This window comes from Streptomyces sp. YPW6, from assembly GCF_018866325.1.
Lineage (GTDB): Bacteria > Actinomycetota > Actinomycetes > Streptomycetales > Streptomycetaceae > Streptomyces.
This window is the reverse complement of record NZ_CP076457.1, coordinates 1,488,944-1,546,614: the sequence shown is the minus strand read 5'-3', so window position 1 is coordinate 1,546,614 and position 57,671 is coordinate 1,488,944. Positions and strand designations below refer to the sequence as shown.

Genomic DNA, 57,671 nt, shown 5'->3' with positions numbered 1-57,671 from the left:
CCGGGCGAGGCGACCAGCAGAGGACCGGACGCGAACAGGTCGCCCGCGGCCCTGCCGATGGCCGTGTCCATCCCCCCGGTACCGACCTGGCCGTTGTTGTACTTCCCGCTTCCGCCCTTGCCGCCCGCACCGCCGCTGCCGACCGTGACAAGGAGGCTGCCCCCGGCTTCAACGGGAATCGTGCACGCCACGGTCGCACCGCTGCCGCCACCACCGCCCCCCGCCCCGCTGAGCGCACCGCTGTTGTTGCCGCCTCCGCCCCCACCGCCGCCACCAGCGCCCACCGCCGTCACCTTGATGCTGCTCACGCCCTCCGGGACCGTGAACGTGTGCTCACCAGGGGCGTTGAATGTCTGAGTGACCGGTTCCGGAGCCGCCGACGCGGGACTGGTGGGCACCAGCAAGGTCGCCGCCGCCATGACGGCGACCTGCGCGGCGCGCATCGGTGACGAGGCGGACTTGAGCCTCATGGGAAAGGACCTCCATGCCGTAGCGAAATTCAGCTGTGCAAGCCAGCCTCGCCCAACAGATCTCAGTCCACGGCCATGTGCTCACCACCCGACGCCAAGATCACCCCTTCGAGACAGCCTTCGCTCATCCTTCCCATGCGGGGACGGCGACTCGTCCGACAGGACCCCATCGCGATCTGCCGGCCTGGCCGGCACGGGCACCAGCCGTCACTCAAACGTGAACGAGATCGCTCAACCTTCGATGAGACAGGACAGCCGTACCGCCGTACCCGCGTGGTGCGCTTGACACGGAAATCGAACATCCATTCTGATGGGATTCCGGCCGGGTTCTCCCGGGCCCGGCCGTGCCCGGGTTTTCCCGGGCCCGGCCGTGGAGTTGTCCACAGGTCGGGAGGACGTCGAGGCCCATTGTCAGTGGCAGGGGTTAGCGTCTGTGACGTGAAGCGATCGACTCAAGCAAATCGGGTGGAACCCATGGCAGGAACCGACCGCGAGAAGGCGCTGGACGCCGCGCTCGCACAGATTGAACGACAGTTCGGCAAGGGTGCGGTGATGCGCCTCGGTGAGCGGCCGAACGAGCCCATCGAGGTCATCCCCACGGGGTCGACCGCCCTCGACGTCGCCCTCGGCGTCGGCGGTCTGCCGCGCGGCCGCGTGGTGGAGGTGTACGGACCGGAGTCCTCCGGCAAGACGACGCTGACGCTGCACGCCGTGGCGAACGCGCAGCGCCAGGGTGGCTCGGTGGCCTTCATCGACGCCGAGCACGCCCTCGACCCCGAGTACGCGAAGAAGCTCGGCGTCGACATCGACAGCCTCATCCTGTCCCAGCCGGACAACGGCGAGCAGGCGCTGGAGATCACCGACATGCTGGTGCGCTCGGGTGCCCTGGATCTGATCGTCATCGACTCCGTGGCGGCCCTGGTGCCCCGTGCGGAGATCGAGGGCGAGATGGGCGACTCGCACGTGGGTCTCCAGGCCCGGCTGATGAGCCAGGCGCTCCGCAAGATCACCAGCGCGCTCAACCAGTCCAAGACCACCGCGATCTTCATCAACCAGCTCCGCGAGAAGATCGGCGTGATGTTCGGCTCCCCGGAGACCACGACCGGTGGCCGGGCGCTGAAGTTCTACGCCTCGGTGCGCCTCGACATCCGCCGGATCGAGACGCTGAAGGACGGCACCGACGCGGTCGGCAACCGCACCCGCGTCAAGGTCGTCAAGAACAAGGTCGCCCCGCCGTTCAAGCAGGCCGAGTTCGACATCCTCTACGGCCAGGGCATCAGCCGCGAGGGCGGGCTGATCGACATGGGCGTGGAGCACGGCTTCGTCCGGAAGGCCGGCGCCTGGTACACGTACGAGGGCGACCAGCTCGGCCAGGGCAAGGAGAACGCCCGCAACTTCCTCAAGGACAACCCCGACCTCGCCAACGAGATCGAGAAGAAGATCCTGGAGAAGCTGGGCGTCGGCGTCCGCCCGGACGCCGAAGCGGGCGAGCCCGGAGCGGATGCGGCGCCGGCGGCCGACGCGGCGGCGAAGCCGGCGGCCACCACGGCCACCAAGGCCAAGCCGGCCAAGACCGCGGCGGCCAAGAGCTAGGCCGTGACGCGTCGTACGGAATGGCCGGACAGCCCTGCCGAGCCCGGCGGTGACGCCGGATCCGGTCGCGGGGCCACCGACGCGTTCGCCGCCGAGCGGGGGGCGGCAGCGGACGACGTCGGGGCCCGGTCCGGGCGCGGCTCGCGCGGTGGAGCGGGCGCCGGGGGCGGATTCGGCGAGGGAGCGGGCCGCCGTTCCCGCTCCGGTGCCAGAAGCAGCGGCTCCTCCTCCTCGTCGAGGGCCGGGAAGGAGGAGCCGCGTGACCCGGTCGAGCAGGCGCGCAATATCTGTCTGCGGCTGCTCACCGGGACACCGCGGACGCGTAAACAGCTCGCGGACGCCCTGCGCAAGCGGGAGATCCCGGACGAGGCGGCCGAGGAAGTGCTCGCCCGCTTCGAGGACGTCGGGCTGATCGACGACGCGGCGTTCGCCGGGGCATGGGTGGAGTCCCGGCACCACGGCCGGGGGCTCGCGCGTCGCGCTCTCGTCCGTGAGCTGCGGACGAAGGGCGTGGACTCGGCCGTGATCGACGAGGCGGTCGGGCAGCTCGACTCGGACCAGGAGGAGGAGACGGCGCGCGAGCTCGTTGCCCGCAAGCTCCGCTCCACCCGGGGCCTGGACCGGGACAAGCGGCTCCGCCGCCTGGCGGGGATGCTCGCTCGCAAGGGATACGGGGAAGGCATGGCCCTACGGGTGGTGCGTCAGGCGCTGGAGGAGGAGGGGGAGGACACGGAAGGCCTGGACGAGCCTTTCTGAAGCCGCCCCTTCGACGTCAGTCCTCTTGCCTCGAACCTCTGACGTCAGCTCTCTGACGCCGCCCCTCTGGCATCTGCCCTGACGTCGGCCCCCGAGGTCGGCCCTGGCACGTGCCGATGACGTCGGTTCTTGCCCGGCGCTACTGGCCGGCCAGGGAAGCGCGGCGGATGGTGGCGTCGAGGAGCGCCAGCGCATCGGCGGCGGTGCGGCCGGGATGGCGGTTCCAGGGGCCGATCAGCCCGGGCCATCCTTGCGCGCGCAGCTCCGTGATCAGCCAGGCGCCGGCCCGGTCCACGGTCGCGAGGGAGCCGTAGCCGAGGCGGTGGGCGGAGATCATCGCGCCGCAGACACAGCGCGCGCCACGGGCGTTCCGCAGCCGGTACGGGGTGTTCTGCCATCCCCACTCGGCCAGGATCTGCCGTGCGTGACCGAGATGGGCCGAGGGGCGCAGGTCGCTCTGGCCGACCCGCCGCCAGAGATGGACACGGTCGGGCAGCATCGCCCCCAGCCGTCCGGGCAGCGGACGCTGTGACGGAGGTGGCGCGGGCAGGGCCCGCAGGGTGTCGTCGATCAGCCGGTCCACGGGTACGGAGAGCAGGCCCCGCCAGTCGGAAGGCCCTGCGGGTGCGGGGGAGGGCTCGGCTGCGGGGTGCTCCCAGCCCGTGACGATCTGCTGCCACGCCTGGGTGTCGTACAGCCGGGCGGCTTGGCCGTCGAGCCGGTCGGGGGTGAGGACAGCGGTCGCCATAAGCGGTCATCTCCGTACATTTCGGTCCTCTGTGTGAGGTGAATGTCGGTCACGCGCGGCGATTGCTCCAGTGGAACGTGGCGTTCGGGTGTGTGGCAGCAGCGATCCGGCGCCTCACTTCAGGTGTGAGGCGCCGGACACGCGGGGTGGGCGTCGGGCACTCGGGGCGGGGTGCGGGGGAGGGCGTCCGGCCTCAGACGGAGGTGACCGGCAGTCCTGCCGCGCGCCACGCCTGGAAGCCGCCGGCCAGGTCGGTGGCCCGGTGCAGCCCCAGCTGCCGCAGCGAGGCGACGGCGAGGCTGGAGGCGTATCCCTCGTTGCAGATCACGACGATCTGGAGGTCGTGGCCGACCGCCTCGGGCGCGCGGTGGCTGCCCTGGGGGTCGAGCCGCCATTCCAGTTCGTTGCGTTCGACGACCAGGGCGCCGGGGATCAGACCGTCCCGGTCGCGGAGTGCCGCGTACCGGATGTCCACGAGCAGGGCTCCGGCCTCCGCCGCCGCGGCGGCCTCGCGCGGGCCGATCCGGTCGTAGCCGCGCCTGACCCGCTCCAGCAGCTCCTCGATGCCCACCGGAGCAGGGGCGCTCGTGCCCGCTGCTTCCCCAGCGGGGTGTCCGGCCGTGTTTCCGTCGGTGCTCCGCTTCGCGCTCACTGCCACTCCTCGGGGCTCTCGGTCTGCTCCAGCCGGAGCACCGCGCCGGTGCGGCTGAACCGGCGGATCCCGGGGAGCGGCGGGTAGTAGGCATGGACGGAGACGGCGTGCGCGTCCGGGGACTCGTTGAGGACCTCATGGACGTGGTGCTGCCCGAAGGCCCGGCCCTGTCCGGCTGCCAGCTCCCTCGACCGGTCCACCCCGTCCGTCAGCTCCAGCGTCTTCCAGCCGTCGGTGGGCAGCCGCACGGCCAGCGAGTGCTCCTTGAGGGCACCGGCCGCTGTCGTGAACGCGCCGATCGACTCGGCGTGATCGTGCCAGCCCGTACCGCTGCCGGGCGGCCAGCCGATCAGCCACGCCTCGCTGCCGCCGGGGCCGTCGAGCCTGATCCACGTGCGGCCCTCCGGATCGAGGGGCAACGAGGCGATGAGCGCCTCGTCCCGGGCGGTGCGGCGGACGAAGGCCAGCAACTCCGTGACCGTCGGCGCGGCGACAGCGGAGGAGACGGAGGTGGAGGAAGCGGCGGAAGAAGGTGATGGCGCCGGGTGGGCCGTGGACACGGCGGAGCGAGCGGAAGACACGAGGACCGTCCTGAGAGTTCGCGCGGAGTTCCGGCCGTGCGGAAGCGGCACGGACCGGGCGGAGGGAGGCGATTCAGCAGGACGGGCGACACACGCTGCCCGCGTAGCGGACGAGGTCCATGTGGACCCTCCGCCACAGGCGCACACCGGTGTCGGTCATGATCTGGAGTACACCACGCGTGCCGGTGACGGTCAACGTGCTTCCGCCGCCGACGCCCACGGGCGTCGGACGACGGAGCACGTGCGGTGGACGGCGGACGCACGTGCACGACGGACGCACAAGCGCGGTGGACACCGGAGGCACGTGCGCGTTGGGCGAGGCACGTGCAGGCGCGGTAAACACCGAAGGCACGTGCGTGTTGGGCGAGGCACGTGCAGGCGCGGTGGACACCGAAGGCACGTGCGCGTTTGGGCGAGGCGCGTGCAGGGGTGGTGGACGGCGGGCCAGCCTTCAGCGGTGCCCGGCGGTCCCCTCGGCGTGAACCCCCGCCCGGGGCCGCTTCTCGCCCCTGCTCTCGCGGTCGGCGCTCTCCCGGCCCGCGCTCTCCAGGCCCTCGCCCTCGCCCTCGCCCTCGCCCTCCCCGTCCTCCTCCGCCGTGTGCTCCCGCCCACCGCGAGGCGCGCCGCCCAGCGCGGCCCGCGCCGCGGTGAACAGCTCGGCCGGCCGTACGCCGCCGAAGGCCGCCACCAGATGCCCGTCCGGCCTCACCAGCAGGACGGTATGGGCCGACGCCCCCGGGTAGCTTTCGGTGACCAGCAGCTCCGTCGTACCGGGGAGCGCCGCCACGGCGTCCGAGAGGCGGGGCATGACGCCCGCGGTCTGCCAGTGCCGCCGGTCCCAGACGCCGGTTCCCGGTGCGACCAGGACCACCAGCGGATGGCCCTGCCCGAGCCGCTCCCGCAGCCGGGTCGTCGTACCGTCCGGCGCGGTCACCGTCACATCGGCGACCGGCGCACCGGGGGGCGTACCGACAACGGTGTGCGCCTCCGTGTGCGGCGGTGAAAGCGGGGAGTGCGAGTACGAAGGGGGCGCACCCAGTGCTCCGCGGCCCAGATGGCCGTCGGCGAGCAGGGTGTCGTGACCGCGTGCGGAGCCCGGGACCAGGGCCCGCAGGCCGCCTCCGCCGCGCAGTATCGGCAGCGACTGATCGGCGGCGCGCAACCGGGCGGCCACCGCGGCCCTCCGCTCCGCCTGGTAGCTGTCGAGCAGCTGCTCGGCCGGGCCGTGGTGCCAGACGTGGGCCAGCTTCCAGGCCAGGTTCTCGGCGTCCCGGATGCCCTCGTCGAGACCCTGCGTGCCCAGCGCGCCCAGCAGGTGCGCCGCGTCTCCGGCCAGGAACGCGCGCTGCTTGCGCCAACGCCGGGCGAGCCGGTGGTGGAGCGTGTGGACCCCGGTGTCCAGCAGGTCGTACGCCGGGGTCTCGCCGCACCAGCCGGCCAGCGTGTCCCGGATCTGGGTGATCACCGCTTCGGGGGTGACCAGTTCGCCGCGCGGCGGCAGCAGCCAGTCCAGCCGCCAGACGCCGTTCGGCAGAGGCCGGGCGGAGACCTCCGGTCCACCGGTCCGCCAGGGTGGCTGCCGGTGCGACACGGCCTGGCCGGGCCAGGGCAGTTCGGCCCGCAGAGCGGCCACGGCATGCCGTTCCACCGCCGTACGGCCCGGGAACCGGATGTCCAGCAGCTTGCGCACGGTCGACCGGGCGCCGTCGCAGCCGACCAGGTAGCTCCCGCGCCACCAGGTCGATCCCGGCTCCCGGGTGTGCACGGTGATGCCGTCGCGGTCCTGCTCCAGCGTGTCGATCCGGCTCATCGGCACGAGCCGGATGCGTGCTTCCTTGTCCACCGCCGCACGCAGCGCCGCGCTCAGCTCGTGCTGCGGCAGGTGCAGCGGCGAGGGGAGGAGCCCGGGGACCGGCTCGCCGCCCTCGTCCGGCCGGCCACCGCTCAGCGGCATCTCCCGGACCAACTGCTTCCGGCGCATCGAACGCCAGCCCGTCCAGCGCAGCCCGACCCGGTCCAGCTCCCGGCAGCCGAGGCGGCCGACCAGGTCGGCGGTGTCCTCGCGCAGCACGACCGTGCGGGCGGGCCGGGGTTCCTCCGTGCCGGAGCCCTCGTCGAGGAGCACCGAGGGGACGCCCTGGGCGGCGAGGGCCAGCGACAGCGTCAGGCCGACGGGCCCGGCGCCGACGACGATCACCGGGTCCACGGCGCGTACCCTCCGGCCCGTACGGTCATGCGGAAAGCGGCAGAGGTAGCCGGGTGCGTGATCACAGAACGTATGCAACCCACTGGTGGTGCTTGCGTCAAGTGACCGAGGCAGCGACGCGTGCGCCGCTGCCTCGAATGCTCCTGTCCGGGAGGGGCGGCAGGGCCCCGGGGCGGTCAGTCCTTCGTCACTCCGGCCTCAGCGGCACCATCGCCGGTCGGGCCCGCGCCCTGTGCGCCCCCTGCCTCGGGGCCGGGTACGGCCTCCGCCGCGGGGATGTCGGCGGTCTGGGCGCCCGGCGCCACCTTGATGCCGGTCTTGGCCCGGCGGCCGCGCTTCTCGATCCACGTCGCCAGCGCCGAGAGGAGCAGGCACATCGTGATGTAGATCGTGCCGATGACGGTGATCGTCGAGACGTACGGGTACTGGCCGTTCACCTGGGTGTTGGAGGCGATCAGACGCGCGGTCTGGAGCAGCTCCGGGTACAGGATGATGAAGCCCAGCGAGGTGTCCTTCAGCGTCACCACGAGCTGGCTGATGATCGTCGGCAGCATCGACCGGATCGCCTGCGGCATGAGGACGGTCGTCATGACCTGGGTCTTGCTCATGCCGAGGGCGTACGCGGCCTCGCTCTGGCCCTTGGGCACCGAGTTGATGCCGGCCCGCAGCACCTCGGCCTGGACACAGCCGTTGTAGACCGAGAGGCCCGCCGCCAGCGCCCACATCGAGTAGTCGGTGAGGAAGCCGACCCAGATCGCGTAGATGGTGATCAGCAGCGGCAGCGAGCGGAACAGCTCGATGAAGGTGGTCGCCGCCCAGCGGATCGGCTTGTGGTCGGAGAGCCGGCCCACCGCCAGGAGCACGCCGAGGACCAGCGAGCCGACCGCGGCGAGGCCGAACGCCTTGAGGGTCGCGAGGACCGCGTCGGCGATGTTCTGCCGGATGCCCGCGTAGTTGAAGATGTCCCACATCTCCGGGGCCAGATGACCCTTGTCGGCCAGCCGCACGATGCTGACGGCGATCAGCGCCACGATGGCGAGGCTGCCGACGACGGCGTAGATCCGGTTGCGGACGACGGCCTTGGGGCCCGGGGCGTCGTAGAGAACGCTGGCGCTCATCGGGCGACCTCCATGCGACGCTCCAGCAGCCGGAAGAGGCCGCTGATGGTAAAGGTGATGATCAGGTACCCGATGGCGACCCAGATGAAGACGGGGACGATGTCGTAGCCCTTGTCGCTCATGAGCTTCTGCCAGCCGAACAGCTCGGCGTTGCTGAAGGCGCCGGCGATCGCGGAGTTCTTCGTCAGCGCGATGAAGATGCTGCTCAGCGGCGGGATCACGGTCCGGGTTGCCTGGGGGAGCACCACGATCTGCAGGGTCTGGGCGAACGTCATGCCGATCGAGCGCGCGGCCTCCGCCTGGCCCAGCGGCACGGTGTTGATGCCGGAGCGCACCGCCTCGCAGACGAAGGACGAGGTGTAGAAACCGAGGGCCAGGGAGCCGAGGACGAACGGGCTCATCCCCGGGAAGAGGATCTCCGGTACGACGAAGAAGAAGATCAGGAAGAGCAGCGTCAGCGGGGTGTTGCGCATCAGCGTGACCCACGCGGTGCCGAAGTACCGCAGCGGCGGCACCGGCGAGACGCGGAATCCGGCGACGACGACACCGAGAACCAGGGCGATGAGCGAGCTGACGGCGGTGATCGACACAGTTCCTATGAAGCCGTCGCGGAACGCTGGGAAATTGTCGAGCAGTACGTTCATGAGGTCTCCGCGTCGGCGGTCATCGGCATCGGGGCAGGGGAAGGAGCGCCCCGTACGACCGCCGCCCCCGGGGAGAGGGGTGCGGCGGTGGCGTACGGGACGCCTGGGTCACTCGCGGGCGTCGTGACGGGTGTCGGAGCCCGGGCACCGGCAGGTGCCGGGGCGCCCGACGGTGCCGGGCGCCCGAGGGCGTCAGTAACGCTCGATGGCCGGCGGGTCGACGTAGTCCGAGCCGGACAGGCCGAGGGTGGCCTCGTAGATCTTCTTGTACGTGCCGTCCTTCACGCGGTCCTCCAGCGACGTGCTGATGGCCTCGCGGAGCACCTTGTCGTCCTTGTCCAGGCCGACGCCGTAGGGCTCGTCGGTGAACGGCTTGCCGACGACCGAGAGCTTGCCCTTGTTGGCGGCGGCGTAGCCCTTGAGGATCGAGTCGTCGGTCGTGACGGCGTCGACCTGCTTGGTCAGCAGCTGCTGCACGCAGTCGGAGTACTTGGCCAGCTCGACGACGCTCGCGCCGTACTCCGGCTTCTTGATCTCCTGCAGCGGCGTGGAGCCGACGATCGAGCAGACCTTCTTGCCCTTCACCGACTCCTTGCCGGTGATCGACGTGTCGTCCTTGCGCACCAGGAGGTCCGCGCCGGCCTTGTAGTACGGCCCGGCGAAGCCGACCTGCTTCTTGCGCTCGTCGTTGATCGTGTAGGTGCCGACGTAGTAGTCGACCTGGCCCTTGGAGATGGCCGTCTCACGGACGCCGGAGTCGACGGTCTTCCACTCGATCTGCTTCTCCGAGAAGCCCAGGTCGGCCGCGATCATCTTGGCGATCTCGATGTCGAAGCCCGAACGCTCCTTGGTCGACTGGTCCTCGAAGCCGAGGTACGGCTGGTCGGCCTTGGCGCCGATGATGAGCTTCCCGCGCTCCTTGGCCTTCTTGAAGACCGGGGAGTCGAGGGCGACGTTCTCGGCCGCGGTGTACGTGGGCAGCTCGGGGGCGCCGGAGGCGCCCGGCTGGGTACCGCCCGGCTTGTCACCGGCGGAACCCTCCTTGCCACCGCACGCGGTCGCGGTCAGGGCGAGGACGGCGATGGCCGCCACGGCGGCGGACTTGCGGAGCTTCATGTGAACAATCCTTAGGTCGTGAGGTCGTTGTCGTCAGTGGTGAAGGATCTTCGACAGGAAGTCCTTGGCCCGGTCGCTGCGCGGGTTGCTGAAGAACTGTTCGGGCGTCGCCTCTTCGACGATCTTCCCGTCCGCCATGAACACGACGCGGTTGGCGGCGGAACGGGCGAAGCCCATCTCATGGGTGACGACGATCATCGTCATCCCGTCCCTGGCCAGCTGCTGCATGACTTCGAGGACCTCGTTGATCATCTCCGGGTCGAGCGCCGACGTGGGCTCGTCGAAGAGCATGACCTTCGGGTCCATCGCCAACGCCCGTGCGATCGCGACGCGTTGCTGCTGACCGCCGGAGAGTTGCGCCGGGTACTTGTCGGCCTGTACGCCGACGCCCACCCGGTCGAGCAGGGTCCGGGCCTTCTCCTCCGCGGCCTTCTTGTCGGCCTTGCGGACCTTGACCTGGCCCAGCATGACGTTCTCCAGCACCGTCTTGTGTGCGAAGAGATTGAACGACTGGAAGACCATGCCCACGTCGGCACGCAGCCTGGCCAGCTCCTTGCCCTCCTGGGGCAGCGGCTTTCCGTCGATCGAGATCGCTCCCGAATCGACCGTCTCCAAGCGGTTGATCGTGCGGCACAGCGTGGACTTGCCGGACCCGGAAGGCCCGATGACGACCACGACCTCGCCACGGGCGATGGTCAGGTCGATGTCCTGGAGCACATGCAGCGCGCCGAAGTGCTTGTTGACGTTGCTCAGTACGACCAGGTCGTTCGCCGCGGGCGCGGCATCCTCGGCGGCCTTGGTCACTGAAACTCCGCTCATCGGCTTCTTGCTCCGTCCTCCTCGGTTGAACAAGGACCCTAATGACGCAGTGCGACCAACGTCATTACATCTGAGCGGAAATTGAGCATAACGATCCGGCGGCAACCGGACACTCCGCGTGAACAGGACGCCCCGCGCCGCCCCGGGGCGTACCGGGTGCATAACGGAAACCCCGCTGTAACCGGCAGGCTCTTGACTGGTGTGCCGTTCATCGGCGTGGATGCCTTGAGCGAGGTCGACGCGAAGCGTCGATGAACGGAAGATCACGGCACGGGTCTTCCGGGCGAACCGGGGCGAAACGCGTGATCACACCCGGTGACACCGTGCGACGGTTGCACGCATGAGCCCGAGGAGCCGGACGGCCCCGGGAGAGACGGAGGGAGGAGGGTCATGAGACTGCTGCTCGTCGAGGACGACGACCATGTCGCGGCGGCCCTGTCCGCCGTGCTCGCCCGGCACGGATTCCAGGTCGTGCACGCCCGCAACGGCGAGGAGGCCCTGCGCTCGCTGCTGCCCGCGGAGAAGGAGCCCTTCGGGGTGATCCTCCTCGACCTCGGCCTGCCCGACCAGGACGGCTACGAGGTCTGCGGCAAGATCCGCAAGCGCACCGCCACCCCCGTGATCATGGTGACCGCCCGCGCCGACGTGCGCTCGCGCATCCACGGCCTCAACCTCGGCGCCGACGACTACGTCACCAAGCCGTACGACACCGGCGAGCTGCTCGCCCGTATCCACGCGGTCGCCCGGCGCGCCTCCGGCGTCGAGGACACCGCGCCCACCCCCGTCGCCGCCCTGCGCCTCGGAGCGGTCGCCATCGAGCTGCCGACCCGACGGGTCAGCGTCGACGGCGATGAAGTCCAGCTCACCCGCAAGGAGTTCGACCTGCTGGCCCTCCTCGCCCAGCGCCCCGGCGTCGTCTTCCGCCGTGAGCAGATCATCAGCGAGGTCTGGCGCACCAGCTGGGAGGGGACCGGCCGCACCCTGGAAGTACACGTCGCCTCCCTGCGTTCCAAGCTGCGCCTGCCCACCCTGATCGAGACCGTGCGGGGGGTCGGCTACCGGCTCGTCGCGCCGTCCGCGTAACCGGCGGGTACGAATCCCCGGTGCGCTCCCGCCTCCTCCCGCTGCTCATCGTCCTGATGGCCGCGGTCCTGGTCACCCTCGGCTTCCCGCTCGCGATCAGCATGGCCGCCGCCGAGCAGCAGCGCCTCGTCATCGACCGGATCGACGACACCGCGCGGTTCGCCGCCCTGGCCCAGGCCATCACCGACGCCTCCCCGGACGGCGACGAGCGCCGCCGCACCCTCCAGACCGACCTGGAGGTCTACGCCTCGGTGTACGACATCCGGGTCGGCGTCTTCTTCCAGGACGACCGGGCCCTGGCCAAGGCGCCCCGGGACTGGACCCTGCCCGCCGAGGGGGAGGGACGCACGGCCTTCGACGAGGCGCTGCTCGGCCGCCGCTCGCACGACCCGCCCCAGGTCTGGCCCTGGCGCGACGGGCGGGTCGTCGTCGCCTCGCCCGTGGTGCGCGACGGCGACGTGGTCGCCGTGGTCGTCATCGACTCGCCCACCGGCGAGATGCGGTCCCGCATCCTGCGGACCTGGCTGCTCATCGGCCTCGGCGAGGCACTGGCCCTGCTGGTGGCGGTCGGCGCCGCGGTCCGGCTCACCGGCTGGGTCCTGCTGCCCGTACGGACCCTGGACGCGGCCACCCGCGACATCGCCGGAGGCCGGATGCGCTCCCGTGTCGCGGCCTCCGCCGGGCCGCCGGAACTCCGGCACCTGGCCCGCTCCTTCAACGAGATGGCGGACAACGTCGAGGACGTGCTGGAGCAGCAGCGCGCGTTCGTCGCCGACGCCTCGCACCAGCTGCGCAACCCGCTGGCCGCCCTGCTGCTGCGCATCGAGCTCCTCGCCCTGGAGCTGCCCGAGGGCAACGAGGAGGTCGCGGCCGTGCGCACCGAGGGCAAGCGGCTGGCCCGGGTCCTCGACGACCTCCTGGACCTCGCGCTGGCCGAGCACGCCGAAGCGGACCTCCAGCTGATCGACATCGTCCCGCTCACCGCCGAGCGGGTCGCCTCCTGGCGGCCGATGGCGGAGCGGGAGGACGTGCGGTTCACCCTGCTCGGCGCCCCGGCGGCCACCGCCTGGGCCGACCCCGTGGCGCTCTCCAGCGCCCTGGACGCGGTGATCGACAACGCCCTGAAGTTCACCCCGGCCGGGGAGGACGTCACCGTCACCGTCGTTGCCGACACCCGGACCGCGACCGTCGTGGTCGCCGACCGGGGCCCCGGCCTCAGCGAAGCGGAGCTGGAACGCGTCGGGGACCGCTTCTGGCGCAGCACCCGCCACCAGAACGTCAGCGGATCGGGCCTGGGCCTCTCCATCTCCCGGGTGCTGCTCGCGGCGGGCGGCGGCTCGATCGCGTACGCGCACCACCCGCCGCACGGCCTGCGGGTCACCGTCTCGCTGCCCCGCGAACGGCCGGGCGGCTGAGCCGGGACCTTCCGGGCCCATGCGCCCCGCGCCGTCCACGAGGCACGGTCACGGCTTCACCGAGCGGTAGTAGGCCTTGGCTCCTTCGTGCACGTCCAGCGGGTCCGTGTAGATCGCCGTCCGCAGGTCCACCAGCTGCGCCGCGTGGACCTCACGTCCGATCCGGTCCCGGCTGTTGATCACCGTCCGGGTGAAGGCCTCGGTCATGGCCGCGTCCGTGCGGTCGGTGGTGACGAGCAGATTGGGGACGGCGACCGTGGGCACCGACTGGCCCTGCTGGGCCTCCGGATAGGCGTCGGCGGGCATCATGGCCGACCGGTAGAAACGGGTCGGGCCGGTCGCCGCCTGCAACTTCGCGACCAGGCCGGCCTCCAGCGGCACCAGTCGGACGTCGAAGCGCTCCGACAGCTCCTGCACGGCCGCCGTCGGCAGGCCGCCCGACCAGAAGAACGCGTCCAGTTGGCCCTGCGTCAGCCGTACGGGCATGGTGTCGATGCCCACCGGCACCGGGGTGATGTCGTCGGCCGGATCGAGCCCGGCCGCCTTGAGCAGCCGGTCGGCGACCAGCCGCACTCCGGAGCCCTCCTGGCCCACACCCACCCGCTTGCCCCGCAGATCGGAGGCGCTGCGGATGCCGGAGTCCCGGGGCACGACCAGTTGGACGTAGTCGTCGTACAGGCGGACGCAGCCGCGCAGCCGCTGGGCCCCCGGTCTGCCGTCGCGCAGATAGGTGGCCACGGCGTCGGCCGTCGCGATGGTGAAGTCCGCCTCGCCCGTCGCCACCCGGGCGAGGTTCTGCTGCGAGCCCTCGCTGATCCGCAGCCGTACGGACACCTGAGGCATGTCCTTGGCCAGTGCGTCCTCGAGCCGCTCCCCGTACCGCTGGTAGACCCCGCTGGGCACTCCCGTGGAGAACGTGAGCGGGCCGCTCGGGGCCCCGTCGTCCCCGTCGGGCAGGAGCCACCACGCGAGCAGCCCGAGCACGACCGTGAGGGCGGCGCCCGTCTGCAGGGTCCGCCGGCGGCCGAATCGGGACAGAGCGTGGTGCATGCGCGCGATCCTGCCAGCTCACCCGCCCCCTGGCCAGGGCCGCCCGTGAGGCCCGCCCCACAGTCTGCGGGCGAGCGGAGAGGGGCGGGGCACGGGGCCGGAGGGGCGCCGCCCGGCAACCGCCTACCCTTGTCCCATGAGCAGCGGCAACCGGAGCGAAGCAGTGGACGTCCAGAAGAGCTACGAGGTGCGCACCTACGGGTGCCAGATGAACGTCCACGACTCCGAACGGCTGTCGGGTCTCCTGGAGGACGCCGGATACGTCCGCGCCCCCGAAGGCTCCGACGGCGACGCCGACGTCGTCGTCTTCAACACCTGCGCGGTACGGGAGAACGCCGACAACAAGCTGTACGGCAACCTCGGCCGCCTCGCCCCGATGAAGACCCGGCGCCCCGGGATGCAGATCGCCGTCGGCGGCTGTCTCGCGCAGAAGGACCGCGACACCATCGTCAAGCGCGCCCCCTGGGTCGACGTCGTCTTCGGCACGCACAACATCGGCAAGCTGCCGGTCCTTCTGGAGCGCGCCCGCGTCCAGGAGGAGGCACAGATCGAGATCGCCGAGTCGCTGGAGGCCTTCCCCTCCACGCTTCCCACCCGACGCGAGTCCGCCTACGCCGCGTGGGTCTCCATCTCGGTCGGCTGCAACAACACCTGCACCTTCTGCATCGTCCCTGCGCTGCGAGGCAAGGAGAAGGACCGCCGCACCGGCGACATCCTGGCCGAGATCGAGGCCCTGGTGGCCGAGGGCGTCTCCGAGATCACCCTCCTCGGCCAGAACGTCAACGCGTACGGCTCCGACATCGGCGACCGCGAGGCCTTCTCCAAGCTCCTGCGCGCCTGCGGGAAGATCGAGGGCCTGGAGCGCGTCCGCTTCACCTCGCCGCACCCCCGCGACTTCACCGACGACGTCATCGCGGCCATGGCCGAGACGCCCAACGTGATGCCGCAGCTCCACATGCCGATGCAGTCCGGCTCCGACCGCGTCCTCAAGGCGATGCGCCGCTCCTACCGTCAGGAGCGCTTCCTCGGGATCATCGAGAAGGTGCGCGCCGCGATGCCGGACGCCGCCATCTCCACCGACATCATCGTGGGCTTCCCCGGCGAGACCGAGGAGGACTTCGAGCAGACGATGCACGCCGTCCGCGAGGCGCGGTTCGCCAACGCGTTCACCTTCCAGTACTCCAAGCGCCCCGGGACCCCGGCCGCCGACATGGACGGACAGATCCCCAAGGAGGTCGTCCAGGAGCGGTACATGCGCCTGTCCGCCCTCCAGGAGCAGATCTCCTGGGACGAGAACAAGAAGCAGGTCGGCCGCACCCTGGACGTCATGGTCGCCGAGGGCGAGGGCCGCAAGGACGGCGCCACCCGGCGCCTCTCCGGCCGTGCCCCCGACAACCGCCTGGTCCACTTCACCCAGCCCGAGCAGCCCGTGCGTCCGGGCGACGTGGTGACCGTCGAGATCACCTACGCCGCCCCGCACCACCTGCTCGCGGAGGGCGCCCCGCTCGCCGTACGGCCCACCCGCGCGGGCGACGCGTGGGAGAAGCGCACCACCGAGGCCGCCGCGAAGCCCGCCGGAGTGATGCTGGGCCTCCCCGGCATCGGCGCCCCGGACCCGCTCCCGGCCGCCACGGCCCCGGCCTGCGGCATCGGCTGAGGGCGCGCGGGGCGCGGGGCGCGGTGGGCCCCGCCGAACGGGCAGGACGCGGCGAGGGGCCCACACCGGGGAAGCGGGGGCTGAGCCGATCGCGGCGAGGGGCCCGGCCGAGCGGCCGGGGCCAGGTACTCGTTCTGAGGGGCGGGAGGGTCGGGCTGCGCCGATGGGCCACCCCGGTCGGCGGCTCAGGCGCCTCCGGGGCCGGGGCGTCAGGTCTCCCAGGGGCATGGGCGTCAGGTGCCTCGGGGTCCGGGGCGGCCGCTCCCCTGCGGGCCGACCGGCTCCCGGTCCCCGGCAAGTACGCTGACCGGCATGCTTGTCGCCGCCGCCGTCTGCCCCTGCCCGCCGCTCCTCGTGCCCGAGGTCGCCGCCGGGGCCGCCCCCGAGCTCGACGCCGCGCGTGACGCGTGCCTGGACGCCGTGGGCGTGCTCGCCGCCGCGCGACCGGACCTGCTCGTCGTCGTCGGGCCCGGAGACAGCCCGTCCGGACCCGGCGAGCACCCGGCCGTCGGGCCCTACCCGCCCGGCGCTCACGGCTCCTTCCGGGGCGTCGGCGTGGACCTCGACGTGAGGCTCGGCCATGCGCCCGAGGGCGGCACGACGGCGGGCCGTCCGTTGCCGCAGTCCCTCACGGTGGGCGCCTGGCTGCTGGGCCGGGCCCGCTGGGAGGACGCTCCCGTCGAAGGGCTCGCCCTTCTGCAGACTGCGGCTCCGCAGGACTGCGCGGAGGCCGGCCGCGCCGTCGCCGCGCGCGCCGACCGGGTCGCGCTCCTGGTGATGGGCGACGGCAGCGCCTGCCGCACCCTCAAGGCGCCCGGCTACCTCGACGACCGGGCCGCCGCGTTCGACGCCCGCGCCACCGAGGCGCTCGGCTCCGCGGACCTCGACGCCGTCGCCGCGCTCGACGCCACGCTCGCCCACGAGCTCAAGGCGGCCGGCCGGGCCCCCTGGCAGCTGCTGGGTGGTGCCGCGCGGGGCGCGGGGCTCGATGGACGGCTGCTGTACGAGGACGCCCCCTACGGCGTGGGGTACACCGTCGCCACCTGGTCCTGACGAGACCGGCTCGGGCCGGCAGGTCTCCCACAGACCGGCGGCGGGTCCGGAGCGTCCGGCTCCGGACCCGCCGCCGGGGCGGGACCGCTGCGTCAGTGCGCGGGCGGCGGCGGGGGAGGCGTGGTACCGGAGCCGCCGGGGGTGCTCCCGGGCGTACCCGGCGCACCCGGGGTCCCGGGCGTCCCGCCGTCCTTCTGGCCGAGCTTGTCCACGGCTTCCTTGGCCTTGCGGGTCCCCGAATCGATCTTGTCGCTGTACTTGCCCTTGGTCTTCTGGTCGACCGTGCGCGCGGCCTTGTCCAGGCCCTGCTCGATCTTGCCCCCGTGCTGCTGCGCGAGGTCGCCGACCTTCTCCTTGGCCGGTCCCAGCTTGGCCTTCAGGTTGTCCAGGAGCCCCATTGGGTCACCTTCCGTGCAGTGTGGAGGACGGTCTTCACGGGAGCGATCTCCCGCCCCCATTGTCCGTCACCTGTCCGTTCCTGCCGTTTTTACTCCTCCGATGGCGTTGACGCGCCACATCCTCGGCGCGGCCGACCGGGCCGGGCAGTCCGACCGGCCACCGGGTGTGTCCGGGAGGGCCCGGACCTTTGGGAGACTGTCCGGGTGACCCCTCCCCGCCCCGCACCCCGTGTCATCACCGTCGTAGGCCCCACAGCGGCCGGAAAATCGGATCTGGGGGTCTTTCTCGCCCAGCGGCTCGGCGGCGAGGTGATCAACGCCGACTCCATGCAGCTCTACCGGGGCATGGACATCGGCACGGCGAAACTGACGCTGCCCGAGCGCGACGGCGTGCCGCACCACCTGCTGGACATCTGGGACGTCACCGAGGCCGCCAGCGTCGCCGAGTACCAGCGTCTGGCCCGCCGGGAGATCGACCGGCTGCTCGCCGAGGGGCGCACCCCCGTCCTGGTCGGCGGCTCCGGGCTGTACGTGAAGGGCGCCGTCGACGCCCTGGAGTTCCCCGGTACGGACCCCGAGGTGCGCGCCCGCCTCGAAGCGGAGCTGGCCGAGGGCGGCTCCGGGGCCCTGCACGCACGGCTCGCCGCCGCCGACCCGCAGGCCGCCCGCTCCATCCTGGCGAGCAACGGCCGCCGCATCGTCCGCGCCCTCGAAGTCATCGAGATCACCGGCAAGCCCTTCACCGCCAACCTCCCCGGTGACGAGCCGGTCTACGACGCCGTCCAGATCGGCGTCGACGTGGAACGCCCCGAACTGGACGAGCGCATCGCCCGGCGCGTCGACCGGATGTGGGAGGCCGGACTCGTGGACGAGGTCCGCGCCCTGGAGGTGTCCGGACTGCGCGAGGGCCTCACCGCCTCACGGGCCCTCGGCTACCAGCAGATCCTCACGGCGCTCGCGGGGGAGTGCACCGAGGACGAGGCGCGGGCCGAGACCGTGCGCGCCACCAAGCGATTCGCCCGCCGCCAGGATTCGTGGTTCCGCCGTGACCCGCGTGTCGTGTGGCTCGGTGGCGGTGACCACGACCGGGGGGAACTCCCGCACCGGGCACTGACGTTGGTCGAACGAGCGGTCACAGCCTGATCACGTGATGGCATCGGGAAGCTCCGGCCGTCAATGCGACGCCCGGGACCGTGCCATCATCGAGCATCGATCCACCAGTGGAGTCCGAGTTGGGAGGGCGCGTGGCGATGGAGGCCGGCCCTCGCGACACGGAGCAGCGCGACACAGAGCACGAGGTGCCGTCACCGCGGGAGACCGCGGGACGGCTGAGCCCCGACGGGCCCGACGAGCAGGACGTGGCCCCCGAGGTCGAGGTCGAGCTGCGGCCCACCCGCAAGCTGCGGATCTGGCAGCTCGCCCCCATCGTCGTGCTGGCCGCGGTCGGCTCGCTGATGTTCGCCTTCCCGCTCGCCTTCGAGTTCGGTGACGGCGGTGCCATCGTCGCCATGCTGGGGCTCCTGATCAGCTGCTGCGCGGCCGGCTGGGGCATGATGGCCGCCCGCCGCGTCGGGCACACCTGGCCCGGACTGCCCTCCCGGGGCTCGGGCGACCGCCCCGACTGGCGGGTGATCGCGCTGTACGCCGTGACCGGCCTCGCCCTGGTCGCCCTCGCGGTCTGGCGCGTGGCCCGGCTGCGCTGACCGCCGGGGGCCGGTGCGACGGCTCCCCGGGCCGGCCCACGTGACGGGGCGCCGGAGGCCGGCGGGCCCGCCCGGCCGGCGAAGCCGGTCGTGCGGGCGACGGTCCCCGCCGCGGGGGTCCGCCGGAGCCGGTGGCCGGCGCCGCCTCGTACAGTGGGGAGGTGAGCACCTCGCAGATCGCCTTCCTCAAGGGCCACGGCACCGAGAACGACTTCGTGATCGTCCCGGACCCGGACAACGCCCTCACCCTGCCCGCCGCCCTCGTGGCCCGGCTCTGCGACCGCCGGGCCGGTATCGGCGGCGACGGACTGCTGCACGTCGTGCGCTCCGCCGCGCACCCCGAGGCGCGGTCCATGGCGGAGACGGCCGAGTGGTTCATGGACTACCGCAACGCGGACGGCTCGATCGCCGAGATGTGCGGCAACGGCGTGCGCGTCTTCGCGCACTACCTCCAGCGGGCCGGCCTCGTCGAGGAGGGCGACCTGACCGTCGCCACCCGGGGCGGCACCAAGCGCGTGCACCTCGCCAAGAACGGCGACATCACCGTGTCCATGGGACAGGCCCGGCTGCCGGAGGCGAGCGTCACGGTCAGCGTCGGCGGCCGCAGCTGGCCCGCCCGCAACGTCAACATGGGCAACCCCCACGCCGTCGCGTTCGTCGACGACCTGGACCACGCGGGCGATCTGTTCTCCGCCCCGCCCCTCACTCCCGAGGCGGTCTACCCCGAAGGGGTCAACGTCGAGTTCGTCGTCGACCGGGGCCCGCGCCACGTCGGTATGCGCGTCCACGAGCGCGGCTCCGGCGAGACCCGCTCCTGCGGCACCGGGGCCTGTGCGGTCGCCGTCGCCACCGCCCGCCGCGACGGCGCCGACCCCGCCGTGACCGGGCTCCCCGTCACGTACCGGGTGGATCTCCCCGGCGGCACCCTCGTCATCACCGAGCACCCGGACGGCGCGGTCGAGATGACGGGCCCCGCCGTGATCGTCGCCGAAGGCGTCATCGACCCGGCCTGGCTCGAATCCGCCTGAGGAATGGCGCGTCCCTTTCCCCGGAGCGGCTCACAGCCCTCGGGAGCAGGGCTCGCTCGAAACGGTGATCGGTCCGGGCTTCGCTCGAATGGGTGATCCGTTTCACGCTGGGCGAGAGCGGGACTGCGCCACGTGGTGGGCTCGATAGCATCAAGCACCGGCCCCGAGGCGCATCCAGCCCTCGCCCCGCCGGTCGAGTCGCCGGAGGTGCCCATGAGTGCAGAGGCCGCCGATCCGGGCGCCCCCCTTCGCAGGCGGAGCCGCCCCCGGATCGATCTGCGCAGACTGGGCCGGGTGGCGCTGCGCGGCCCGGTCTCCCGCGACCGGCTGCCCGACGCCATCAGCCATGTCGCCGAGGCGCACCGGGCCCACCACCCCGACGCCGATCTGAGCATCCTGCGCCGGGCCTACGTCCTCGCGGAGTCCTCGCACCGCGGGCAGATGCGCAAGAGCGGCGAGCCGTACATCACGCATCCGCTGGCCGTGACGCTGATCCTCGCCGAGCTGGGCGCGGAGACCACCACCCTCACCGCCTCCCTGCTCCACGACACCGTCGAGGACACGGAAGTGACCCTCGATCAGGTCCGGGAGCAGTTCGGCGACGAGGTCTGCTTCCTCGTCGACGGCGTCACCAAACTGGAGAAGGTCGACTACGGCGCCGCCGCCGAACCGGAGACCTTCCGCAAGATGCTCGTCGCCACCGGCAACGACGTCCGGGTCATGTCCATCAAGCTCGCGGACCGGCTGCACAACATGCGCACCCTCGGTGTGATGCGCCCCGAGAAGCAGGCCCGGATCGCCAAGGTCACCCGGGACGTCCTCATCCCGCTCGCCGAACGGCTCGGCGTACAGGCGCTCAAGACCGAGCTGGAGGACCTGGTCTTCGCGATCCTGCACCCTGAGGAGTACGCCGGGACCCGCGCCCTCATCGCCGCCGCGAAGGGCCCGGACGACCTCCTCGAAACCATCGCCGGACAGGTGACACAGACCTTGCGCGAGGCGGGCATCAGCGCTGAAGTCCTCATCAGACCGCGCCACTTCGTCTCGGTGCACCGGGTCCGCAGGAAACGCGGGGAACTGCGCGGCACCGACTTCGGCCGACTGCTCGTCCTGGTCGGCGAGGACGCCGACTGCTACGCCGTCCTCGGTGAACTGCACACCTGCTTCACCCCGGTGATCTCCGAGTTCAAGGACTTCGTCGCCGCCCCCAAGTTCAACCTGTACCAGTCGCTGCACACCGCCGTCGTCGGGCCCGAGGGGGCCGTCGCCGAAGTCCTCATCCGTACGCACCGGATGCACAAGGTCGCCGAGGCGGGCGTCGTCGCGCTGGGCAACCCGTACGCCCAGGACCCCGCCGCGGCCCCGCAGGCCGAGCCGTCCGACGAGCGTGCCGACCCGACCAGGCCCGGCTGGCTCTCCCGGCTGCTGGACTGGCAGGAGTCCGCCACCGACCCCGACACCTTCTGGACGACCCTGCGCGACGACCTCGCCCAGGACCGCGAGATCACCGTCTTCCGCACCGACGGCGGCACCCTCGGGCTGCCCGCCGGGGCCAGCTGCGTCGACGCCGCCTACGCCCAGTACGGGGACCGGGCCCACACCGCGATCGGGGCCCGGGTCAACGGCCGCCTCGCCACCCTGAGCACCGTCCTCAGCGACGGCGACACCGTGCAGCCGCTGCTCGCCCAGGACACCGCCTCCGGCCCCTCGCCCGACTGGCTCGACCACGCGCGCACCCCCGCCGCCCGGATCGCGATCACCGGCTGGTTCAGCGACCACCCGGACGAGGCGAAGCCCGCCCCGGAGACCGTCGGCGGGACCGGGCCCGGCACCCGGGACGAGCCCGCCGCCTCCCCGGAACGCCATGCTCCGGGGGCCGCGGCTCCGGCCCGCGGCCGGTCCGGACACCGCGCCACGGGCGTCGTCGTCGAGGACCCGGACGCCCCGGTGCGCCTGGCCGGCTGCTGTACGCCGGTGCCCCCCGACGAACTGACCGGCTTCGTCGTCCGGGGCGGCGCGGTGACCGTGCACCGCCGGGAGTGCCCCGCCGTCGCCGCGATGCGGGAGATCGGCCGCGCCCCGGTCGGGGCCCGCTGGGCGGACGGGGAGGACCGGGAGTCCGACGCGGGCTGCCGGGTCACCCTGGTCGCCGAATCGTTCGGCCGACCCCGGCTCCTCGCCGACCTCACTGAAGCCATCGCCACCGCCGACGCGGCGATCGTCGCCGCCACCGTCGAACCCCCCAGCGAGCAGCGGGTCCGCCACACCTACACCCTCCAGCTCCCCGACGCGGCCGGCCTCCCCCGCCTGATGCGGGCCATGCGCGACGTCGCCGGGGTCTACGACGTCAGCCGCGCCCGGCTCCCGGCCCCGACGGGCTGAGCCGCACCGCTGCGGCCGCCGGGCCGTTCCGTACGCGCGGAGGGAGCCGCCGCACCACCCGTCCTCGTTCGGGTGGTGCGGCGCGCGGCTCCCCGGCCGGGCGGCCCCGCGCTGATAGCCGTAGTCCATGCCGCTCCTGACCCGCCGCCTGCGTTGCGCCCTGCTGGCGACCGCCTCGGCCACCCTCGTCGCCGCCGCCCTGCCCGCCCCCGAGCCCCTCGGCATCGGCGACCGGCTCTTCCCCGAGCTGGGCAACCCCGGATACGACGTCCTCGCGTACGACATCGCCCTCACCTACCGCGGCTCCAACACCGAGCCCCTGGACGCCGTCACCACGATCCGTGCTCGCACCACCGCACCCCTGGACCGGATCAATCTCGACTTCGCCCGGGGCGCCGTCCAGGATGTCGAGGTCAACGGGCAGAGCGTCGACTTCGGCAGCGAGCGGGAGGACCTCGTCCTCCAGGCACCCCGCCGCCTCCCCGCCGGCGTACCGCTGAACATCACCGTCCGGCACACCAGCGACCCGAGGGGATCCGGTGACGACGGCGGCTGGGTGCGGACCGCCGACGGGCTCGCCATGGCCAACCAGGCCGACGCGGCCCACCGCGTCTTCCCCAGCAACGACCACCCCTCGGACAAGGCGTACTTCACCTTCCGGATCACCGCCCCGCACCGGCTGACGGCGGTCGCGGCCGGGCTGCCCGTGAAGAAGGCCCGGCACGGCTCCTCGACCACCTGGACGTACCGCACCGAGCACCCCATGGCCACCGAGCTGGCCCAGGTCTCCATCGGCAGCTCCGCTGTCGCGCACCGCACCGGACCGCACGGACTGCCGGTGCGCGACGTCGTCCCGGCCGCCGACCGCGAGAAGCTGGAGCCCTGGCTGGAGAGGACCCCGGCCCACCTGGAGTGGATGGAGCAGCGGGTCGGCCGCTACCCCTTCGAGACGTACGGGGTGCTCGTCGCCGACAGCCCCATCGGGTTCGCCCTGGAGACCCAGACGCTGTCGCTGTTCGGGAAGACCTTCTTCACCGAGCCGGCCTACCCGCGGTGGTACGTCGACTCGGTCATGGTCCACGAGCTGGCCCACCAGTGGTTCGGCAACAGCGTCTCGCCCGCGAGCTGGTCCGATCTGTGGCTCAACGAGGGACACGCCACCTGGTACGAGGCCCGGTACGCCGAGGAGAGGGGCGGCCCGACCCTGGAACGCCGGATGCGTGAGGCGTACAAGCTGTCCGACGGCTGGCGCGCGGACGGCGGCCCGCCGGCGCACCCGCACGGCCCGGCCCCGGGGCAGAAGCTCAGTCTGTTCCGCCCCGTCGTGTACGACGGCGGCGCGCTGGTGCTCTACGCCCTGCGCCAGGAGATCGGCGCCAGGGCCTTCGACCGGCTGGAGCGCACCTGGGTCCGGGCGCACCGGGACTCCACGGCGAGCACCGCGGACTTCACGCGCCTTGCCTCCGGGATCGCCGGCCGGGATCTCACCGCCTTCCTCGACGGCTGGCTGTACGGCAAGAAGACCCCGCCGATGCCCGGACACCCGGACTGGAGCAGCGCGAAACCCGCGTGACGGGCCGAGCGGGGCCGTGCCACTATCGACGCGTCGGCACGGCGGAGCGCACCGGAGTTCCCCTGAGGGAATCTTCCGGGAAGATCACACGTTGTGACTGACGTAACGACTTCTCTCGACGTAAGGATCCAATGACCTCCTCTTCTTCCCTTCCCCAGGACGCGCAGGACGCGCGGAGCGCCACGGAGCACACCACCGAGAGCCTCACCGAGGCCCGCCGGGCCGACGCCCTGATGGAAGAGGACGTCGCCTGGAGCCACGCGATCGACGGAGCCCGGGACGGCGAACAGCTCGACCGCTCCGAGCGCGCCGCCCTGCGGCGCGTGGCCGGTCTCTCCACCGAGCTCGAAGACGTCACCGAGGTCGAGTACCGCCAGCTGCGCCTGGAGCGCGTGGTGCTGGTGGGCGTCTGGACCTCGGGGACGGTGCACGACGCGGAGATCTCCCTCGCGGAGCTCGCCGCGCTCGCCGAGACGGCGGGCGCCCAGGTACTGGACGCGGTGTACCAGCGGCGCGACAAGCCCGACCCGGCGACCTACATCGGTTCGGGCAAGGCACTGGAGCTGCGGGACATCGTGCTCGAATCCGGTGCCGACACCGTCGTCTGCGACGGTGAGCTGAGCCCCGGCCAGCTGATCCACCTGGAAGACGTCGTCAAGGTCAAGGTGGTCGACCGGACCGCCCTGATCCTCGACATCTTCGCCCAGCACGCCAAGTCCCGCGAGGGCAAGGCGCAGGTCTCGCTCGCACAGATGCAGTACATGCTGCCCAGGCTGCGCGGCTGGGGTCAGTCGCTCTCCCGGCAGATGGGCGGCGGCGGTTCCAGCGGCGGTGGCGGCATGGCCACCCGTGGTCCCGGTGAGACCAAGATCGAGACGGACCGGCGGCGCATCCGCGAGAAGATGGCGAAGATGCGCCGGGAGATCGCGGAGATGAAGACCGGCCGCGAGATCAAGCGGCAGGAGCGCAAGCGCAACAAGGTGCCCTCCGTCGCCATCGCCGGATACACCAACGCGGGCAAGTCCTCGCTGCTCAACCGGCTGACCGGGGCCGGTGTCCTGGTGGAGAACGCCCTGTTCGCCACCCTGGACCCGACCGTCCGCCGGGCCGAGACTCCGAGCGGCCGGATCTACACCCTGGCCGACACCGTCGGATTCGTCCGGCACCTGCCGCACCACCTCGTCGAGGCGTTCCGCTCCACGATGGAGGAGGTCGGCGAGTCCGATCTCATCCTCCATGTGGTGGACGGCTCCCACCCGGTGCCCGAGGAGCAGCTCGCCGCGGTGCGCGAGGTGATCCGGGACGTCGGCGCGGTCAACGTGCGGGAGATCGTCGTCGTCAACAAGGCGGACGCGGCGGACCCCCTCGTCCTGCAGCGCCTGCTGCGCAACGAGAAGCACGCGATCGCGGTCTCGGCCCGGACCGGCGAGGGCGTCGAGGAGCTGCTCGCGCTCATCGACTCCGAGCTGCCCCGGCCGTCCGTCGACATCGAGGTGCTCGTGCCGTACATCCAGGGGGCCCTGGTCTCCCGGGTGCACGCCGAGGGCGAGGTGCTCTCCGAGGAGCACACCGCCGAGGGGACCCTGCTCAAGGCCCAGGTCCACGAGGAGCTGGCCGCGGAGCTGGAGACCTTCGCCCTCGCCGCCCACTGACGGCAGCGGGGCCGTACGACAGCCGGAGGCCCGGCCCGGACTCGACAGCGAGTCCGGGCCGGGCCTCCGGCGTCCGGGCTAGCGGCCCGCGTACTTCTCACTCACCGCGCGGTAGACGGCCTCGGCCTCCTCGCCGAGCCGGGGACCGGCCAGCCAGCCCGCGGTGACCGGGCCGATCGAGGTGTTCGAGACCAGGGCGGGCTTGCCGTCCCGGCCCGTCGCGACCCAGCCGCCACCGGAGGAACCGCCGGTCATCGAGCAGCCGATGCGGTACATCGTGGGCTGCTCCCGGAAGACCGAGAGTCGGCCCGGCTTGTCCTGGCACCGGAGCAGCTTCTGACCGTCGTACGGCGGCGCGGCCGGGTAGCCCGTGGCCGTCATCTCGGCGATCTCCGGCACGGCCGGGGCGTTGAACTCCACCGGCAGCGCCGAACCGACCGTCTCCTCCAGCGACTTGCCGCCCGCGCCCTTCTCCGGCGTCACGTGCAGTACCGCGAAGTCGTACGGTGCGCCCTGGCCGCCGACCGACGCGCCCTGCTCGATCCACTGCTCGGAGGTCTGGGCCCACTGGCCCCACCACACACCGTAGGGAGCGATCTTCTCCTTGGGCACGCTCTCCTGCTCGGCCAGGGGCAGGCCGTCGTTGTTGTACGCCGGGACGAAGGCGATGTTGCGGTACCAGCCGCCCTCCTTGCCCGCGTGCACACAGTGCCCGGCGGTCCACACCATGTTGGATTTGCCGGGGTTCGCCGGGTCCTTCACCACGGTCGCGGAGCAGACCATCGACCCCTTCGGGCCGTCGAAGAGCAGCTTTCCCGACTCCGGGGCGTTGTCGTGGTACGGCGTCGCGACACCGGCGGCCCGGACCGGGGCCGGCGTCGGGTCCGTCACGCCGTCGTCGCCCGAGATGTCGTTGTCGACCGGGTTCTCCGGGGGCTTGTCGGCGTCCCGCATCCGGTCCGGGTCCCACAGGTCCTCGATGATCGGGTTGACGAAGTCCCTGGCCTCGCGCAGCCACGTGTCCTTGTCCCAGTTCTTCCACTCCCCGTCCCGCCATGTGTCGGGGTCGATCCCGTGCTCCTTGAGCCGGTTCTTGAGGTCGTCCGGAATGGTGATCCCGCCGTCCGGCTGACCCGCCGAGGCGCTGGGCGCGTCGGCCGCGTCGTCCTCCTCCGGACCGCACGCGGTGGCGGTGAGCGCCAGGACGGCGGCCACGGCGGTCGCCGCGAGCGCGGACGAGGGTATGCGCCGTGCGCGCCTCCCGCGGCGTGCGGCATCGGTCGGGCGAATGGGTCGCATCTCGTGATCCCCCTGGGACTTCGTCACTCGGTACTGGTGCTGCGTGGCGGACACTTCGGGCGTCCGAGCGGTTGCTTCCGCGCCGCTGTGCGGCCCCCACTATGCCGGTGCCGATGGTGACGGCACCCGGCAGGTCCGCGGTTCCGTCGCCGCAAGGATGTTCCGATGTACCCGTGATCCATCGCGGTCGGCGTCGTTGGTACGTACGGGGGACACCAGGACAGCGTTCACGGCCTCGGTGCGTCCGCGCGAAATCGTACCGACGTGCAACGCAACTGTTACCGCAGGAGGATCAAGAGCCGTGTCCGTGACCGAACCCGCACCGGTGGCGCCGCCCCCCGCGCACGAGGGCATCCTCCGCCGCCAGTCCCTGCGCGAATCGGCGGCCCGCACCTACGCCCGGTCCCTGCCGATCGTCCCGGTGCGCGCCCGCGGGCTCACCATCGAGGGCGCGGACGGCCGCCGGTATCTGGACTGCCTCTCGGGCGCGGGCACCCTGGCACTCGGCCACAACCACCCGGTCGTGCTCGAAGCGATCCGCAAGGTCATCGAATCCGGCGCCCCCCTGCATGTGCTGGACCTCGCCACCCCGGTCAAGGACGCCTTCACCACCGAGCTGTTCGCCAGCCTGCCCCCGCAGTTCGCCGACAACGCCCGCATCCAGTTCTGCGGCCCCGCCGGGACCGACGCCGTCGAGGCCGCGTTCAAGCTGGTCCGCGCCGCGACCGGACGCTCCGGCCTGCTGACCTTCACCGGCGCCTACCACGGCATGACCGCCGGAGCCCTCGAAGCCTCCGGCGGCGCCACCGACGTACGCGTCACCCGGCTTCCCTTCCCGCAGGACTACCGCTGCCCGTTCGGGACCGGCGGCGAGCACGGCGCCGCGCTCGCCGCCCGCTGGACCGAACACCTGCTGGACGACCGCAAGGGCGGAGTGCCGCACCCCGCGGGGATGATCGTGGAGCCCGTCCAGGGCGAGGGCGGCGTCAACCCCGCCCCCGACGCCTGGCTGCGCCGTATGCGCCGCATCACCGAGGAGCGGTCCATCCCGCTCATCGCCGACGAGGTCCAGACCGGGGTCGGCAGGACCGGCGCGTTCTGGGCCGTCGAGCACAGCGGCATCGTCCCCGACGTCATGGTCCTCTCCAAGGCGATCGGCGGCTCCCTGCCCCTCGCCGTGATCGTCTACCGCGCTGAGCTGGATCTTTGGCAGCCGGGCGCGCACGCGGGTACGTTTCGTGGCAACCAGCTCGCCATGGCGGCGGGCGCGGCCACGCTCGCGTACGTCAGGGAGAACCGACTGGCGGACCGCGCAGCGGCCCTGGGGGCCCGGATGCTGGCCCGTCTCAGGGAACTGAGGGCGCATCACCCGGGAATCGGTGACGTACGGGGGCGTGGACTGATGATCGGCCTGGAGCTGGTGGATCCCGAGAGCGCGCCCCTGCCCGCCGAAGCCGGCGACCCCGATCCGGCGCCGCCGCCCGACCCGGCCCTCGCCCTCGCCGTCCAGCAGGAATGCCTGCGGCGCGGCCTCATCGTCGAACTCGGCGGCCGGCACGGCGCCGTGGTCCGCCTCCTCCCGCCCCTCACCCTCACCGACGAGCAGGCGACCGCCGTCGTCGACCGCCTCGCCGACGCGCTGGCTGCCGCGACGCGCTCCCCGCAGCGTCGGACCATCGCCGGGCCGACCACCTGATCCCGCCCTCCCCACAAGGAAGAACGCCGTGAACCCCACCCCCGCGCCCGAGGCCGACGGCCCCGGTACCCCCCGGCACCGGGGGCAGGACGAACCGGCCGCCCCCGGCACGGTCGAGGCGACGACCGTGCCCCGCCAGAAGACCCCGTACGGAACCGACCCCGCCGCGTGCGCGCCGACATCGGGCCACGCGACCCCGGCCCCGGCCGTCGACCCGCTCGACGACCCGGACCCGCTGCGGGCCGCCGACGCGGCGGGCACCGAAAGCCTGCTGCGCTGCTGGACCCGGGAGAGGGACCTGCCCCGCCCCGACGGCGACACCCTGCGCGTCGCCTTCCCCGCCAGCGGCACCGCCCTCCTCGTCCCCGTGCACTACTGGTCCGCCACCGGGGCCCACCGCTTCGGCGCGCCCGTTCTGGAGAACGCCCCCGCCGGGGCCCCGCCCGCCGACGCCGCCACCGTCGCCGTCCTCATCGGCCGCGAGGGCGGCGAGAGCGGTGCGGGTGATCTCGTCGCCCGGGTCGCCGACTCCGTACGCCACACCGCCGGGTTCATCGAGCAGCGGCGGCGCAGCCCGGCCGACCCCGCCGAGGCGGACCTCTTCCTCACCGCTGAACAGTCCCTGCTGCTCGGCCACCCTCTCCACCCCACGCCCAAGAGCCGCGAGGGCCTCTCCGAGACGGAGGCCCGCCGCTATTCGCCGGAGCTCCACGGCTCCTTCCCGCTGCACTGGTTCGCCGTCGACCGCGCGCTGGCCGCCACCGACTCCGCCTGGACCGAGGGCGGTCCGGCCACCGCCGAGGAACTGCTCGCCCCGCACACCGACGGGCTGAACACGCCCCCCGGCATGCTCGCCGTGCCCGTCCACCCCTGGCAGGCCGCCGACCTGCTCCACCGCCCCCAGGTCCGCGCCCTGGCCGAGACGGGCCTGCTCCACGACCTCGGCCCGCACGGCGGGCCCTGGCACCCCACCTCGTCCATCCGCACCGTCCACCGGCCCGGGGCCGAGGTGATGCTCAAGCTCTCCCTCGGCGTCCGCATCACCAACTCCCGCCGGGAGAACCTCCGCAAGGAACTGCACCGGGGCGTCGAGGTCCACCGCCTCCTGTCGACCGGGCTCGCCGACCACTGGCAGCGGGAGCACCCCGGCTTCGACATCGTGCGCGATCCCGCCTGGCTCGCCGTGGACGATCCCGAGGGCGCCCCCGTCACCGGGCTCGACGTCGTGCTCCGCCACAACCCCTTCGGCCGTGGCGACGACGCCGCCTGCATCGCCGGACTCACCGCGCAGCGCCCCCGGCCCGGCCGCCCCGGCATGCCCTCACGGCTCGCGGAGGTCGTCTCCGGCCTGCGCGCCCGCACCGGCCTGTCCGGCACCGACGTGTCCGCGGAATGGTTCCGGCGCTATCTGCACCACGTCGTGCGCCCCGTCCTCTGGCTCGACGCCCACGGCGGAGTCGCCCTCGAAGCCCACCAGCAGAACACCCTCGTCCTCCTCGACCCGGACGGCTGGCCCGTCGGCGGCCGCTACCGGGACAACCAGGGCTACTACTTCCGTGAGTCCCGCCGCGCCGAGCTGGACCGCCTCCTCCCCGGCATCGGCGCCGTCAGCGACACCTTCGTCTCCGACCCGGTCACCGACGAGCGGTTCGCCTACTACCTCGGTATCAACAACGTCCTCGGACTCATCGGGGCCTTCGGGTCCCAGCGCCTGGCCGACGAACAGCAACTCCTCACCGTCCTGCGCCGATTCCTCACGGAGACCGCGGAACTGGGCTCGCCCCTGCCCTCGTATCTCCTGGAGAACCGCCAACTGCGCTGCAAGGCCAACCTGCTGACCCGGCTGCACGGCCTGGACGAGCTGGTCGGGCCGGTCGACACCCAGTCCGTGTACGTCACCATCGCCAACCCGCTCCACAGCTGAACCGCCGCACGAGACAGACTCCGACCGCACGCGCACCAGACAGATTCCGACCGCACGCGCAGCCGAGGGACTCCGGCCGCTCGCGCACCGGAGAAGCCCACCGACCGCACCCGGTCCAGAGAGGAGAGCGTCACCGTGCCTCCCGCCGACGCCTCAGCCGAACCCGGCACCGCGCACCCCGGCGGGAGCACCGCACCCGACGACGGGAGCACGGGAGCCAGGAGCACGGGAGCCAGGAGCACCGGAGCCGCGAGCACCGGAGCCGCGGGAACGGGGCCCGCGAGTACCAGGTCCGCGAACACCGGAGCCGAGGACACCCTGGACCTGAAGCTCACCGAGGAACTCCTCGCGCTCATAGCCGAGGAGCGCGGTGCCGGGACACGGCGGGCCACCGCCCCGGGTGACCTGCTGGGCGATCCGGGCTCCTGGCCGCCCGTGCGGACCCCGGCGGGTGAGTTCGCCCTCCTCCCCGTCCGGCTGGAGCGCGACCTCCCCGTCATCAGCCGCTGGATGAACGACCCCGCCGTGGCGGCCTTCTGGGAGCTCGCCGGACCCGAGTCCGTCACCGCCGGCCACATCCGGCCCCAACTCGAAGGAGACGGGCGCAGCATCCCCTGTCTCGGCGTGCTCGACGGCACCCCCATGAGCTACTGGGAGATCTACCGCGCCGACCTCGATCCGCTGGCCCGCCACTATCCCGCCCGCCCCCACGACACCGGCGTCCACCTCCTCCTCGGAGGCGTGAGGAACCGGGGCCGGGGCGTGGGCACCGCCCTGCTCCGAGCCGTCGCCGACCTCGTCCTGGACCACCTTCCGCGGTGCGCGCGGGTCGTCGCCGAACCCGACCTGACCAACACCCCGTCCGTATCCGCGTTCCTCAGCGCCGGCTTCCGCTTCTCCGCCGAAGTGGACCTCCCCGACAAACGCGCCGCGCTGATGGTCCGCGACCGAACGTACCGAGCCCAGCTGTGACGTGTTCTCCGCACCTTCCATACCGCTCGAACCTCATAGGTTCCCTCCGGAGGAGTCCCCGTGCCGATATATCCCACGAGCCGTGACGCAGCCGAGTCCCCGCAGCTGTTCAGCCCTCCGGAGCTGGACCGGCAGATCTGGGACCGGGCCGCGGCGAGGCTCCTCGCCAAAATGCTCGGCGAGTTCGCCTACGAGAAGATCATCGAGCCGGTTCCCGAGCCCGGGACCGGCGGACTCCACCGACTGACCCTCGACGACGGGGAAGTGCTCGCCTTCACCGCGCGGCGCGGCGTCTACGGCAGCTGGCGCGTCGACCCCGAGTCGATCCGGATCACCGCACGGGCCCAGGCGGGCGCCCGGTCCAACGGCTCGGCCGCCGTCCGGACGGACGGACGGTCCATCGGTCCGGCCACCGTCCAGGCCGGCGTACCGTCCGACGGCCCGGCCATGGTCCGGGCCGACGTCCGGTGCAACGGCTCGGCCACCATCCGGACCGGCGCCCACCCCGACGGCCCGGCGACGGCCGCGCGCACCCGTACGGACGCCGAGGACCCCTCCGGCGACCCGCCCGGCGACCTCCGCCCGTTCCGCGACCCGCTGACCTTCCTCACCCGGGCACGGCAGCTCCTCGGACTCGACGGGACGACGCTCGGCCACCTCGTCCGGGAACTGACCCTCACGCTCTGCGCCGACGCCCGGCTCGACCACACCGCGCTCACCGCGGACCGGCTCGCCGCCCTGGACTACGCGGAGCTGGAGGGCCACCAGACCGGCCACCCCTGGCTGGTGGCCAGCAAGGGGCGGCTGGGGTTCTCCGCCGCCGACGCCGCCCGCTTCACTCCGGAGACCCGCAGCCCGCTCCGGCTGCCGTGGATCGCGGTCAGCACCCGCATCGCGCAGTTCCGGGGCGTCGGCCGCGTCTCCACCCCCGACCAGCTGTACGCCGGAGAGCTCGGCCCGGACGTCCGGGACGCCTTCGCCGACGCGCTGCGGGCCAGGGGGAGCGACCCGCAGGACTACCTCTACCTCCCCGTACACCCCTGGCAGTGGGACGAGTGGATCACGCCGCTCTTCGCCCCGGCCATCGCCGACGGTGACATCGTGGCCCTGCACACCGACGGCGACGCCCGCCTCCCGCAGCAGTCCATCCGTACCTTCGCCAATGTGGACCGCCCCGAGCGGCACACGGTGAAGCTTCCGCTCTCCATCCTCAACACCCTGGTCTGGCGCGGCCTGCCGACCGAGCGGACCCTTGCCGCCCCCGCCGTCACCGCCTGGGTCCAGGGGCTGTGCGAGAGTGATCCCTTCCTGCGCGACACCTGCCGGGTCATCCTCCTCGGCGAAGTCGCCTCCGTCGCCGTCGAGCATCCGCTGTACGACCACCTCCCCGAAGCGCCCTACCAGTACAAGGAACTCCTCGGCGCGATCTGGCGTGAGCCCCTGCTGCCCCGCCTCGCTCCGGGCGAACGCGCCCGCACGCTCGCCTCCCTCCTGCATACGGATCCGACGGGCCGCGCGTTCACCGCTGAGCTCGTCGAGCGCTCCGGCCTCGCCCCGGAGACGTGGCTGAAGCGCCTCTTCACCGCCTTGCTGCCGCCCCTCCTGCACTTCCTCTACCGCTACGGCACGGTGTTCTCCCCGCACGGCGAGAACGCCATCGTCGTGTTCGACGAGAACGACGTGCCCGTACGGCTCGCGATCAAGGACTTCGTCGACGACGTCAACATCAGCGCCCGCCCCCTGCCGGAACACACCTCCATGCCCGACGAGGTGCGCTCCGTCCTCCTCACCGAAGAGCCGTCCTTCCTCACCCAGTTCATCCACTCCGGCCTCTTCGTCGGCGTCTTCCGCTATCTGTCCCCCCTGTGCGAGGAGCAGCTCGGAGTCTCCGAGGACACCTTCTGGTCACTCGTCCGGGCGGAGATCGTGCGCCACCACGCCCGCTTCCCGGAGCTGAAGGAGCGGTTCGAGCTGTTCGACATGCTCACCCCCGAGATCGAACGCCTCTGCCTCAACCGCAACCGCCTGCACGTCGACGGCTATCGGGACCGGGCGAGCCGCCCGCACGCGGCGATCCACGGCACGGTCCCCAACCCGCTGCATCCCTCCGTCCGCGTCCGGGAGTGACTGTCGTTGTCAGTGGTGCGCCGTAGGCTGGTCGGGCTATGACGAAGCCATCCCTCCCCGAGCTCCTGCACGCCGCCGTCACCGCCGTAGGCGGTACGGAACGGCCCGGCCAGGTCACCATGGCCGAGGCCGTCGCCGAGGCGGTCGACACCCAGTCCCATCTGCTCGTCCAGGCCGGCACCGGTACGGGCAAGTCGCTCGGCTATCTGGTGCCGGCCCTGGCGCACGGAGAGCGGGTCGTCGTGGCCACGGCCACCCTCGCCCTCCAGCGCCAGCTCGTGGAGCGGGACCTTCCGCGTACGGTCGAGTCCTTGCACCCGCTGCTGCGCCGGCGCCCGCAGTTCGCCATGCTCAAGGGCCGGTCGAACTACCTCTGCCTGCACCGGCTCCACGAAGGGGTGCCGCAGGACGAGGAGGAGGGGCTCTTCGACCAGTTCGAGGCGGCGGTGCCGTCCAGCAAGCTGGGGCAGGACCTGCTGCGCCTGCGGGACTGGTCGGACGAGACGGAGACCGGTGACCGGGACGACCTCACGCCCGGGGTCTCCGACCGGGCCTGGGGCCAGGTCTCGGTCTCCTCGCGGGAATGCCTCGGCGCGACGAAGTGCGCGTACGGCGCGGAGTGCTTCGCCGAGGCGGCCCGCGAGCGGGCCAAGCTCGCGGATGTCGTCGTCACCAACCACGCGCTGCTCGCGATCGACGCCATCGAGGGCGCGCCGGTCCTGCCGTCCCACGAGGTGCTGATCGTCGACGAGGCCCATGAGCTGGTCTCCCGGGTCACCGGCGTCGCCACCGGTGAGCTGACCCCCGCCCAGGTCAACCGCGCGGTCCGCCGTGCGGCGAAGCTGGTCAACGAGAAGGCGGCCGATGCCCTCCAGACCGCCGCCGAGGGGTTCGAGCGGGTCATGGAGCTGGCGCTGCCCGGACGGCTCGAAGAGGTGCCCGAGGACCTGGGGTACGCGCTGATGGCGCTGCGCGACGCGGCGCGCACGGTGATCTCCGCGATCGGGGCCACCCGGGACAAGTCGGTCGAGGACGAGAACGCCGTCCGCAAGCAGGCCCTGGCCTCGGTGGAGTCGATCCACGGCGTCGCGGAGCGCATCGCCCAGGGCTCCGAGTACGACGTCGTCTGGTACGAGCAGCACGACCGGTTCGGAGCCTCCGTCCGGGTCGCCCCGCTCTCCGTGTCGGGACTGCTGCGCGAGAAGCTGTTCGCGGAGCGCTCCGTGGTGCTGACCTCGGCCACCCTGAAGCTCGGCGGCGATTTCAACGGCGTGGGCGCGTCCCTGGGGCTTGCCCCCGAGGGCACGGCGGACGAGGACGTCCCGCAGTGGAAGGGGCTGGACGTCGGCTCCCCGTTCGACTACCCGAAGCAGGGCATCCTCTATGTCGCCCGGCATCTGAACACCCCGGGGCGCGAAGGCTCGCGTACGGACATGCTGGACGAGCTCGCCGAGCTGGTGGAGGCGGCCGGCGGCCGCACGCTGGGTCTCTTCTCCTCCATGCGGGGAGCCAAGGCGGCGGCCGAGGAGCTGCGGGAGCGCCTGGACAAGCCGATCCTGCTCCAGGGCGAGGAGACGCTCGGAGAGCTGATCAAGAACTTCGCGGGCGACCCGGAGACCTGCCTCTTCGGCACCCTGTCGCTCTGGCAGGGCGTGGACGTCCCGGGGCCGAGTTGTCAGCTCGTGGTCATGGACCGGATTCCCTTCCCCCGGCCCGACGATCCGCTGATGAGTGCCCGGCAGAAGGCGGTCGAGGAAGCGGGCGGCAACGGCTTCATGGCGGTGGCGGCGACGCACGCCGCCCTGCTGATGGCCCAGGGCGCCGGCCGGCTGGTCCGGGCGACCGGGGACAAGGGCGTCGTCGCCGTGCTGGACCCCCGACTGGCCAACGCGCGGTACGGAAGCTTTCTGCGCGCCTCGCTGCCGGACTTCTGGTACACCACCGACCGGAACCAGGCGCGCCGCTCCCTGGCCGCCATCGACGCCAAGGCCAAGGCGGACGGAGCGTAGGGCGGGTCCTGCCCCACGCTGGGCCGTCCGTCGGCAGAACACAGCCGAAGGCAGGGCAGAGCCGAGGCACGGCTGAGCCCCGAGGGCAGGGCAGACCCGGGGCAGGGCAGGGTCCCGGGATCGACGGCAAGGCAAAGCCCCGGGACCGACGTCATGATCGACGTCCTAGGGGGTCCCGGGGCCGAGCAGCCGTGACCGTCGCTTCCGACGCCTCAGACCCGGCGCAGCACCGCCACCACCTTGCCCAGGATGGTCGCCTCGTCGCCGGGGATCGGCTGGTACGCGGCGTTGTGAGGCAGCAGCCATACGTGGCCGTCCTCCCGGCGGAAGCGCTTGACCGTCGCCTCGCCGTCGAGCATGGCGGCGACGATGTCCCCGTTCTCCGCGACGGGCTGGCGGCGGACGGTGACCCAGTCGCCGTCACAGATCGCGGCCTCGATCATCGAGTCGCCGACGACCTTCAGGACGAACAGCTCACCGTCGCCGACGAGCTGGCGGGGGAGGGGGAAGACGTCCTCGACGGATTCCTCGGCGAGGATCGGCCCACCGGCGGCGATGCGGCCCACCAGCGGCACGTAGGACGCGGCGGGCTTGCCCGTCGTGTCGGTGGGCTGGGTGCTGGGCTGGTCCGATCCGCGCACCTCGTACGCGCGCGGACGGTGCGGGTCCCGGCGGAGGAATCCCTTGCGCTCCAGGGCCATCAGCTGGTGGGCGACGGACGAGGTGCTGGAGAGGCCCACGGCCTGACCGATCTCCCGCATGGAGGGCGGGTATCCCCGCCGCTGCACGGAGTCGCGGATGACCTCGATGACCCGCCGCTGCCGGTCCGTGAGCCCCGAGCTGTCCGCCCGGATGCCGGGGGGCCTGCCGGGCATGGAGCGTCCGGGGCGTGCGGCCTCGGGTCCGTCCGGGTTCATGACTGCGTCATTCATGGCATGCACCGGCTCAAGTCGGCTCGGGGAGCGGTGGTCCCGGGCGGTGATGGTGGCGCTGTCTGCGGTGGTGGTCACGTCGGCCCCTCTCGAATGTTCTCCCTAGCTGGACAACGGTAGTAGCTTTCGAAAGGTTGCGCCAAACACACGTTCGAGTGAAAAACGAATAAAGGGGTGCCGTGGTGGTGCCGACAGGTGTATAGGCGTCGCGCTGGGGGTCGCCCGCTCCGGCGGTACTCTCCTTCGCGGCCCGGCCCAAGTGTCGCATCCGGCCCCGCGTGCGGAGTGTTCCCTCCGGGCTCGCGCGCCGAGGCCCCGGCGGCTCGGCGGCCCCGCGTTTCCCGTACTCTCTTCCCTGGCCCACGCTCCCCCGGCGGCCCCTGAGCGGGATCCGGTGCGCGACACGCGATGGGGTCGAAAACGCGACCCAACCCTAGATCTAGTGGTTGGATTGCTTCAGTCGCCCAGAAGTTGTGGTCTCGGTTCAATCGCGCCGTGGTCATCGCCTATGCTGGGGACTGCTTCCAGGGGCCCGGACATGGCCCTGAAGAGGCTATTCAGTCGTGCGTGTGAAGGAGGGTTGGGAGCCATGCACTGCCCCTTCTGCCGGCACCCCGACAGCAGAGTCGTCGACAGTCGCACCACCGACGACGGGACGTCGATCCGTCGCCGCCGCCAGTGCCCCGACTGCTCCCGCCGCTTCACCACGGTGGAGACCTGCTCGCTGATGGTGGTCAAGCGCAGCGGCGTGACCGAACCCTTCAGCCGTACCAAGGTCATCTCCGGCGTCCGCAAGGCATGCCAGGGACGGCCCGTCACGGAGGACGCCCTCGCCAAACTCGGCCAGCGGGTCGAGGAGGCGGTGCGCGCCACCGGCAGCGCCGAACTGACCACCCACGACGTGGGACTGGCCATCCTCGGCCCCCTGCAGGAGCTCGACCTCGTCGCGTACCTGCGCTTCGCGTCCGTGTACCGGGCGTTCGATTCCCTGGAAGACTTCGAGGCCGCCATCGTGGAACTGCGCGCGCAGCGGCATTCCGCGGAGGACCGCGGGAACGGCGAGACCCCTGAGGTCCCCGCGCCCGCCATTGCCGCCGACTGAGCGGTACGCGCCCGTCACGGTCCGGAGTCACCTCCACCGACCGTCGGCCGGGCGAATCAAGACCTGTTCCCGGGGCCGAGTGCGGCCCTCGGGGCAACGGACACACACTGTGCCTGGGAAGATCTGGGCACTTCAGGGCGTTTTCGCCCACATATGGGAGGCGGCATGACAGAGACGGCGAGCGGCCCGGCACGAGGTTCCCGCACCAAGGGCGCCAAGGCGAGCAAGGGTCTGCGTATCGAGCGCATCCACACCAACCCCGGCGTGCACCCGTACGACGAGGTGGAGTGGGAGCGCCGTGACGTCGTCATGACCAACTGGCGCGACGGCTCGGTCAACTTCGAGCAGCGTGGCGTCGAGTTCCCCGACTTCTGGTCGGTGAACGCGGTCAACATCGTCACCAGCAAGTACTTCCGCGGGGCCGTCGGCACCCCGCAGCGCGAGACCGGCCTCAAGCAGCTGATCGACCGGATCGTGAAGACGTACCGGAAGGCCGGCGAGGACAACCACTACTTCGCCTCTCCCGCGGACGCCGAGATCTTCGAGCACGAGCTGGCCTACGCCCTCCTGCACCAGGTCTTCAGCTTCAACTCCCCGGTCTGGTTCAACGTCGGCACGCCCCAGCCGCAGCAGGTCTCCGCCTGCTTCATCCTGGCCGTCGACGACTCCATGGAGTCGATCCTCGACTGGTACAAGGAAGAGGGCATGATCTTCAAGGGAGGCTCCGGCGCCGGCCTGAACCTCTCCCGTATCCGCTCCTCCAAGGAGCTCCTTTCCTCTGGCGGCAACGCCTCCGGCCCGGTGTCGTTCATGCGCGGCGCCGACGCCTCCGCCGGAACGATCAAGTCGGGCGGCGCCACCCGCCGCGCGGCCAAGATGGTCATCCTCGACGTCGACCACCCCGACATCGAGAACTTCATCGAGACCAAGGTCAAGGAGGAGGAGAAGATCCGCGCCCTGCGTGACGCGGGCTTCGACATGGACCTGGGCGGCGACGACATCACGTCCGTCCAGTACCAGAACGCCAACAACTCCGTCCGTGTGAACGACGAGTTCATGAAGGCGGTCGAGTCGGGCGGCAAGTTCGGGCTCCGTGCCCGGATGACCGGCGACGTCATCGAAGAGGTCGAGGCGAAGTCCCTCTTCCGCAAGATGGCCGAGGCTGCCTGGGCCTGCGCCGACCCGGGCATCCAGTACGACGACACCATCAACGCCTGGCACACCTGCCCGGAGTCCGGCCGGATCAACGGCTCGAACCCGTGCAGCGAGTACATGCACCTGGACAACACCTCGTGCAACCTCGCCTCGCTGAACCTGATGAAGTTCCTCAAGGACGACGGCCTGGGCAACCAGTCCTTCGAGTCCGAGCGCTTCGCCAAGGTCGTCGAGCTGGTCATCACGGCGATGGACATCTCGATCTGCTTCGCCGACTTCCCCACGCAGAAGATCGGCGAGAACACCCGCGCCTTCCGCCAGCTGGGCATCGGTTACGCCAACCTCGGCGCCCTCCTGATGGCGACCGGCCACGCGTACGACAGCGACGGCGGCCGTGCGCTCGCCGGCGCCATCACCTCGCTGATGACCGGCACCTCGTACAAGCGCTCCGCCGAACTGGCCGCGGTCGTCGGCCCGTACGACGGCTACGCCCGCAACGCCGAGCCGCACCAGCGCGTCATGAAGCAGCACGCCGACGCCAACGCCAAGGCCGTCCACATGGACGACCTCGACTCCCCGGTCTGGGCCGCCGCGACGGAGGCCTGGCAGGACGTGGTCCGGCTCGGCGCGAAGAACGGCTTCCGCAACGCGCAGGCCTCGGTCATCGCGCCCACCGGCACCATCGGTCTCGCGATGTCCTGCGACACCACCGGTCTGGAGCCCGACCTCGCCCTGGTCAAGTTCAAGAAGCTGGTCGGCGGCGGCTCGATGCAGATCGTCAACGGCACGGTGCCGCAGGCGCTGCGCCGCCTCGGCTACCAGCCCGAGCAGGTCGAGGCGATCGTCGCCCACATCGCCGAGCACGGCAACGTCGTCGACGCCCCCGGTCTGAAGACCGAGCACTACGAGGTCTTCGACTGCGCGATGGGCGAGCGCTCCATCTCCGCGATGGGCCACGTCCGGATGATGGCGGCCATCCAGCCGTGGATCTCCGGCGCGCTCTCCAAGACGGTGAACCTCCCCGAGAGCGCCACCGTCGAGGACGTCGAGGAGGTCTACTTCGAGGCGTGGAAGATGGGCGTCAAGGCGCTCGCGATCTACCGCGACAACTGCAAGGTCGGCCAGCCCCTCTCCGCCAAGACCAAGGAGAAGGAAGAGGTCACCGCCAAGGCCGAGGAGACCATCCGCGAGGCCGTCGAGAAGGTCGTCGAGTACCGCCCGGTCCGCAAGCGTCTCCCCAAGGGCCGTCCCGGCATCACCACCTCCTTCACGGTGGGCGGCGCCGAGGGCTACATGACCGCCAACTCCTACCCGGACGACGGTCTCGGCGAGGTCTTCCTGAAGATGTCCAAGCAGGGCTCGACCCTCGCGGGCATGATGGACGCCTTCTCGATCGCCGTCTCGGTCGGCCTGCAGTACGGCGTTCCGCTGGAGACGTACGTCTCGAAGTTCACCAACATGCGCTTCGAGCCGGCCGGTATGACGGACGACCCGGACGTGCGGATGGCGCAGTCGATCGTCGACTACATCTTCCGCCGCCTGGCGCTGGACTTCCTGCCGTTCGAGACCCGTTCGGCCCTCGGTATCCACTCCGCCGAGGAGCGCCAGCGTCACCTGGACACCGGCAGCTACGAGCCGTCGTTCGAGACGGAGGAGCTGGACACGGACAGCCTGGCCCAGTCGGCCCCGGTCCACGCCGAGCCCCTGAAGGCGGTCCCGGCGCCTGCGGAGTCCGCCGCGAAGACGACGCCGAAGACGGCGCACACCTCGGCCGAGCTGGTCGAGATGCAGCTCGGCATCAGTGCCGACGCCCCGCTCTGCTTCTCCTGCGGTACGAAGATGCAGCGCGCCGGCTCCTGCTACATCTGCGAGGGCTGCGGCTCGACGAGCGGCTGCAGCTGAAGCCGCTCGGAATCGCGTCTGATGCGGCGCTGGGCAGCTGCTGCTGAGGACGCGAGTCCGCACATATGAGAGGGCGCCGGCCATCGGGTCGGCGCCCTCTCCGTCCATCCCGGACCGGCCGTGTTCAGGGCGATGCGCGACTGCCGGGTCATGCGGCAGCGGACCAGCTGGGTCAAGGCACGAACGGTCCGGGCCCGCGTCGCCCCGGACCGACACTTCGCGGCCTCGACGAACGATCCCAGGGGCAGGGGCAGGGGCAGGGGCAGGGGCAGGGGCAGGCCGCAGAGGCCGAAGTGCCTTGCGGCCACACACCCACCGCTACGACTGCTGAGTCGGCCCGGACCGGCCCGGCTCAGCAGTCGTAGCGGTGGGTGTACGGAGTGCCGGGGCAGGCGCGGCAGACGAAGAAGTACATGCCGCCGAGGTCGCCCAGGCACATGTCGTGCCCGAAGGTGTCGAGGGCGCCAGGATCGGCCTCGGCCTGCCAGGACGGGGCCGCGGATATCCCCTGGCGTGGGTCCCGGTCGTCCAGGGGGAGCCAACGGCCCATGCCCGGCTCGGTCGCGGTGACGCTGAGCAGGTGTTCCATGCGCGTCCCGCAGCCCGCGCAGTGCGGCCAGTCGGGCGGCTGGGTCCACCCCGGGTAACCGCCGACCTTGCTCTGCTGCGTGGTGGCCACCTCGAAGTAGCAGTAGCCCTGCTTCTCCTTCAGGTCGTCGAACCGCTCGTCGAGCAGATCGGAGAGCTCCTCCGGCAGGTCCCCGTTCGGGTACTCCACGGCCGCGGTGGGGGACACCGTGCACGGGCGGGGCAGGTAATCCTCCTCCACGGTGTGCGGGCGCGGCGGCTCCCCGGCAGCGGTGCCGGCGGCCGTCAGCTCCGTGCTGCGCCAGAGCAGCCGGGGGTTGGCCGCGTACTGGTCGTCCTCGTGGACGAGCGGGCACCAGAGGATCTGCAGCAGGTCGGTACCGGCCGGGAAAGCGAGGCCGGGCACATCCCGCGCGTACAGCTGCACGACCGGGACCATCGCCACGGGTTCGGGCCCGACGGGCGCGTCGAGCGGTTTGTAGTGGCCCGGTTCCGCGCACATCGGCCAGGGCTCGTCGGCCGGCCACAGCAGCGGCCCGCCGATGGAGCTGTCCCCCGGGCCGGGCTGCCCGGCCCGGGGGTAGAGGAGGGTGACGTCGCGCGACGTACCGGTCAGCTCCGGAAAGACCGCCTCGACGTCGAAGGGAATCGGCGCCAGCGGCCTGGGGCCGGTCGGCCGGGACCGGCGGGTTCCTGCGCGGTGCGCCCTGACGGCATGGCGTCTCCTGCTCCTGGTGGTCGTACGCCGCCGACCCTAGCCCGCACCTCCGACAGTCGGCGTGTCCGTCCCCACCACACTGGAGGCTGCGTGCGCTCCCCGATCGGGAACCGGATGCCGGGGAAGAGCGCATCCCGGGAACAAGTGATCTCCGCCCGTACCGGACGCGCGTGGGTGGGCGGGACCGCACGGGACCCAGCTGACCCGCGACGGGCGAGACGGGCGAAGGGGACCGGCCACTCGCCGGTCCCCTTCGCCTTACCACCCCGGGTTGTCCGGAACTGGCCGCTGTCAGCCCTCGGCGGCCCGGCTTCCCATCGCGGCGGCGAACGTGTCGGGCTCGCCGTCGTAACCGCGGACGGCCGACCGGAAGCCCCAGAGGCCCGCGCTGTCCCGGGTGAACTCCCCGATGACTGCCGCAGTCGCCCACGCCACGTCGGAGAAGTCGTTCTCCGCCAGCTTCGTGTAGCCCTCAGCGATCTCCATCGCCGTGTTCTCTATGGCGCCGAAGGTTTTGTGCCCCTCGCGCTGCTGGATGGCGACGCCGACCACCACTCGCCCGTACCGCTCGGCCAGCCGGTCCAGCTCGATCGTCATGACCTCGTCGAAGCCGAAACCCTGCCCGGTCCGGCTGTCCCGGTTCAGCGTGATGGTGCCGTCCGGGGAACGGCTGTCGAAGTGGACGAGATAGGCGGGGGCACCGTACGGATCGTCGGCCGGGTAGGTCGCCGCGATGATGTCGAGATCGTTGGGCGCCTCCCCGTGCGGACTGGGGTCCCATTTGACCCGTACCTCGACCTTGTCGATGTCCTTGTTCGGAGTGCTCAAGAAAATCCCCTCCCGGCCGACGGCCCTTGGACCGTTCTCATCGCCCGATACACGACTGACCCGATCATGTACGGAACCGGCCGCTGAACCAACTGCCCAGGAATCGGACGGCGGATTCGGGCCATCTGCAGTCCGAAGTCCGAAGTCCGAAGTCCGAAGTCCGAAGTCGGAGTCGGAGTCGGAGTCGGAGGGGCGAAGTCCGAAGCCGCACTCGGAACCGGGAGGTCCGGCGTGCGGACCCGACGCCCGGCCCGCGCGGCGCAGACCGCGCCTCAGTGAGGAATCCTGCGCGGTGGGCGCTGCCGGACCTCCTCGCGGAACACCTCGACCGCGCTGAAGGTGAGGTTGGCGAGCTGGACCTCCTTGCCCTGGTGCATCAGCGAGAGCGCCAACGGCAGACCCGCGTTGACGTCGAACCCCCCTCCCGCTCCCGCGACGAGGATGCGCCGGGCGGAGGCGAGACGGTCGAACAGGGGATGGGCGTGCAGCGTCGTCATGGTGATCATCGTGGGAGCGGAACGGCCGGTTCGCGTGCACTCCCCGGGACCGTGACGCGTGCCACGTTCCGCGCCGTACGATGGCGCGGTGCTGGTGAAGTGGATTCGCTGTTCCGTGGTGGACCGTCATGGTTTCGAACGGGGGCAGCGGAAGTGGGCGGGGCTGGTCGGTGAGCCGGGATTCCGGGGACAGAGCGGCGGGTGGAGCCGAACGCGCCCCGATGTCGCCCACGTCTTCGCGTTCTGGGAGAACCGCGTCTTCTACGACTCCTTCATGGCCCGCGGGCACGACCGGCTCGCTGCCGGGCAGTCGGGCATGTTCCGCGATATGCAGGTCACCCTCTTCGAGCGCCGCTTCGACGTGAAGACGGGCTTCGAGCCCCACTTCGCGGAGGCCGACGTCGCCAGGATCGCGCACAGCCGGGTGCACGAGGACCGCGCCGAGCATTTCGTCCTGATGCAGCAGCAGGTATGGAATCCCGCCATGGCGGGATCGCCCGGCATGCTGCGCGGTGTGTTCGGTGAGGCACCGGGCAACGAGTTCCTGGCACTCTCCCTGTGGAAGTCGAACGCCGAGCGCGGCAAGTACCGAGCGGCCGGAGCCGAGCGTCTGGCGGCCCGCGCGCAGACCGAGACGGACGTGATCGCGCTGACGGGGGACGTCGTGGACCTGGAGCTGTCCTGGACGGTGTGACCCGGGTGGTCCCGTTCCCGGGCGGGTGCGACCGGGGCGGCCTGCTCATGGGCGGTGCGACCGGGACGACCCCTTCCGGGATGGGCGCGACCGGGGCGGTCTGCTCCCGGGCGGTGTGATCCGGGCTGCCTGATCAGGGGCGCTGTGACCACGACGACCCGTTCCGGGACGGGGGCCGGCCGGGACGGCTCGTTCCCGGGCGGTGTGATCGGGGCGGTCTGTTCCGGGTGGTGTGCCCCAGGTGGCCCGCTCCGGCTGCCCCGACCGATCGCGCGGGTCCGATCCGTTCTAGGCTCGGGACATGGCACGACCGCAGCGCATCGTCCTCGTCCGCCACGGCGAGTCCGAGGGCAACGCCGACGACACGGTGTACGAGCGGGAGCCCGACCACGCGCTCCGGCTCACCGCCACCGGTCTGCGGCAGGCCCGCGAGGCCGGGGAGCGGCTGCGCGAGCAGTTCGGCGACGAGCGGGTGAGCGTCTACATCTCCCCCTACCGCCGCACCCACGAGACGTTCCGGGCCTTCGATCTCGATCCGGCACGCGTCCGGGTCCGCGAGGAGCCCCGGCTCCGCGAACAGGACTGGGGAAACTGGCAGGACCGGGACGACGTACGGCTGCAGAAGGCCTACCGGGACGCCTACGGGCACTTCTTCTACCGCTTCGCCCAGGGCGAGTCCGGCGCCGACGTCTACGACCGGGTCGGGGCGTTCCTGGAGAGCCTGTACCGGAGCTTCGAGGAGCAGGACCACCCGGAGAACGTCCTCCTGGTCACCCACGGACTGACGATGCGGCTGTTCTGCATGCGCTGGTTCCACTGGTCGGTCGCGGAGTTCGAGTCACTGTCGAATCCGGGCAACGGCGAGACGCGGACCCTGCTGCTGGGCGAGAACGGCCGCTACGCCCTCGACCGGCCCTTTCAACGCTGGCGGGCCCCTGAACCGTACGGCCGCACCGGTTAGAGTGGCTGTGCGATGACCGCTGACTCTGCTTCCGCGAGGCGCTTCGAACGCGCCCTGGCCAGCCTGCGTGGGCTGTCCGTGGGAGACGCCCTGGGCTCCCAGTTCTTCGTTCCGGCCAACTACCCCCTGCTGAGACAGCGGGCCCTGCCGCCCGGCCCCTGGCAGTGGACCGACGACACCGAGATGGCCTGCTCGATCCTCGCCGTGCTCGCCGGGCACGGCCGTATCGACCAGGACGCGCTGGCCCGCTCTTTCGCCGAGCGCCACGACTTCGACCGCGGCTACGGCCCCGCCGTCAACCGGCTCCTCAGGCTCGTGCGGGAGGGCGGCGACTGGCGGGAGCTGTCCTCGGCGCTGTTCCAGGGCCAGGGCTCCTGGGGCAACGGTTCCGCGATGCGCATCGCCCCGCTCGGCGCCTGGTACGCGGACGACCCGGAGCAGGCGACGCACCAGGCGGAGATCTCGTCGTACACCACCCACCAGCACCGCGAGGCCGTCGTCGGCGCCATGGCCGTGGCCGCAGCGGCCTCGCTCGCCGCTGCCCCCGGCGGCCCGCCGAGCCCCGAGGACCTCCTCGACGGCGTCATCGCGCTCGTGCCCCGCAGCGCGGTCGGCGCGGGGCTGCGCCGGGCCCGCGACATGCTGGACTACCACGACGCGGGGACGGTCGCCGCCGTTCTCGGCAACGGCCGCCGGACCAGCGCCCACGACACCGTGCCGTTCTCGCTCTGGTCCGCCGCCCGACGCCTCGGCAGCTATGAGGACGCGTTCTGGGTGACGGCGCAGGCGGGCGGCGACGTCGACACGACGTGTGCCATCGTCGGCGGTGTCGTCGCGTCGGGCGAGACCGGAGCGCCGCCCTCCGACTGGCTGGCGCAGACGGAGGAGCCGCCGGCGTGGCTGTCCCTCGCCCCCCGGTGACAGCCCCGCTCCGCTGCTCATCTGTCACGGTCCTGCCACAGGATCACTCTGCGTATCTGCGAACGCGAGTTCGGGACTAATCTTTCGGCCACGCCACCCCTCGTTGATCTTGGGTGCGCGCGCCGAATGAGACACCGGGCCGTGCGTCGGCTGTGGGCCGTGCCCCGGCATCGGTGGGGGAGGGGTCCCATGTCCGATCAGCCGTCCGAGGCGTCCAGACCGCCGGAACAGTCACCGGAAGCCGGTGCGCAGCAGCAATCCGAACCCAATCCGGAACCGGAACCGGAACGCAAAGGGCAACCGAAACCGGAACCGGAACGGAAGCCGAAACCGGAATCTCCGGCGCCCGCCGCGCCCGCCGCGCCCGCCGCGCCCGCCGCGTCCGACAAGACCACCGCGACCGCCGGTGCGCCGTCCCGCGTCGGCCCACCGGCAGCCGGACCCGGTAACCCCTGGCAGAACACGGCCGGCGCGCCCGGAGGCAAGGACAGCACGGAGGACGGCGTGACGGCCCGGCTCCGGCCCCCCGCTCCGCCCCTGATCCGTCCCGCCGTGCTCTGGTCGGTCCTGGCCACCGCCGTCCTGAGCGCGCTCCTGCTGGGCGACGGACTGGGGGTGAACCTCCTGATCGTGGCGGTGCCCGCCGCGCTGGCCGCCTTCTTCGCCGCACGGTCGGCGGGCCGCCGCCTGCGGCCCTGGACCGCGACGTGGGCGATCGGCGGCCTCGCACTGCTGGTCGTACCCGCGCTCCGGGACGCGGGCCTGCCCACGTTCCTCGCCGTGGTGTCCGCCTTCGCGCTCGGCTCGCTGGCGCTGCACGGCAGCCGCAGCTGGCCGGGCGTACTGATCGGCTCGCTCGGCCTGTTCGACTCGATCGTCCCCGGCATCATCTGGGGCGTACGCGGGATACGCACCCGCGCCGACGGCTCCCGGGCGCGCTGGGGTGCGGCCCTGCGCACCACGGTCGTGGCCTTCGTGCTGCTGGTGGTCTTCGGGACGCTCTTCGCGAGCGCGGACGCGGCGTTCGCGGACCTGCTGGGCAGCCTCATGCCCGAGGCCTCGTTCGCCGAGGGGCCCTGGCGGATCTTCCTGTTCGCGCTCGGTCTGGCCGGTGCGCTCGGCGCCGCGTACGCCGCTGCGGCCCCGGTCCGCTGGGACGGGATCACCCTGTCGCCCGGCACACCGCGGGGGCGGGTCGAATGGGCTCTTCCGCTGATCGTGCTGAACCTGCTCTTCGCCGCGTTCATCGCCCTCCAGCTGGTCGTCCTCCTCGGGGGCTACGAGAAGGTGCGGGCAGAGACCGGGCTCCAACACGCCGAGTACGCCCGCCAGGGCTTCTGGCAGCTGCTGTGGGCCACCCTGCTCACCCTCCTGGTCATCGCCCTGGCCCTGCGCCGGGCTCCGCGCGGCGGCAGCCGGGACCGGACGCTGGTGCGCGCCGTCCTCGGCCCCCTCTGCGCCCTCACCCTTGTCGTCGTCGCCTCCGCGCTACGCCGCATGGACCTGTACGTCGACGAGTACGGCCTCACGAGGCTGCGGATATCCGTCGCCGCGATGGAGCTCTGGCTCGGAGTGGTGTTGCTCCTGATCCTGGCGGCCGGGATCTTCGGGGCGCGGTTCCTGCCGCGGGCCGTCGCGGTGAGTGCGGCGGCCGCGGTCCTGGCGTTCGGGCTGCTCTCGCCGGACGCACTGATCGCCGAGCAGAACGTCCAGCGCTTCGCATCCCACGAGTCCGCCGGCATCGACATCGCATACGTCAAGGGTCTCTCCGCCGACGCCGTACCGGCCCTGGACCGCCTGCCCGAACCGGAACGCTCCTGTGCGCTGCGGATCATCCAGCGTGAGGTCCTCCACGCCGACAGCCCCTGGTACGCGACGAGCTGGGGAGAGGCGCGGGCCGAGGAGATTCTGGAGAAGCGCCCGGTGCAGGGCGACGGCCGGGACTGCTACCGCCTGGGCACGGACGGGGTCCGCGACGGCTACGAACCGGATGACGACGGCTACGACCCGTACTGAGCGACGGCCCTCCGCACGGCAGCCCCGCTCCCGGCCGGCGACACCGCTGAGCCCGTGGGCCCGCCGAACTCCGCTGCGTTCGGCGGGCCCACGGGCTCCTCGAACCTGCCCTCGGTGGCTGATTCGCCGTACTCACGGTGCCCCGGGGTGTTGCTGTCGTGGCTCTCGGCGTACGCTGGCTGGCGCCATGCCGTACGAACCACCCACGCACACCGTCGAGCGCTCGATTCGCGCTACCACCGGTGCCAGGACCGTCGCCGGTGTCGATGAGGTCGGACGCGGAGCGTGGGCCGGACCCGTCACCGTGTGTGCGGCGATCACCGGTCTGCGCCGACCGCCCGAAGGTCTCACCGATTCCAAGCTGTTGACCCCGCGGCGGCGCGCCGAGCTCGAACCCGTCCTGCGCGGCTGGGTCACGGCCTACGCCGTGGGCGACGCCTCGCCGCAGGAGATCGACGACCTGGGAATGACCGCCGCTCTGCGGCTCGCCGCCGTGCGCGCCCTCGAAGGGCTGCCGGTCCGTCCCGATGCGGTGATACTCGACGGCAAGCACGACTACCTCGGCGCTCCCTGGAAGGTTCGCACCGTGATCAAGGGCGATCAGTCCTGTATCGCGGTCGCGGCGGCCTCGGTGATCGCCAAGGTGCACCGTGACCGGATGATGGCCGAGCTGGGTGCCGCGTCCGGGGACTGCGAAGACTTCGCCTTCGACGCCAACGCGGGGTACCCCTCGCCCGTGCACCGGGCCGTACTGGAGGAGCGGGGGCCCACGGCCCACCACCGTCTCTCCTGGTCGTACCTGGACGGGCTGCCCCGGTGGCAGCACCTGAAGAAGGTCCGTATTTCCGCCGAGGCGGCCGCACTCGAAAGCGGGGGCCAGCTCGGCTTCGAATTCTGATCGCGCACACGCGCCCTCTCGACCATGCCGCCGATACCGGCGTTCACCTCAGACCACTTTTCCTGCCTCTGATCTCCGAGGAGCCTCAGATTCCCGAGAGCGCCCAGGGTCCCCGCGTCACGCCGGCCGCCGGCCGCACCGCGCCGACCCCTCGCCCTGTCCCCGGCCCGCGTTCAGCGGCCACCCCGCGTCCCGGCCGTCCGGGCCCCGGTCCCGCGCGACCCGCGCCCCCGGCGCAGCGCGCCCACCCGACCCCGACGGCTCCCGCGCCTGCCTCTGCTCGTCCGAAGCCGGCCGAGAACCGTTCCGCACCGCAGATCCAGCTGATCCCGGCCCCGGCGGCCGGTGCGCTGGACGCGGCCGAGGAAGCCGTCGACCTGCTGCTGGAGTCCGGTCGCGCACCGGGCGACATCCTGGTGCTCACCACCGGCGAACAGCACCCGTGGGCCGCCCACGAGCTGTCCTTCGGCGAAGCCGCCTACTGGGCCCAGCACGACGCCGGCGACGACGTCTTCTTCGCCGACGTCTCCGCTGCCGGCCGGGCGGCGTCCCGGACCGTGGTCGTCGTCGCGGTCAACGGTGACGACGACCGGACCGTGGCGCGCACCCTGCCCGCCGCACGCGACCGGGCCGGCGCGCTGCTGATCGTCTGCGGAGACCCGCAGACGATCAACTCCGCACTCGGCGCCGGGGTCTGACGGGCGTCCCCCGGCCGCCCGCCCGGGCGGCCGGGGGACACCGCCGTCGGATCTCCCGGCCGTGACCGGGTCTGCCGGTCGACGAACAGCGCCGTCCGGCAGGTGGTCGGCGTTGTCTCAGCGGGCCGCCGTGCGACGCAGTGCCTCCACCGCTCCGCCGCCCGACCGGGTCGGGGCGCTCCGGTGGTCGCCGAGGGCGACGGTGTCAGCCAGGAGCGAGGGCTCCGACAGCGAGCTGGGCCGCCGCCCACCCCTGCCCTCGCCGAGTACCTGCCAGCCCCCGCGGGTCAGCGTGATGTACGCGCCGCAGCGCAGCCCGTGCAGGGTGCAGGCGTCCCGGAGGCCCCACATCCACGCGCCGTCCTCCTCGGTCCACCGTTCGTCTCCGTCACGGCAGTAGAGAAGAACCGCGGTACGGACCGGCGTACGGCGGCGCAGATCGTGCGGGATCACCCGCCGCAGCTGCGCCAGCAGGGCGTTGCGGAACTCCCAGCCGTCCGCGGCAGCCGTCGGCCGCCGGGCGAACGAGGCGCTCGCCGTGAGCCGTTCCTCATGGTCGAGGACCGCGACCACCGCGGTGGCCGGAGTCGGCCGGTGGCGGGAGTGCAGCCCGCTGACGACCTCCCGGGGGCTGCGCAGCAGAGGGATGCCCGCGGAGGCCCACTCCGCCGGTTCGAGCATCCGGGCTAGGCGGTTGACGGAGTCGGCGGAAACCGAGGACGCTGATGTCGACGTGGCTGAGGACGGGGCGAATCCGAAGGTCACGGTCCTCCCTTCGCTACGCGCCCACGGTGCGGGCAGGGTCGAGTGAGGGCGCGCCGCGGCACAGCCCTTCCGGGCCCGACGAGAACTGTGCGGGGGCGCTCCCAATTCTCCCTGGCCTACCGGCAAGCGGCAACGAGCAATTACTGCGGCTGACGGGAATCAGCCGGAATGACACTGATATCCCTGCCCAGACCCGACCGGGATGACTCCCCCGTCACCCCTGAACCGCGAGGACCAGCGGAAACACCCCCTGAGCTCCGGCCCGCCGCAGCAGGCGCCCCGCCACGGCCAGGGTCCAGCCGGTGTCCGACAGGTCGTCCACCAGTAGAACGGGGCCGTCGGCTGCCGCCAACGCCGCCGCCAGCTCCGACTCCACGACGAGGGTCTCGTGCAACGCCCGCACCCGCTGCGCGCTGTTGGTCCGGGACATCCGCAGCTCTTCGGAACCCGGCGCGTAGGCCACCGTGCCGAGAAAGGGCATCCGGCCGATCTCGGAGATGCGCCTGCCGAGCGACTGCACCAGCTGCGGCCTGTGGTGTGAGGCGACGGTCACCACACCGACCGGCCGCGGAGCCGCGTCAGCCGATCCGGAGGCCCAACCGCCCGGCCCCTTCGCCCAGTCGGCGAGCACGGTGACCACGGCGTCCGTGACATCGTCCGGCACCGGAGCGTCCGGAGCCTGCGCCGCCAGCATGGGGCGCAGCCGGTTGCCCCAGCCGATGTCGGAGAGCCGGCCCAGGGCCCGGCCGGCGAAGGACAGCTCCCCCGCGGGGATCCGCCCCTTGAGATCGACGCCCACCGCGGGCAGGCCGGTGGGCCACATCTTCCGGGGATCCACCTCCACACCGGGCCGGCCCAGCTCGTGGCGGGCCCCGTCCAGGGCCGCGGTGGAGACCTTGTCGTCGAAGCGGATGCCCGCGCAGTTGTCACAGCGCCCGCAGGGCGCGGCCTCCTCGTCGTCCAGCCGCAGCCGCAGGAACTCCATCCGGCACGCCGTCGTCGAGGCGTAGTCGCGCATCGCCTGCTGCTCCGCCTCCCGCTGTCGGGCGACCCAGGCGTACCGCTCGGCGTCGTAGACCCAGGGGGCGCCCGTGGAGGTCCAGCCGCCCTTGACGCGCTTCACCGCACCGTCGACATCGAGCACCTTGAGCATCGTCTCCAGGCGAGTCCGACGCAGATCGACCAAGGGCTCCAGGGCGGGGAGCGAGAGGGGCCGCTCCGCGTGGGCCAGCACGTCCAGGGTGCGTCGCACCTGCTCCTCGGGAGGGAAGGCGACCGAGGCGAAGTACTGCCAGATCGCCTCGTCCTCCTTGCCGGGGAGCAGCAGTACCTCGGCGTGCTCCACACCGCGCCCCGCGCGCCCCACCTGCTGGTAGTAGGCGATGGGGGAGGAGGGCGAGCCCACGTGCACGACGAAGCCGAGGTCGGGTTTGTCGAATCCCATGCCCAGCGCGGACGTGGCGACCAGGGCCTTGACCCGGTTCGCCAGGAGATCGTCCTCGGCCTGCTGCCGGTCGGCGTTCTCGGTCCGCCCGGTGTACGAGGCCACCGCGTGCCCGTTCTGGCGCAGATAGGCGGTGATTTCCTCGGCTGCCGCCACGGTCAGCGTATAGATGATTCCGGAGCCGGGAAGCTCGCCCAGATGGTCGCCCAGCCAGGCCAGCCGGTGCGCGGCATGGGGCAGTTGCAGCACGCTCAGGCTCAGGCTCTCCCGGTCGAGCGGTCCCCGCAGGACCAGCGCGTCGGTGCCTGCGCCGGTGCCCAGCTGCTCCGCGACGTCCGCCGTCACCCGGGCGTTGGCCGTCGCGGTGGTGGCGAGGACCGGGACTCCGGCCGGCAGGTCGGCGAGCATGGTCCGCAACCGCCGGTAGTCGGGCCGGAAGTCGTGCCCCCAGTCGGAGATGCAGTGGGCCTCGTCGACCACCAGGAGCCCGGTCGCCGCCGCCAGCGCGGGCAGCACCTGGTCGCGGAAGTCGGGGTTGTTGAGCCGCTCGGGGCTCACCAGCAGGACGTCGACCTCGCCTGCCGCCACCTCGGCCCGGACGCTCTCCCACTTCTCGGTGTTGGACGAATTGATCGTGCGGGCGCTGATCCCTGCCCGGGCCGCCGCCGCGACCTGGTTGCGCATCAGTGCCAGCAGCGGTGAGACGATCACGGTCGGACCGCCGCCCCGAGCGCGGAGGAGCGCGGTCGCCACGAAGTAGACGGCGGACTTGCCCCAGCCGGTGCGCTGCACCACCAGAGCTCTGCGTTTGTCGGCGACGAGCGCCTCGATGGCCACCCACTGGTCCTCGCGCAGCGCGGCCGTACCGCTGTCGTCGCCCACCAGGCGGGCGAGGACGGAATCGGCCGAAGCCCTGAGCGCTGCACGGTCTGCGTTGGTCATGCCCCCATGCAACCCGATGTCTACGACAAACCGCGAACGCGGGCACGAGCCTGTGGATAACGTTATCCACAGGGGTCGCGGGATTCGGCGGGGCGCGGGACCGTCGAGCCATGAACAAGCACCACGAATCCACCGGCCCCGCCGGGGAGCAGCAGATCACCCTGCGCGGTCCCGCCGACCTCGCCGACGCCCTCCCGTATCTCATGGGCTTCTACCCCAACGACAGCGTCGTGATGGTGGCCCTGCACGGAGGCCAGGGCCGGTTCGGAGGCCGGCTGCGCCTCGGGATTCCGCAGGCGCCCGGCGAATGGGGGCAGGTCGCCGACGAGCTGGCGCAATGCCTGGTCTCGGGGAGCGAGCGTCGCGAAGGACGGCCCGACGCGATGGTGATCTTCCTCTGCCAGGACTCGCCGGACGGTGCGAGCGGCCGGCAGACCATGGAGCGGCTCAGGCCGTTCGCGCAACGTCTGCGCACGGCGTGCGGAGCGCTCGACGTCCCTGTTCTCGAAGCGCTCTGCCTTTCCGACGGCCGCTACTGGTCCTACTGCTGTCCTGACCCACGATGCTGCCCCGAACAGGGGAATCCCCTGGCCATGCCCGGCACGACGGTGATGGCCGCGGCCGCGACCTACGCGGGCATCCATGTGCGGGGCACGCTGCGCGACATGGAGGCGCGGCTCCAGCCCTGGCGCACCCCGGCAGCCGTGCGGGCGCAGGAGAGGGCCCTGGACACGGCCGGACCGGCGCTGCTGCCGAGGCTTCTCGACGAGCGGGCCAGGCGGGAGGTCGCGACGGAGACGCTCCGGCTGGCGCGCAGGCTCATGGACCGGATCGAGGACGCGCAGCCCGCGCCGCCGGGGCTCTCGGACGCCGGGGACGACCAGTTGATCGGTTCCGACGAAGCCGCCGCCGTCATCCTCGGGCTCCAGGACCGCGAGACCCGGGACAGGGCCGCCGCATGGATGGAGGGGCCTGAGGCCCAGTCCGCCCTGAGGCTGTGGCGGACGCTGGCACGGCGCTGCGTCGGTCCGTACGGGGAGCACGCCGCGGCTCCGCTCACCCTTGCGGGCTGGGTCTCCTGGTCCACGGGCGACGAGCCGGGCGCCCGGGTCGCCCTGTCCCTGGCGTTGCGTGCCGATCCGCACTACACCTTCGCCCAACTGCTGCACCGGGCCTGCAACGAGGGACTCGATCCGGAGGCGCTGCGCCGCTGTCTGCGGGAGGCGGCGGACCCCGATGCGGAGCAGCCGGGTGCCGACCCGGGGCCACCTCGCGTCGGCACGGAGCAGCCGGGCGCCGACACGAAGGCGGTGCAGGGGGCCGGTGCCGACCGGGGCGCCACCCCTCTGCATGTCCGCACGGTCCGCCCGCTGCCCGAGCGTGAACGCCGGCGGGCGCGCGCTCCCCGGCCTCCGGGGGCCGAGCGGCGCAAGGCGTTCCCCGGATCGACCCGCCCCCGGCTTCCGGCGGCCGGGCCGCGGGCACGCGAGGCCCGGCGGTACGGACGTCGCGGCAGCAGGGCGCGGCGGCATGACTGACCGTCCTGTCGGCCGGTCGCTCCCGGCAAGCCGCGGCGCGTCCCGGTACGGCTTGCCGGGAGCGGTGGCACCCCGATTGATCACGAGCCTGCAGAAGGGAGTGTTTATCGTCAGGCAGACGACTATGATCGCGGCATGCCGCCCTACGACCCGTCGACCTTCCCGCCCTTCGCAGTCACCGTCGACCTGGTCGTGCTCACGGTGCGCCGTCACGCGCTGTGCGCGCTGGTCGTCCGCCGCGGAGAGACGCCGTTCCAGGGCCGATGGGCGCTGCCCGGCGGTTTCGTCAGGTTGGACGAGGACCTGGGCTCCGCGGCAGCGCGCGAACTCGTCGAGGAGACCGGCCTCTGCGCGCATGATCCGGCGAAACCGGCCGTGGGCAACGGAGCGCATCTGGAACAGCTGGCCACCTACGGCGATCCGGCGCGCGATCCCCGGATGCGGGTGGTCAGCGTTGCCCACCTCGCCCTCGCACCGGACCTGCCCGCGCCCCGGGCGGGCGGCGACGCCAACAGCGCCCGCTGGGCACCGGTCGAGGATCTGCTGCACCCCGGCACCGGACGGGAGGGCGAGCAGACCGCGCCGCTGGCCTTCGATCACGCGCGGATCCTGGCCGACGGGGTGGAGCGGGCCCGCTCCAAGATCGAGTACTCGTCGCTGGCCACGGCGTTCTGCCCGCCCGAGTTCACGGTCGGCGAGCTGCGCCGGGTGTACGAAGCGGTCTGGGGCGTGGTCCTCGATCCTCGCAACTTCCACCGCAAGGTCACCGGGACGCCCGGATTCCTGGTGCCCTCCGGCGGGACGACCACGCGGCAGGGCGGACGGCCCGCGCAGCTCTTCCGGGCCGGGGCGGCCACGGTGCTCAATCCGCCGATGCTGCGGCCCGAGGTCTGAGTTCCCGGTCGTTCCCCCACTCCGGCCCCGCGGAGCGCCCGTCGGCCCGCCCCTGCGCAAAAAGTCGGAAATGTCGCGTTATGTTGCTGCGGTACCCCCTTGCCGCCGAGCGGTCTCACCGTCCGCGAGAGACGCGAGAGAAGCGATGCTTCAGGCCATCGGACTCACCAGTACCCCCCGTCGCGACGCTCCGCCCGCCGTGAACGATCTGACCTTCGAGGCTCCTCCCGGCCGGGTCACGGCCCTGCTGGGCGCCCCCGGCTCGGGCAGGACCACGGCCCTGCGGCTGATGCTCGAACTGGACGCGGGACGGGGCGTCGCCTACTTCCGGGGGCGGCCACTGCACCGCATCGCCCACCCGGCACGGGAAGTGGGCGTGCTGCTCGGCGACGTACCGGGCCACCCCGCCCGGACCGCCCGGGGCCAGCTCCGGATGCTGTGCGCGGCCGCGGGCGTGCCCGCCACCCGGGCCGACGAGGTGCTGGAGGTCGTCGGGCTCGCCGGACTCGGGGACCAGCGCCTGGGGACCCTGTCGGTGGGGATGGACCGCCGCCTCGGCCTCGCCTCCGCGCTGCTGGGAGATCCGCACACCCTGGTCCTGGACGAACCGGCGGACGGGCTGTCTCCCCGGGAGAACAGCTGGCTGTACGGGCTGCTGCGCGCGCACGCGGCACAGGGCGGCACGGTCCTCTGCACCACCGGCGACCCCAAGGAGGCGGCCCGCACCGCCGATCGTGTCGTCACCATCGGCGGCGGACGCCTCGTCGCCGACCAGGACGTCGCCGACTTCGCCCGCACCCGGCTCCGGGCCCGCGTCGCCGTCCGCACCCCGCACGCGGCCCGACTGGCGGCCGTGGTCAGCCGGGAGGCCCGAGCGGCGCAGCGGTCCGTCGAGGTGGTCGAGGAAGAGGGCGGCCGGCTGACGGTGTACGGCAGCAACTGCGCGGAGATCGGTGACACCGCCTACCGGCACGGCGTCCCCGTGCACCGGCTCGCCGACGAGATCGGCGACACCGGTCCCGCCGGTCCGGCGGCCGGGGGAGCGGAGCGGGAGGACGCTGCCGCAGCCCTGTCCCAGTTGCCGTCCCCGATCAGGGTGCGGCCCGCGCGCGGCCCGTTGCGCCCGCTCCGCTACGAACTGCGACGCTCGCTCGGCGTCCGGACGACGACCATGATCATGGCGACTGTTCTGGTCGCGTCGGCTGTGATGTCCCTTCTGCTCGCCCGTACCGACGGCACCTCCCTTCCCCGCGTGCTCGCCGCCTGGCCCGCGCTGCTGCCGCTCCCTCCCGCCGCGCTCGGCGCGGGTCTGCTGGGGGCGCTGTCGTTCGGGGACGAGTTCCGCTATCCCGCGCTCGCCGCCGCCCGCGGCACCGTGCCCCGGCGGCTCGGGCTGCTGTTGGCGAAGCTCATCGTGACCGGGGGCTTCGCTCTGCTGCTGGCGGCCCTCGCCGTGCTGGGCGGAGCGCAGAGCCTCCGGCTCGTGTACGGACCGGACTTGATCGACATCCCTCCGAACGCCTTCGCGCTGGGTGCGAGTTGGGTCGGTCTGACGGTCGGCTGTGCCTGGGCGGGACTGCTGGCGGCCGGTGTCTTCCGGGTGGCCGGTGCGGGGATCGCCGCGGTGCTGGCCGTGCCGGTGCTGGTCGTTCCGCTGGTGCAGAAGATCTTCGCGGTGCCGTCCGCACGATCGGTCGCCGGGCTCCCGGGGCGGTTGCGTGAACTGGCCGGGTGGCAGCTGCCGCAGGATGTGGACCACTGGATCCTCGCCGTCGCGCGGGTGGTCGCCCAGCCCGTCGGTACCGCGCTCGCCTTGTCGTTGTCGGCCCTGATCTGCGCGTATCTGTTCACCAGCCTTCGCGGAAAGGCGCGTTGGTGATCGCCGCCGCTCCATGCCGACGAGAGGGGTCGGCAACTCCCTGAAGAATGACTGTTTTGTGCGCATATGGCGTCAATTGCGGCGCGGGCGCCGATCACCCTTTCGTGTGCTTTTCACCAAAGACCTCAAGGGGTGGGCGAGCCGCGCCGACAAAGGATGCGTGAGTACCCTTGCGCACACCATGATGACCGCCGCCCGCACCGCCGATTCCGGCCTGGCCGGCTCGGGCGAACTCGACCGCTATCCCTACCCGGAGGCGCAGGCCGGCGAGCGTGCCGCGACCCGTTCCTGGGGCGGCGCCGATTCCGAGCTGGGACGGGCGAGCCGACGGGGCTCGGCCAGCCGGGGGCGCGGTCTCCACGGCCAACTCGTCCAGCAGCTGGGCCAGATGATCGTTTCCGGCGACCTCGGTGCGGACCGTCCCCTCGTACCCGAGGAGATCGGTCAGCGGTTCGAGGTCTCCCGCACCGTCGTCCGTGAATCCCTGCGCGTCCTCGAGGCCAAGGGGCTGGTCAGCGCGCGTCCCAATGTGGGGACGCGGGTCCGCCCGGTCAGCGACTGGAACCTGCTGGATC

General features: G+C 72.1%; 48 protein-coding genes (2 of these 48 running past the window's edge). 29 read left to right on the top strand and 19 right to left on the bottom strand.

What is annotated here, in order from left to right:
* Window positions 1–470, bottom strand: the 5' portion of a protein-coding gene (locus tag KME66_RS06720; RefSeq protein ID WP_216320106.1) for a hypothetical protein. Its footprint begins 355 nt before the window's first position; 470 of the gene's 825 nt are visible here — the first part of the coding sequence; its start codon is at window positions 468–470; the stop codon falls past the left edge of the window.
* 474 nt (window positions 471–944) lie between these two features.
* Between KME66_RS06720 and recA the strand changes: the two genes are divergently transcribed.
* Both recA and recX read left to right on the top strand, forming a co-directional pair.
* A complete protein-coding gene (gene recA, locus KME66_RS06715; RefSeq protein WP_216320104.1) occupies window positions 945–2,063 on the top strand; it encodes a recombinase RecA in 1,119 nt (372 codons plus the stop codon).
* Between the two features lie 3 nt (window positions 2,064–2,066).
* Window positions 2,067–2,819 (top strand): recombination regulator RecX, encoded by a 753-nt coding sequence (recX, locus tag KME66_RS06710; protein WP_073228247.1) that lies wholly within the window; start codon window positions 2,067–2,069, stop codon window positions 2,817–2,819.
* Window positions 2,820–2,958: 139 nt separating this feature from the next.
* On the opposite strand, the gene KME66_RS06705 is transcribed toward recX, so the two are convergent.
* The 9 genes from KME66_RS06705 to KME66_RS06670 form a co-directional block, all read right to left on the bottom strand.
* Window positions 2,959–3,567: a hypothetical protein gene (locus tag KME66_RS06705; RefSeq protein WP_216320093.1), complete on the bottom strand. Its 609-nt coding sequence runs from the start codon at window positions 3,565–3,567 to the stop codon at window positions 2,959–2,961.
* A gap of 193 nt (window positions 3,568–3,760) precedes the next feature.
* A complete protein-coding gene (locus tag KME66_RS06700; RefSeq protein WP_253208567.1) occupies window positions 3,761–4,138 on the bottom strand; it encodes a rhodanese-like domain-containing protein in 378 nt (125 codons plus the stop codon).
* Window positions 4,139–4,215: 77 nt separating this feature from the next.
* On the bottom strand, window positions 4,216–4,800 hold the full coding sequence (locus KME66_RS06695) for a cysteine dioxygenase family protein (RefSeq protein ID WP_216320089.1): 585 nt from the start codon (window positions 4,798–4,800) through the stop codon (window positions 4,216–4,218).
* 73 nt (window positions 4,801–4,873) lie between these two features.
* Entirely contained in the window at window positions 4,874–4,960 is an 87-nt protein-coding gene (locus tag KME66_RS34535; RefSeq protein ID WP_367303640.1) for a putative leader peptide, read from the bottom strand.
* Window positions 4,961–5,251: 291 nt separating this feature from the next.
* The gene (locus KME66_RS06690) at window positions 5,252–7,006 is read right to left on the bottom strand and encodes an FAD-dependent monooxygenase (RefSeq protein ID WP_216320087.1); all 1,755 of its coding nucleotides are present in this window, start codon (window positions 7,004–7,006) and stop codon (window positions 5,252–5,254) included.
* 176 nt (window positions 7,007–7,182) lie between these two features.
* Complete coding sequence (locus KME66_RS06685) at window positions 7,183–8,124, bottom strand: amino acid ABC transporter permease (RefSeq protein WP_216320084.1); 942 nt, start codon at window positions 8,122–8,124, stop codon at window positions 7,183–7,185.
* Window positions 8,121–8,768 carry an amino acid ABC transporter permease gene (locus KME66_RS06680; protein ID WP_006128036.1) on the bottom strand — a complete coding sequence of 216 codons (648 nt, stop codon included), beginning with the start codon at window positions 8,766–8,768 and terminating at the stop codon, window positions 8,121–8,123. Before KME66_RS06680 ends, KME66_RS06685 begins: the two co-directional genes overlap by 4 nt.
* A gap of 192 nt (window positions 8,769–8,960) precedes the next feature.
* Window positions 8,961–9,884, bottom strand: coding sequence for a glutamate ABC transporter substrate-binding protein (locus KME66_RS06675; RefSeq protein WP_073228229.1), 924 nt, complete (start codon window positions 9,882–9,884; stop codon window positions 8,961–8,963).
* Window positions 9,885–9,917: 33 nt separating this feature from the next.
* Window positions 9,918–10,703 (bottom strand): amino acid ABC transporter ATP-binding protein, encoded by a 786-nt coding sequence (locus tag KME66_RS06670; RefSeq protein WP_216320081.1) that lies wholly within the window; start codon window positions 10,701–10,703, stop codon window positions 9,918–9,920.
* Window positions 10,704–11,093: 390 nt separating this feature from the next.
* Here KME66_RS06670 and KME66_RS06665 point away from each other — a divergent pair, with 390 nt between their 5' ends.
* Window positions 11,094–11,786: a response regulator transcription factor gene (locus KME66_RS06665; protein WP_073228220.1), complete on the top strand. Its 693-nt coding sequence runs from the start codon at window positions 11,094–11,096 to the stop codon at window positions 11,784–11,786.
* 20 nt (window positions 11,787–11,806) lie between these two features.
* Window positions 11,807–13,201, top strand: a complete 1,395-nt coding sequence (locus KME66_RS06660; RefSeq protein WP_216320078.1) for a HAMP domain-containing sensor histidine kinase — start codon at window positions 11,807–11,809, stop codon at window positions 13,199–13,201.
* Between the two features lie 48 nt (window positions 13,202–13,249).
* Here KME66_RS06660 and KME66_RS06655 read toward each other — a convergent pair whose 3' ends face one another.
* Window positions 13,250–14,251: a TAXI family TRAP transporter solute-binding subunit gene (locus KME66_RS06655; protein WP_073228214.1), complete on the bottom strand. Its 1,002-nt coding sequence runs from the start codon at window positions 14,249–14,251 to the stop codon at window positions 13,250–13,252.
* A 136-nt stretch (window positions 14,252–14,387) separates the two neighbouring features.
* Between KME66_RS06655 and miaB the strand changes: the two genes are divergently transcribed.
* Complete coding sequence (miaB, locus tag KME66_RS06650; protein ID WP_216320075.1) at window positions 14,388–15,908, top strand: tRNA (N6-isopentenyl adenosine(37)-C2)-methylthiotransferase MiaB; 1,521 nt, start codon at window positions 14,388–14,390, stop codon at window positions 15,906–15,908.
* A gap of 312 nt (window positions 15,909–16,220) precedes the next feature.
* Window positions 16,221–16,961 (top strand): class III extradiol dioxygenase subunit B-like domain-containing protein, encoded by a 741-nt coding sequence (locus KME66_RS06645; RefSeq protein WP_216320072.1) that lies wholly within the window; start codon window positions 16,221–16,223, stop codon window positions 16,959–16,961.
* Between the two features lie 92 nt (window positions 16,962–17,053).
* On the opposite strand, the gene KME66_RS06640 is transcribed toward KME66_RS06645, so the two are convergent.
* The gene (locus KME66_RS06640; protein ID WP_073228206.1) at window positions 17,054–17,359 is read right to left on the bottom strand and encodes an antitoxin; all 306 of its coding nucleotides are present in this window, start codon (window positions 17,357–17,359) and stop codon (window positions 17,054–17,056) included.
* Window positions 17,360–17,563: 204 nt separating this feature from the next.
* Here KME66_RS06640 and miaA point away from each other — a divergent pair, with 204 nt between their 5' ends.
* The 6 genes from miaA (at window position 17,564) to hflX (ending at window position 25,697) form a co-directional block, all read left to right on the top strand.
* Window positions 17,564–18,502, top strand: coding sequence for a tRNA (adenosine(37)-N6)-dimethylallyltransferase MiaA (gene miaA, locus KME66_RS06635; protein WP_216320069.1), 939 nt, complete (start codon window positions 17,564–17,566; stop codon window positions 18,500–18,502).
* A 107-nt stretch (window positions 18,503–18,609) separates the two neighbouring features.
* Window positions 18,610–19,062 carry a hypothetical protein gene (locus KME66_RS06630; protein WP_073228200.1) on the top strand — a complete coding sequence of 151 codons (453 nt, stop codon included), beginning with the start codon at window positions 18,610–18,612 and terminating at the stop codon, window positions 19,060–19,062.
* A 161-nt stretch (window positions 19,063–19,223) separates the two neighbouring features.
* The gene (gene dapF / locus KME66_RS06625; RefSeq protein ID WP_216320066.1) at window positions 19,224–20,090 is read left to right on the top strand and encodes a diaminopimelate epimerase; all 867 of its coding nucleotides are present in this window, start codon (window positions 19,224–19,226) and stop codon (window positions 20,088–20,090) included.
* Window positions 20,091–20,303: 213 nt separating this feature from the next.
* Window positions 20,304–22,472: an HD domain-containing protein gene (locus KME66_RS06620; protein WP_216320063.1), complete on the top strand. Its 2,169-nt coding sequence runs from the start codon at window positions 20,304–20,306 to the stop codon at window positions 22,470–22,472.
* 127 nt (window positions 22,473–22,599) lie between these two features.
* On the top strand, window positions 22,600–24,045 hold the full coding sequence (locus KME66_RS06615; protein WP_216320061.1) for a M1 family metallopeptidase: 1,446 nt from the start codon (window positions 22,600–22,602) through the stop codon (window positions 24,043–24,045).
* A gap of 131 nt (window positions 24,046–24,176) precedes the next feature.
* Window positions 24,177–25,697 carry a GTPase HflX gene (gene hflX / locus KME66_RS06610; RefSeq protein WP_216320057.1) on the top strand — a complete coding sequence of 507 codons (1,521 nt, stop codon included), beginning with the start codon at window positions 24,177–24,179 and terminating at the stop codon, window positions 25,695–25,697.
* 78 nt (window positions 25,698–25,775) lie between these two features.
* On the opposite strand, the gene KME66_RS06605 is transcribed toward hflX, so the two are convergent.
* Window positions 25,776–26,996 (bottom strand): serine protease, encoded by a 1,221-nt coding sequence (locus tag KME66_RS06605; RefSeq protein WP_253208248.1) that lies wholly within the window; start codon window positions 26,994–26,996, stop codon window positions 25,776–25,778.
* Window positions 26,997–27,297: 301 nt separating this feature from the next.
* Here KME66_RS06605 and KME66_RS06600 point away from each other — a divergent pair, with 301 nt between their 5' ends.
* From KME66_RS06600 to KME66_RS06580, 5 genes are all read left to right on the top strand, one after another.
* On the top strand, window positions 27,298–28,692 hold the full coding sequence (locus tag KME66_RS06600) for a diaminobutyrate--2-oxoglutarate transaminase family protein (RefSeq protein WP_216320054.1): 1,395 nt from the start codon (window positions 27,298–27,300) through the stop codon (window positions 28,690–28,692).
* 28 nt (window positions 28,693–28,720) lie between these two features.
* The gene (locus KME66_RS06595) at window positions 28,721–30,616 is read left to right on the top strand and encodes an IucA/IucC family protein (RefSeq protein ID WP_216320049.1); all 1,896 of its coding nucleotides are present in this window, start codon (window positions 28,721–28,723) and stop codon (window positions 30,614–30,616) included.
* Window positions 30,617–30,751: 135 nt separating this feature from the next.
* Window positions 30,752–31,588: a GNAT family N-acetyltransferase gene (locus KME66_RS06590; RefSeq protein WP_216320046.1), complete on the top strand. Its 837-nt coding sequence runs from the start codon at window positions 30,752–30,754 to the stop codon at window positions 31,586–31,588.
* Window positions 31,589–31,648: 60 nt separating this feature from the next.
* Window positions 31,649–33,715, top strand: a complete 2,067-nt coding sequence (locus KME66_RS06585; RefSeq protein ID WP_216320043.1) for an IucA/IucC family siderophore biosynthesis protein — start codon at window positions 31,649–31,651, stop codon at window positions 33,713–33,715.
* A 38-nt stretch (window positions 33,716–33,753) separates the two neighbouring features.
* On the top strand, window positions 33,754–35,724 hold the full coding sequence (locus tag KME66_RS06580) for an ATP-dependent DNA helicase (RefSeq protein ID WP_216320041.1): 1,971 nt from the start codon (window positions 33,754–33,756) through the stop codon (window positions 35,722–35,724).
* Between the two features lie 212 nt (window positions 35,725–35,936).
* Here KME66_RS06580 and lexA read toward each other — a convergent pair whose 3' ends face one another.
* Window positions 35,937–36,734 (bottom strand): transcriptional repressor LexA, encoded by a 798-nt coding sequence (gene lexA / locus KME66_RS06575; protein WP_216320038.1) that lies wholly within the window; start codon window positions 36,732–36,734, stop codon window positions 35,937–35,939.
* Window positions 36,735–37,245: 511 nt separating this feature from the next.
* On the opposite strand from lexA, the gene nrdR reads away from it, so the two are divergent.
* Window positions 37,246–37,758 carry a transcriptional regulator NrdR gene (nrdR, locus tag KME66_RS06570; protein ID WP_216320036.1) on the top strand — a complete coding sequence of 171 codons (513 nt, stop codon included), beginning with the start codon at window positions 37,246–37,248 and terminating at the stop codon, window positions 37,756–37,758.
* A 165-nt stretch (window positions 37,759–37,923) separates the two neighbouring features.
* Complete coding sequence (locus KME66_RS06565) at window positions 37,924–40,815, top strand: vitamin B12-dependent ribonucleotide reductase (RefSeq protein WP_216320033.1); 2,892 nt, start codon at window positions 37,924–37,926, stop codon at window positions 40,813–40,815.
* A 352-nt stretch (window positions 40,816–41,167) separates the two neighbouring features.
* On the opposite strand, the gene KME66_RS06560 is transcribed toward KME66_RS06565, so the two are convergent.
* From KME66_RS06560 to KME66_RS06550, 3 genes are all read right to left on the bottom strand, one after another.
* On the bottom strand, window positions 41,168–41,905 hold the full coding sequence (locus KME66_RS06560; protein WP_216320030.1) for a hypothetical protein: 738 nt from the start codon (window positions 41,903–41,905) through the stop codon (window positions 41,168–41,170).
* Window positions 41,906–42,412: 507 nt separating this feature from the next.
* Complete coding sequence (locus KME66_RS06555) at window positions 42,413–42,949, bottom strand: TerD family protein (protein WP_216320027.1); 537 nt, start codon at window positions 42,947–42,949, stop codon at window positions 42,413–42,415.
* A 272-nt stretch (window positions 42,950–43,221) separates the two neighbouring features.
* The gene (locus KME66_RS06550) at window positions 43,222–43,446 is read right to left on the bottom strand and encodes a hypothetical protein (RefSeq protein WP_216329811.1); all 225 of its coding nucleotides are present in this window, start codon (window positions 43,444–43,446) and stop codon (window positions 43,222–43,224) included.
* Between the two features lie 88 nt (window positions 43,447–43,534).
* Between KME66_RS06550 and KME66_RS06545 the strand changes: the two genes are divergently transcribed.
* The 6 genes from KME66_RS06545 to KME66_RS06520 all read left to right on the top strand — a co-directional run bounded on the left by KME66_RS06545 (window position 43,535) and on the right by KME66_RS06520 (window position 49,634).
* Window positions 43,535–44,140 carry a YdbC family protein gene (locus tag KME66_RS06545; RefSeq protein WP_073228158.1) on the top strand — a complete coding sequence of 202 codons (606 nt, stop codon included), beginning with the start codon at window positions 43,535–43,537 and terminating at the stop codon, window positions 44,138–44,140.
* Between the two features lie 301 nt (window positions 44,141–44,441).
* Window positions 44,442–45,101, top strand: coding sequence for a histidine phosphatase family protein (locus KME66_RS06540; RefSeq protein WP_216320024.1), 660 nt, complete (start codon window positions 44,442–44,444; stop codon window positions 45,099–45,101).
* 12 nt (window positions 45,102–45,113) lie between these two features.
* Complete coding sequence (locus KME66_RS06535; protein WP_216320021.1) at window positions 45,114–46,022, top strand: ADP-ribosylglycohydrolase family protein; 909 nt, start codon at window positions 45,114–45,116, stop codon at window positions 46,020–46,022.
* 189 nt (window positions 46,023–46,211) lie between these two features.
* The gene (locus KME66_RS06530) at window positions 46,212–48,038 is read left to right on the top strand and encodes a DUF4153 domain-containing protein (RefSeq protein WP_216320006.1); all 1,827 of its coding nucleotides are present in this window, start codon (window positions 46,212–46,214) and stop codon (window positions 48,036–48,038) included.
* A 187-nt stretch (window positions 48,039–48,225) separates the two neighbouring features.
* Window positions 48,226–48,936 (top strand): ribonuclease HII, encoded by a 711-nt coding sequence (locus KME66_RS06525; protein ID WP_216320003.1) that lies wholly within the window; start codon window positions 48,226–48,228, stop codon window positions 48,934–48,936.
* Window positions 48,937–48,998: 62 nt separating this feature from the next.
* Entirely contained in the window at window positions 48,999–49,634 is a 636-nt protein-coding gene (locus KME66_RS06520) for a hypothetical protein (RefSeq protein WP_216329123.1), read from the top strand.
* A 117-nt stretch (window positions 49,635–49,751) separates the two neighbouring features.
* Here the strand turns inward: KME66_RS06520 and KME66_RS06515 are convergent, their stop codons facing one another.
* Together KME66_RS06515 and KME66_RS06510 are read right to left on the bottom strand one after the other, a co-directional pair.
* The gene (locus KME66_RS06515; RefSeq protein ID WP_073228142.1) at window positions 49,752–50,399 is read right to left on the bottom strand and encodes a hypothetical protein; all 648 of its coding nucleotides are present in this window, start codon (window positions 50,397–50,399) and stop codon (window positions 49,752–49,754) included.
* A 214-nt stretch (window positions 50,400–50,613) separates the two neighbouring features.
* Window positions 50,614–52,785 (bottom strand): RecQ family ATP-dependent DNA helicase, encoded by a 2,172-nt coding sequence (locus KME66_RS06510; RefSeq protein WP_216320000.1) that lies wholly within the window; start codon window positions 52,783–52,785, stop codon window positions 50,614–50,616.
* A 110-nt stretch (window positions 52,786–52,895) separates the two neighbouring features.
* Between KME66_RS06510 and KME66_RS06505 the strand changes: the two genes are divergently transcribed.
* From KME66_RS06505 to KME66_RS06490, 4 genes are all read left to right on the top strand, one after another.
* The gene (locus KME66_RS06505; RefSeq protein WP_216319997.1) at window positions 52,896–54,323 is read left to right on the top strand and encodes a DUF4192 domain-containing protein; all 1,428 of its coding nucleotides are present in this window, start codon (window positions 52,896–52,898) and stop codon (window positions 54,321–54,323) included.
* A 135-nt stretch (window positions 54,324–54,458) separates the two neighbouring features.
* The gene (locus KME66_RS06500; RefSeq protein WP_073228131.1) at window positions 54,459–55,217 is read left to right on the top strand and encodes an NUDIX domain-containing protein; all 759 of its coding nucleotides are present in this window, start codon (window positions 54,459–54,461) and stop codon (window positions 55,215–55,217) included.
* Between the two features lie 145 nt (window positions 55,218–55,362).
* A complete protein-coding gene (locus KME66_RS06495; protein WP_216319993.1) occupies window positions 55,363–57,096 on the top strand; it encodes an ATP-binding cassette domain-containing protein in 1,734 nt (577 codons plus the stop codon).
* A gap of 160 nt (window positions 57,097–57,256) precedes the next feature.
* A protein-coding gene (locus tag KME66_RS06490; RefSeq protein WP_178379141.1) for a FadR/GntR family transcriptional regulator crosses the window boundary here: on the top strand, window positions 57,257–57,671 show its 5' end (the start). The gene runs 473 nt beyond the window's last position; the window shows 415 of its 888 coding nt (coding positions 1–415); its start codon is at window positions 57,257–57,259; its stop codon lies off the right edge, out of view.

Coding starts and splice junctions, on each gene's coding strand:
- recA (WP_216320104.1), top strand. CDS start 945: ATGGCAGGAACCGACCGCGAGAAGGCGCTGGACGCCGCGCTCGCACAG.
- KME66_RS06705 (WP_216320093.1), bottom strand. CDS start 3,567: ATGGCGACCGCTGTCCTCACCCCCGACCGGCTCGACGGCCAAGCCGCC.
- KME66_RS34535 (WP_367303640.1), bottom strand. CDS start 4,960: ATGACCGACACCGGTGTGCGCCTGTGGCGGAGGGTCCACATGGACCTC.
- KME66_RS06685 (WP_216320084.1), bottom strand. CDS start 8,124: ATGAGCGCCAGCGTTCTCTACGACGCCCCGGGCCCCAAGGCCGTCGTC.
- KME66_RS06680 (WP_006128036.1), bottom strand. CDS start 8,768: ATGAACGTACTGCTCGACAATTTCCCAGCGTTCCGCGACGGCTTCATA.
- KME66_RS06675 (WP_073228229.1), bottom strand. CDS start 9,884: ATGAAGCTCCGCAAGTCCGCCGCCGTGGCGGCCATCGCCGTCCTCGCC.
- KME66_RS06670 (WP_216320081.1), bottom strand. CDS start 10,703: ATGAGCGGAGTTTCAGTGACCAAGGCCGCCGAGGATGCCGCGCCCGCG.
- KME66_RS06665 (WP_073228220.1), top strand. CDS start 11,094: ATGAGACTGCTGCTCGTCGAGGACGACGACCATGTCGCGGCGGCCCTG.
- KME66_RS06655 (WP_073228214.1), bottom strand. CDS start 14,251: ATGCACCACGCTCTGTCCCGATTCGGCCGCCGGCGGACCCTGCAGACG.
- miaB (WP_216320075.1), top strand. CDS start 14,388: ATGAGCAGCGGCAACCGGAGCGAAGCAGTGGACGTCCAGAAGAGCTAC.
- KME66_RS06645 (WP_216320072.1), top strand. CDS start 16,221: ATGCTTGTCGCCGCCGCCGTCTGCCCCTGCCCGCCGCTCCTCGTGCCC.
- KME66_RS06640 (WP_073228206.1), bottom strand. CDS start 17,359: ATGGGGCTCCTGGACAACCTGAAGGCCAAGCTGGGACCGGCCAAGGAG.
- KME66_RS06630 (WP_073228200.1), top strand. CDS start 18,610: ATGGAGGCCGGCCCTCGCGACACGGAGCAGCGCGACACAGAGCACGAG.
- KME66_RS06620 (WP_216320063.1), top strand. CDS start 20,304: ATGAGTGCAGAGGCCGCCGATCCGGGCGCCCCCCTTCGCAGGCGGAGC.
- KME66_RS06615 (WP_216320061.1), top strand. CDS start 22,600: ATGCCGCTCCTGACCCGCCGCCTGCGTTGCGCCCTGCTGGCGACCGCC.
- hflX (WP_216320057.1), top strand. CDS start 24,177: ATGACCTCCTCTTCTTCCCTTCCCCAGGACGCGCAGGACGCGCGGAGC.
- KME66_RS06605 (WP_253208248.1), bottom strand. CDS start 26,996: ATGCGACCCATTCGCCCGACCGATGCCGCACGCCGCGGGAGGCGCGCA.
- KME66_RS06580 (WP_216320041.1), top strand. CDS start 33,754: ATGACGAAGCCATCCCTCCCCGAGCTCCTGCACGCCGCCGTCACCGCC.
- nrdR (WP_216320036.1), top strand. CDS start 37,246: ATGCACTGCCCCTTCTGCCGGCACCCCGACAGCAGAGTCGTCGACAGT.
- KME66_RS06565 (WP_216320033.1), top strand. CDS start 37,924: ATGACAGAGACGGCGAGCGGCCCGGCACGAGGTTCCCGCACCAAGGGC.
- KME66_RS06560 (WP_216320030.1), bottom strand. CDS start 41,905: ATGTGCGCGGAACCGGGCCACTACAAACCGCTCGACGCGCCCGTCGGG.
- KME66_RS06550 (WP_216329811.1), bottom strand. CDS start 43,446: ATGACGACGCTGCACGCCCATCCCCTGTTCGACCGTCTCGCCTCCGCC.
- KME66_RS06540 (WP_216320024.1), top strand. CDS start 44,442: ATGGCACGACCGCAGCGCATCGTCCTCGTCCGCCACGGCGAGTCCGAG.
- KME66_RS06535 (WP_216320021.1), top strand. CDS start 45,114: ATGACCGCTGACTCTGCTTCCGCGAGGCGCTTCGAACGCGCCCTGGCC.
- KME66_RS06530 (WP_216320006.1), top strand. CDS start 46,212: ATGTCCGATCAGCCGTCCGAGGCGTCCAGACCGCCGGAACAGTCACCG.
- KME66_RS06525 (WP_216320003.1), top strand. CDS start 48,226: ATGCCGTACGAACCACCCACGCACACCGTCGAGCGCTCGATTCGCGCT.
- KME66_RS06510 (WP_216320000.1), bottom strand. CDS start 52,785: ATGACCAACGCAGACCGTGCAGCGCTCAGGGCTTCGGCCGATTCCGTC.
- KME66_RS06505 (WP_216319997.1), top strand. CDS start 52,896: ATGAACAAGCACCACGAATCCACCGGCCCCGCCGGGGAGCAGCAGATC.
- KME66_RS06500 (WP_073228131.1), top strand. CDS start 54,459: ATGCCGCCCTACGACCCGTCGACCTTCCCGCCCTTCGCAGTCACCGTC.
- KME66_RS06495 (WP_216319993.1), top strand. CDS start 55,363: ATGCTTCAGGCCATCGGACTCACCAGTACCCCCCGTCGCGACGCTCCG.